Source organism: Microbispora sp. H10670 (genome assembly GCF_014161385.1).
Classification (GTDB): domain Bacteria; phylum Actinomycetota; class Actinomycetes; order Streptosporangiales; family Streptosporangiaceae; genus Microbispora; species Microbispora triticiradicis.
Genome location: NZ_JABBWW010000001.1, coordinates 1 through 57,671 on the forward strand (window position 1 = coordinate 1; position 57,671 = coordinate 57,671).

Consider the following 57,671-nt stretch of genomic DNA (forward strand, 5'->3'; position numbering starts at 1 on the left):
TCCCTGGAGAAGGACATCCGGGACTGGATCGCCCAGTGGAACGACAACCCCCGGCCGTTCGTATGGAAGAAGACCGCAGAGGAGATCCTCGAATCCCTCGCACGATATTGCCGACGAATTTCAGGCGCAGGACACTAGTAACCGCATCCTTAAAGCCGCCTACCTCCTACCCGCGGATAAACGTCACGCCCTCACACAGATCCACGGGTAGGACAGCACAGTCATATGTCACCCGCTTGCAGATAGGCAAGCCCCGACGGGCCCTGCTGGCTGCCACTGTGGGGTAGGAAGTTGCCCAAAATCTTGATAGATCGCTTTTGATCAGGCCAGGGCGAGTGAAATAAGGCCACCGATGTTTTTCAGGTCCTGGCGGCCCGCCAAGTGACCGATCCCCCGGTGAACGTGGATGGTGAGGGTATGTGAGATGTTCTCCTCGGTAGGTTCTTGGCCGTCGTCAAGGCAACGCTGCTTCAGGAGGGCGAGGTAGATATCGCCGTAAGTACCGGCGAAGGTTCTCCAGGTCATCTCGACATTGGAGTCGGTGGCGACATCGCGAACAAGCGGCGGCGCCGGATCCTGGAGAGAAAGCGCCAGCGCCCAACGGCACAAGGTGTTCCAGTTCTTGATGCCGGTGATGCGCTTCAATTTGATCAGTTGATCTTTCGCCGGCTGTGAGAGCCGAACATTGTCAAGCGACATGTCCTGTGCCTCCCGTCCACCAGTAGCCCGGCTCGACTGAAGTAGTGAACGTGTTGTCGTCGTGCACGAGCATGTAGGTATGCGCGATCGAGGGCTTGAGCTTGCTGAACAGGTACGCGTCGATCTCTTCGTCCGTCGACAGCAGAAGCACCTGATGACTGGCGTGGGGGAAGTAGCGATCAACCAGGTGTTCGCGATGCCGACTGTCCAGGCGACCGAGTGGGGTGTCAATCACGCTGGGCAGACGGTTCCCGGCCACCTTCGCGAGGCCCCATAGGAGTGAGACCGCCAGCAGTTGGCGCTCCCCCGCACTGAGCCGAGACGGATCCAACTCATCGTCGTCTGGACCCACCAAGGTGAGAGTGAACTTCTCAGTGTCGATTCGTAGGTCGCGAACGAGGGCGGACTTTCGCATGAGGTGCTGAAAGCTCTGCAGGACCGCCACCTCAAGCTTATTGATGTGCCGTTGCAGCAGCGCGGAACCATACTTCTCCATGGTCGCCCTGACCCTGTCGGAGTAAGTAACGATGCGCTCTGCATCCTCTGCTCGGGCGAGTTTCGCCGCCCGCCCCTTGTAGGCACGCTCACGATCGAGCTTGAGCTGTTCGCGACGGCGGCGAGCGGCTTCCAGGTCCTCTTTGAGCTTGCTGAGGCCGAACCTGAGCCTGGCCAACTCCTCTCGTTGTGCATCACGCTCCTCGAGAAGTGCGGCGATCACATCATGTTCGGGGACCCCGGCAAGCTGGCGTTCGAGAGCGCTGAGACGCTCTCGATGGAGTTGGGCTTGCTCAACGAGCTCCTGGGCTCGTGCTGCTTCCTGCCGCAAGATCTCATCCAGAGACGTGAGCTGTGGCAGGGACTCTGCCGGGAACTTGAGAATCTGGCGGATCTCATTGGCGACTGACGCGCGCCGTTCGCGGTCAGCGTTGAGGTGGCCCTCGGCAACCGCGAAGCTGTCCGCAGGGACAATTTTTTTTAACAGTTCCAGCAGCTCGCGATCCCGCTCGCTCAGTACGGAAACCACCTGTGCCGTCTCGCTGGCGCGTCGTTCCTTCTCAACCTGCTCGCGCACTCGGATTAGCTGTGGAGCTAGCAACAGTAGTGGAAGAGGGCCGCTGGCAAGGCTGTTGGCCAATACTTCATTCGCACTGATGAGTTGTGAAGCGACTTGGGACCGTTCCGTCTCCAGTTCCGCTCGTCGTGCGTAGAGGTGACCGCCCTCCTTAGCGAACGCACTCTCGAGTGCAGCGTAGCGTCGCTCAGCCTCTTCAAGCGCGGATCTCTCGGACGCTACCCGCTGAGTGAGCTCATCACAGAGGCCGTCTGCCTGTCTAATGGCGTCCTCGATACGATGGATCTCGTCGAGAGTCTGCTGATCCTCCTTGGAGATCTTCTGCCTGCGCTGGACCGCAAGCAGGTCGTTCCGGAGCCGTTCTACGGTGTTCAGACCGAGCAGAGATTGCACTGCGGACGCGATCACCGACGCCGCCCGGTCAGGATTTGCGAGCGACTCAATCTTCTCGCCGTCGAAGAAGAAGAGGGAGGATGCTTCAAGCGGGAGAATGTCCTCAACGTGGTCGGCCCACTGCTCACTGACGACGAAGTCTATTTCGCCGTCGATGAGAACATTGAGGAACTCGCGGACACTCTTGTCTTTGACTTCCCAAGACCGGAGAACCCTGTACCGGCGCTCTCGACCTTCAACGGTGGTGGAGAACTCAACGACCACCTTCGCCTGTTTTGGCCTGGCCTGACGATTGACGCTATCGCGGAGGTAATCATCGTAGGAACGGTTGCCACGACCGCTGGTACGAGCTCTGGGCCCATACAGCGCAAGTTGGATAGCGTCCAACAGCGTGGTTTTTCCACAACCATTGAGACCCCCGATCAGCACGATCGGACGCCCAGGACGAGTTTTCAGGTCGAGAACTTGTTTGCCCTTGTAGGCGCCAAAATTCTCGAGGGTGACATTAAGCAGGAGCATTTGTAGTTTCTTCGTCGAAGAGCGGCAGGTCAGGAGCTTGCTTTTCCCGTTGGTTCCGCAGGGCGCTCTGCTCGGCGTCTTCCTTGTTCTCGTAGTAGCCGCGGCGGATCGTCTTCTCCAGCTCCTCGAACAGACCGGCGCGACGGGTCATCGTCCGGAACTTGCGCTCCACAGCAAGCAGTTCGCGCGCTGTGGTGAAGTGCAGCTCGTCATCACCGCAGACCTCACGGAGCAGCTCCATCTCGTCGCCGGCGAGAGTGAGATGCTCGTCCAGAGGGCCACCTGGAAACTTCTCTCCGGTCTTCTCCTCGTAGATCTTCGGAAGGAGATCCTCTACCTCATGCTTCTCGAAGACCCAGATACGGCGGATCTCGTGGAGCTCACCCATACTGATCAGCTCGATCTCGCGAACACTGGCTGGGCCCTTCCGCCGGAGCAGGGTCTGCGCACCGAGAAGCTCTCGCAACCAGTTCACCCGTGATTCCTGGGTGTACGGGCCATGGACGATCTGGTCATTGAACAGCTGGATAGTGCCGTTCATCTTCCGCCAGTCTCGCAAGTGCTTGTCGTTGCGGCGTCCATCCTCGTCGCGGACGTCAAGCTTGTTACGCAGCTCCAGAAGTGGTTGCATCCACTCCTTCTCCTCGTCGTTCTGGATCATGGCAGCCATGGACTTGTCCTGGTCCACGAGTGTGCAGGTCCAGCAGCCGAACCGGCTGTCACCGCAGGAGGGAGTGGTGTTGTCCACGACTAGGGGGCACTCGCCATCGCTGGAGGCGCCCTGGTACATGGTCAGGAGATCCTTGTTGTTGTGTCCCCACGGGTTGGGGAGCTGCATAAGGAAGGTCCAGACCTCATCGTTCGTCCATGCCTCAATGGGGCTATATACGAGCGAGTTGGGCAGGTTGCCATTCGGCGAGAGCCGATCTCGCACTCGACGCTGCTCATGACGAGCCATGGTACGTGCCCGCGCCTGGCTTTCTGCCTTGCGAATGCCCAGGACAAGGATCGTCTCGCCATGCTCTCGAACGACGTTGCGGATGAATGTATTGGAAGGGCGGATCTTCAACCGTTCCGTACACCAGCGGAATTTAGGCCGCGGCGCAGGATAGCCCTTGCCGATCAGACCCACCCAGAAGGTGTCTTTGACGTCGGGGGTGAGACGGTGCGGCTTGATCGGAAGACGTTGTTCCTCCGCTGCCTTCTCCATCGTGATCAAAGACTGCGTGACCCAACTGGCGACGATCGGGTTCTCCACCAGAGTGTCGGTCGAGATCACATGAACTGGTTTGGTCCGCTTCTCCTCCGGCAGCTCCCGCAGCGCACGCCAGACCAGCTGAAGGACAGCTGTGGAGTCCTTACCACCGCTGTAGCCGATGACCCAAGGAACCTCATCAGCCTGGTAGAGCTCCTGGACCTCCTCTATGAGCTCTTTGAGGACGACGGCGAGACCCCCACTGTCTTTGAACGGGATGGCCCGCCGGGCCGGCATACCCACTGAGACGGTCATCGCTCTCCTCCCAGGTGCGTCGCTTCGATGTCGGCTTCTTCAGGACCGAGCTCCATACCCAGCTTCTGCCGCAGGTAGTTGACCGTCAGCACCACGTTGGAATGGTTCTTCACGACACGTCCACCAACGATGGCTCGGCCCTCCCAGTCCAGGTTCGATCGGGACCAGTCGATTTTGGCAAGGGGTTCCAGCCGCGGTTTCCACGAATCCGATTCTGCTGATTGCAACACCAGGGTGTTGCCGAGACGACCAAGAGCGTGCAGAGCGATCCCATGACTGTGCAGATACTGACGCCGGACGTCCGCTGCCGTCATCTTTCGTCTTCGCACAAGCCCCCACTCTGGAATCAGCGAGTCGATGGCCGTCCAGTACTGGTCCGCCAGCTCGGCCGCCTCGCTCACAGCCTTCAGCTCAATGCCACGCAGAAGTGCATCGGTCGCGTAGTAGAGAGCGCTGAGCGTGAAGAGCTTACGGGACCGGGCTGACAGTGTGCTGCTCTCCATCTCCACGAAGTTGCGGAAGATAGGCGACTTGAGCGCCAGCAGTCTCGCAAGATTCGCGCGCTCATCCCGATGATCGTAAAGGACTCCGATGGACCGGGCAGGTCGCACCGCGTGCCGGTTGAGGTCAGCGAACATCTGCTGGCTGCGGGCGAGCCCTGCATCGTGGAAGAACACGACCGCGATGGTCTCGTCACCCAACTCGGGGTTCTCGGAGAGCGCTGCTTCGATCGCGGCTCGCCTGTGCTGACCATCGTTGATGAGGAAGCGGGCAGCCATCGGGATGTGGAGCTGACCGATCCGCATGCCGGGACCTTCGTCGGCGATCCCTGCGAAGCGCATCTCGCCGTCGACAGACGCCGTCAGCGCGGAGAACACGTAGTCGGTCGGGTTGTCGATGATGTACGAGGCGAGTGCGGGGATACGCCCCTTGTTGAGCACCCGCTGAGCCCGCACCTCGGGCGCCAGCTCCTCCTCATCGAAGAGGAAGATCTTGGGGATGAGCCGTAGCGGACACATCGAGACGTAGAACTCGCGCTGTGCCTGGACGCCCCGGATCGCCGGGAAGACGTACTCGAACCCCGCTGTTGTTCCACTCGCCGACGGCGATGACAAGAGTTACCCCGTTGATTGACGGTACCGTAGTTACGTCAAGTTTTTAACGTACTTACGGGTCAGTCCACAAGCCAAGGGACGCAGCGAGCATGACCGCCTACTTGGACTCAGCGGCGACCACGCGGGTCGACCCCCGTGTCGCCGATGTCGTCCTTCACTGGATGACCACAGACTTCGGCAACGCGGGTAGCCGCACCCATGACTGGGGAGCCAGGGCCAAGCGAGCTGTTCAGCAAGCACGGGAACAGCTCGCCGCGCAGCTGGCCGCCAGTCCGTCTGAGTTGATCTTTACATCGGGCGCGACGGAGAGCAACAACATCGCGCTGCTGGGTCTAGCGCCGTACGGCGAAGGCGAAGGCCGCCGCCACATCATCAGCTCCGCGATCGAGCACAAGGCCGTTCTCGAGCCCTTGGAGCACCTTGCGTCCCGCGGCTTTGAAATTGATCTCATCTCGCCGGGGCCAACCGGACGAGTCAGTGTCGAAGCCGTACGCGAGCGTCTGCGCGACGACACCCTGCTGGTCTCGCTCATGCACGTCAACAACGAGACCGGAGTGATCCAGCCGGTCGCGGAGCTGGCCGACCATCTGCGCAGTACGCGTACTTACCTCCACGTGGATGGCGCTCAGGGGTTCGGCAAGCTCACGGAAGAGCTGAGAGCGCCGATCGACATGATCAGCATCAGTGGCCACAAGATCGGCGCGCCGAAGGGCATCGGCGCGCTACTCATCCGGAGATGTGGCCACGACACCGTTCCGCTGACGCCCCTCATGTACGGCGGCGGCCAGGAGCGCAAGCTTCGGCCGGGAACACTGCCGGTTCCGCTCATAGCGGGACTCGCGAAGGCAGCCGAGATCTTCGAAAAGGAGCACACGCAGTGGTGGAGTCAGGCTGCGGCGTTCCGCGCACGCCTGGTTGACGCCCTCGGCCAGACCAAGGTTCGTTTCAACGGCGACCAGGAACACGTCATCCCGCACATCCTCAACCTCTCGTTCGAGGGTGTAGATGCCGAGGCATTGATCGTCCAGCTCAAGGAGATCGCTGCTGTAGCAACAGGGTCAGCCTGTACGAGCGCCTCCTACACCCCTAGCCATGTCCTGCGCGGGATGGGGCTGCCGGACGACGTCGCCGGCAACGGCCTACGACTGTCCTGGTTTCCTGACCAGGTGCAGGACTTGGATGTCCGCGAGCTGGTTAGCGAGATCTCGGAGTTTCAGGCGGGAGTGTCCTACTTCGCTTGAATGGGCTCCTTCCGGCGCACCAGGCGGTGCCCACGAAGTTCCTTCCCACAGCGAACGAGTTCGGCCTCCCAGCCGTCTTCCGTTCCAATGAGGTGCGGATTCTCGTAGAGCCCGGCCCGCACCTCAGACTGCGTCAGCCGTCGGCACTTCAGTGCATCCGGGTCGTCAGCGGCCAGAAACTCGTGTTTGCGGTGCAGCAACGGCCGGTTCGCAGCTTCCTCATACGACTTGAAGGTGGTCTTCAGGGTGGTGAGATCTACCATGTAGGACGAGCGCAGCTTGGGATGCGGATCTGTGTCGAACTCGGGATAGACCAACCAGCTCACCGCACGGCCCTGGTGGCGAAGCTTGGCGACTGACCATGATGGCGGCCGCCCAGCCGCGATCGAAGCACAGTGTTCGTAGAGCCGTAGCACAGTCGGCATCTGATCGATCGCGCGCCTGTGCACGTAGAGCGCTGTCGGTGTGAGCTTTCCGACGTTCGACGCCTGCATGGCCCCCCTGACATACGCGTCGTCGCGTAGCTTCAGCAGCAGTCGATCAGCCCGCATGCAGGCTTCCTTGTAAGAGGAGAAGAAGGCCCTGACATCCAGCTGCAGGGAGATAGGCAGGCTGCTGTAGGGACCACGGCCGTTGAACAGCTCGACGGCAAGAAACAGCAGCGTGGAGAGGGTTGACGCCTTGACGCCGGCATCGACCTTCTCAGGATCCGCCGCCTTCCGCACGATACGCTGGAGTTCCTTTGGCTGTAGGTGAGCGAGGAGCTTCACCATCTCCGCCGGCATCTCTTCCAACTGTGGCAAGCGACCGCGTCGCTGTGTGTAGTCCACCACGGAGGCGATCGCCGAACCAGTGTCCCCGGAGGCCAGCCAGGCGACATGGGGCACAATCCTCCGGGCCAGGTAAGTAAGTCGCGCATCGTCGCTCTTGAAGGCGTAGACGATGCCGGGTGCCGCGGAGACACAGCGAACACCACATGTCTCCTCAACATAGGCGCGAAGCTCTCCGGGACTGAACAGGTGTTGGAATGTTCGCCTACTTGTCAGGACTCCGTCCTCGTACTGCCGGCCTCGGACCTTCGATCGGTCCCATGTGAGCCGGGTGGTGACCACAAGCAGGCGTTCCGCGAGTCCCCACGCAGCTTGAAGCGCCTCACGCCGCTCCTTGGTGTCCTCGATGATGTTGAGCACATAGGTCAGCAGCACGACGTCCGCCGGTTGAGGCACTGTTTCGGATGCGTAGTAGGGGTCCCACCCTTCGGCCTGGAAGTGCATCTCACGCAGCCCGCGAACATCACCCCCTCGCCCGCTCCCGTAATCCAGCACGCTGGTAGACGAGTTCACCTCACCATCGACAACGGCTTGCCGAGCCGCTATCGACAGAGTGCTACGGCCGATCGCAGTGAGACGACGATCGCTCTCCCAGTGCAAGCCGGGCATCTGAGCTCCTGTCGGTTCCATCGGCGACACCTACACTCATACCGCGATATTTATGGCCACGCTCACCAATTATCGAGCGCGGCCTTCCACAGCCGTCATGTTCCAAAGTCTGGCGACGTGAAACCGACGAGCCGCGAACCGAGGATATCCTCTACCATGCTTCCACTGCGTGGCTTCCCCTGTTCCCGGCAAAGATTTAATATGACGTCCAACGGCCGGACATAAGCGCCGCGGTTAAGTTCACCCTGAATGATAGAGAGCCCGCCGTTGGCATACTCCTCAAATACCTTGATGCGTTCCGGGAGACGGTCGTCGGCCATGATTCCCGCGTCATTCGGATACGCCAGTACGCCCATGGAGTCGATAGTGGCCGAAACGGTTGCAGAGCTATTGAACAACCCATAACGTATCGGCTCGCCCGCCTTCTCGAAAGGCTCCCGCCGGCCTTGTGACCAGCCGAGAGCCGCCGCGAAGACGAGAACCTGCCAGTAGTTCGGGAATGGCCCACCTTCCCTTGTGGTCAGCCGGCCGATGAGGTCGTCGTGCTCTTGGGGGCGCCTGACGCGAACATCGGCGTTGAGAATCATCGGTTGTCAACCTCCGTGATCTCAGCGCCGGTTCGGTCGGAGCCGATCACCTGGTACGGGTAGGTGTTACCGTCCAACGTCAGCGTCTCAGTCGCATTGCTGACATCAGTCTTAGTGGTATGTGCAGTGATGACGTATTGCTTGCCGAGTCGGGGACGCAACACCTGTTCGACGATGTCCCCTGCTTGGCCCTTGCTTGTCATGATCACTACCTGAGAGGCAAGTTTAGGCAGGAAGTCAGCAATAGCCTCACGGTAGTCCTCGTCCAGGTTGCCAAATACAGCGTCCATCACCACCGGGAAATCGCCACCGATCCCCTGAAAGACAGTGCGATCACTCTTCTGAGCCTGCCTCGCCTCGCCGATCAGCGATCCAACGAAGGTGAGAGCCAACAACATGTTCTCCCCAGTGGATTTGGGTGCCGGGACTCGCTCGCTGCCGCTCGAGTCCCACAACTCCAACTCGAAGTTGGGTGTGAGCTCGGGCTCATAGCTCTTGAACGACACCGATCGGGAGATATCTTGAATTCGATTATCGAGCCGACGCCGAACTCCCTGAGATAGGATCTCCAGAATCCGAGCTAGCGCAGTGGCCGCCTCTTCGACTGCCATGATTCGGTTTTTGATCCTGCGGCTACGGGCGTCTTTCACCCCGAGCTTGTCTATCTGGGTCTTCAGGTCCTCTCGCTCGATCCCCAGTCTTTGGCGCTCGGCGTCGGCCGCTCCAATGATAGCCAGCTTCTCGTCGCGGGCGAGCTTGGCCGCTTCCAACTTCTCCTCGGTCGCAACAACCTCTTCCGATGGGAGGCGCTTAAGCTTGATGCCTATCTCGTCGATTTCGTGCTCAAGCCGACGCTCTTCCCCTTGTGCCGCAGCGATTCGCTCGTCGAAACCCCGCAACGCCTCATGCAGCTGCGTCCTTTGATCGTCGATGCTTCCCACGAGACCCCTGAGCTGGTTCCACGCCGCCTCGACTTCAGCAAGCCCGGCACGAGCTCGCCAATGTTCCAAAGCGGCGCGGTGCGAACTCCCCTCTACCAGCAAAGTTCCGCAGATGCATCTGCCTTCCTCCAGCAGGTCATCGATGAAAGCCCGCTTGAGTGGAGCAGGCAGCTCACCTCGTTCCCGAAGTTGCTCGCAGGCGGACAACACCTCTCCTGGCAAAGTGGATAGAAAGGCGAGAAATCCATTGGATCCCACCAGCTTGGCACGCTCCTCCTCCTGCCCCTGCCTGCTCGCCACGGTTCGCTTCAGCTGATCTTCTAGGCGATATCGATTCTGCTGAAGCTCTTTCGCCTCGCTCAGCTGGGTCATCTTGAGGTTGAGAGCTCCAATCTCCGACTCGAAGTGCTTACGTTCCCTCTCTGCCTCATTGCGACGCCTCTGCTGTTCCTGGATCATCCGATCGGCGTCTTCCACCCGCCTGAGGAGCTCGTCCAACTTTCCCTGGGATGCATCATCGGCCTTCATGCTCCGACGTAACTTCTGCGCGACCTTGGGTAGATGCATGACCGCGCGCTCCATGGCCTCCAACCCGAGAAGCGTCTTTACGGCCTCCCTTACATCGTCACCGCCCTCGTACTTCACCAAAGCTTCGATGCGCTCACCATTGACAAAGAAGAACCGACTCAGGCGCTCAGGAAGAATCTGATTGAGGCGCCCGCTAGGGTTCAGTACCGGTTCCAGATTGCCGTTTCTCTCCCGTCGCCACAACTGCAATTCAGGCTTCGGGCGAGGCTGTAAGGTGCCGTGCTTGGATGCGTAGACGGACCGCTTGACGATGTAGGCGTGTCTGCCGTGCTCGAACTCGATAGTCACAGACGCGGACAAGGGAGTCCCCTCCGCCGCTGCGTTCCAGACCGTGGTATTGATCAGCTGGTCTTTGTTCTCAAGGTCATCGCTGAGCGTGCCATAGAGAGCCCACGTGAAGGCATTCAGGAGTGTGGTCTTGCCGCCGCCATTAGTGCCCCATAAGACAGTTACGTTCGCCTCCGCATCTTGCGCGAAGACGATTTTTTGGACCCCTTGATAAGGACGGAAATTCTCCAATTCTACCGAAATAAATTTCATTATGCGATACCCTCAACCTTCGTCGCCATTTCATCCCGGACCGTATTCCAGGCCAAAGCCTCGGACTTATGCAAATTCTCCTGCTCTAAAGCGAGAACCATCTTGATGACTTCGTATGCGTTTGGCGTTATCCCTCTGAGAATCTGCTCAATCTGCTCAATTTCCCGCTGATCGTCCCTTTTTTCGTTCATCCGATTACTCCCTAGACATCCATTAACTCGTAATACTCTCGTAGGTCGCGCAGTTCACTCAGAGCTGCTCCATAGTTATTCGAATATCTCGCAAACTCGACGAAACGATGCATCTCTCGCCTGAACAGTTTTCTTTCCGTCTCGAATAGCTCCTGATCCTGTGGAGGAACTGCTATGAAATCGATGACCTCGGCCTCCGCCTTCCCTGGAGCTCGACGCAGAATTCGCCCACGACGCTGGATGAACTGCCGAGGGTTACTGCTACTGGCGAGCATGTAAGCGATGCGGGCATCCGGAAGGTCGACGCCCTCATCCAGACACCGCATGGAAATCAATGCCTCCAAGTCCCCGCGTCCGAATGCTTCAAGGATTTCGCGCCGCTGCTGCCTAGGCTCCTGGGAGGTGTAGGTGTGCACGCGCATGCCAAGTCGGTTTCCCAGTAGATCAACCACCTGGTCTATCTGACGCTCCCCACCTACCGGGTCGCCCTCCTGCGGCCGCCCGCCTTCGGCGCAATAGACCAGCTGGGCCGGCAACTGACGCCGCTTACTGAGCTCCTTCTCCAGGGCGGCAACCTTCCCTCCAGCGTGACCAAGCACCTTAGCTCGCTTATTGAGTAGTTGACCAAGTCGCGCCTCCGCGTCCTCACGGGACCTCCCCTTGCCCCCCTTGATCTGGCCGTAAAGAGCACCGATGTCGCCAGTAAGAACGGTGTAGTAGGCGGCCTCTTCGTCGGTGAGTGGTACCAAGACAGGACAATACCTGTACGGGGTGAGTGCGCCCATCTCAATCGCGCCCCTGAGCCCGAGGCTGATCAGAGTCTCTCCGAAGTAATCCCGCAACGCATCGGTGCCCTTGTCGTCAAACCAGCGTTCCGGAGTCGCCGAGAGGGCCAAGCGCCAGGGCGCGTGACTTGGAAGTTTGAAGCGGTGGTGCTCAGCCCCTAGATGGTGCACCTCATCGGCGATGATCAGGAGCTCCCCACCGGCCGACGACAGAAGATTCTGAAACGCAGGCGATCCGTAGGTCTTGTTGGTGACGATCAAAGTGACCGCCCGTCCTGGTCGCAATCCCGCGATCGCGTTGTTCGCCTGAACCTGCCAGGTCTCCACCGAGTCCCGGCACTTGACGGGAACAATTCCGAATCGATTGAGCTCCCCCGACCACTGCTCCACCAGGTCGAGCAGTGGAACTACGATTACAGTGACAAGAGAGCTACTTCGCGTTCGTAGCTGCCGCCCAATCTGGTCCAGCGCTGCCAACGCGGTTATGGTCTTACCCGTGCCAGTCGCCATCTCGAAGATTCCGCGCGCCCCTGCTCGAAGCCACCGTATGATGGCCTCTTTCTGATAGTCGCGCAGCTCCACGTCTTCCGGTGTAGTGGCCCAACCCTGATTACTAAGCTGCTCACTCGGAAGCGGAAATGTTTTACGTGCAGAGGTGCTCGAATTGGACTTGGATATCTGTGCGGCCAGATCACGCAGGCGCTCCTCCGCCTCCTCTGGAAACTCCAGCACCTCCAGGCGCTCGGTCTTACCCTCCCAAAGAGCGGTGAAGTTCTCCCTGATCCTACGCACCCGACGTGCGTCCCCCGGCACCCACGAGAGGAACACTTCGATGGACTCGAAGTTGTTCTCCATCGCGGCGCGCGTCTCATTGAGAGAGCCAGTGAAGGCGACCGAGTTACCCTGAGGGTCTGTGACAATACCGATCTTCTCGTGGTAGATGCCGAGTCCATCCGTCCCGGCGACGACCGCGATCTTGATCTCAAGCACGCCTTCGGCGACCAATTTCCCCAGCGTGCCCAGTCTTTCGGCCGCTCGCGTGGTGAGCGTTTTCGGATCGATCTCTCGTGCGACTGCCCTCGCGACGACCGCACGGTACTCGTAGCCTCGACGAATATCCTCAATGTCGTCGGGCGAAAGTAGCGGGCTAGCGATCACGCGAATCCTCCCGTCGCGCGCACGCAACTTGTCGATGCCTTGCGCCACGAGTTCCAGCGATGCGCTGGTGAAGTAGCCGACAGCTCGGTCGTACTGCACAGCTTCTGCGAGCACCGGCACGTAGAAATCTCGGGCGAGGTCACCGGTGTCACTTCGGTAAGCATCGTTGATCGAGACGCGGGGCAAGCTCATCCGCTGCCTCCATCGTCGGATTCAGCCGACTCCGTTACTTGCGGCATGGACGTCGCCTCCTCCGCTGAACTTGCAGCCGGCTCTGGCTCGAACATGAGGTCACCGCTGCGCCCGCCGCCAACGGCAGCTATCCCTGGCGCGAGGTCACCCGCGTTGCCGAGCGCGCCGGCGGTTCCTGGTCCGCTGCAAAAAGCTGGAGCGTGAGACCGGACACGACGGGCGCCTGCCCTACAGAAGTGATCGCTGGTGGACGATGGTAACAAGCGGACGCCGCCACGCCACGCAGTCCGCTCGACTATGCCCGATCCGTGACGTTTGCTAGTCATAGCGGCGCCGAGGTCTTTGAGCCCGGTCTCCGAGCCTGCGATACAGCGAGGCGGCGGCTCCTCACCAAAAGCAGGTCAGTCCCTGCTCGACTCCCCACGTAAGAGCTGAAGAAAATCCTGAACAGCATCGACAGTGTCGGGACCAGAAGAATCACCTCGGCTTGGGATACTCTTTTGGGAATGCTCGCCACGCGCAATGTCCTCGACTGAGTCATCACCTTCACGAGTCTCCGCCTCTACCCAACGGAAGATCGCCGACGAGCGGCCATCGTCGCCGCTCATGGAGATCTGGACGTTCGGTAAAGAGCTGATCGCCTCCAGAAGCTGCCAGGATGGATAGCTTCTTCCAAGGACTCCTTCCAGCTGTGCCTTGGTCAGCTCTCCGTACTTCTCCAGCGCTTCGTGAATCTTCCGAGGAGAGGGCTCTGCAGCGCCCCGGCCTGAATGCTCCACCTGATAGCGATTGATCACCCACATTGGGATCCGCCCCCGATCACCCAGAGGGATCCCTTGCTGCTGCGCCCAGGCACGAACGACGGGTGCCGAGACGTCCGCAAGCTGGGAGGCGAAGGTCGGGATCTCCACTACTGACTCTTCCACCTTGTTCGGTTGGTTAGCTCCCCTCGCCTCAGTGTCGGCGGTCCCTTCGGCGCGGTCACCACCCAGCAGCGAGAGGAGCACCGCTACGATCATGTCCCGATTGGCGACTCGCAAGTAGTGAGGTGCGTTCCCCATTCCCCACCGGTCGATAAGCTCGTCAGCCAATTGGTCGATTTGACCGTTTTGTTCGAATATGGGCATTTCGGAAATTCGCTGCAGGCGCTTCCATGGTGGAGTCTCCGCTCCGTCGGCCATATGCGCCCTCCTGTTCAACGTGCTTGTCGACTATATGTGCCTGAGATGGACCCCCACCCCGGAGCGAATATGACATGAAGCTCTGGATCCGAGCTGGGTCCTATTCTGCGGTGTAGCGCGTGGGTTCGACAGAGCCGATTGTTCGTGCACCCTGTCACGGGGAAACCCACGCGCCTAGCGACGAGGCCCGTACCCCTCTTGAGTGATCAGCGCCGCGGGCTTCCCGAACGGCGCCGTTTCGCATCCGCCGGTCGTGGCCTTGTCTGCTCAAGGAGCAGCTCGTCCATGACACACACCGAGCTCGCCTGCTGCGCGATGATGCAACGGCGAGGTGCGAGCAGCGGCTCACCCTTCCTCGGAGGCGCGAGGGTTGCGGCGAGGGCGAACATGGCCAGGAGTAGTGCCGCCTGGAGCGTCACCGGCACCCCGGTGGGGAGTGGAATATGGAACCGAATCTGTCCCGCGAGCATGCCGCGAGCAGGAGCGGATTCGTCGGCTGGCGAGTCGTGACCTACTATAGGGTAGGTCGGCGAGTTGGTGATCAGTTTGCAGTCACACGTCGACACGGGAGCGGCGCCTTCTAGGTCGGCAACTTGGCGGGCGCCGCTCTTTCTGTCGGGACGGCGTCTTCGTTGCGGGGGCACGAATTTCCTTTCTGCGGACAATCGGGCAAATCCTGACATGGCTCTCGCCTGGGCACGCATACACCTATCCCACAAGTTCGGCTGAGCCGGAGCGAGAGTAAGTGCCACGATACATCCCGCAACCACCACACGCCTTGAAATCGTGACATTGGTGGAATGCGACACAAAAGCTCGTCTTAACCGACTCTAGCCGGTCACCGGAGCTTCAGACCACGGCACTAGGGGAACGCTACTCTCCGTGATCTTGCTTGAAGTCAGTGCCGATAACAGGAATCAGGGCGTCGTGGAGCTAGCCCTCGCTTGCCCTGCACCCCGACACTAGATCCGAACGCGGTTGGAACCGATTCCTCGTACACTTTCAAACAGCAAGAGCGGGCACCCACCACACTTAAGGATACAATTAACCTTACCCTAGGTGATCATCGCCCTCAGAAGTTGTTACGATGAGTAATATAAAGGCGAGCAGTAATACCCGATAGAGAACTTTGGTGCTGTCACCCCGGGCGCCCAACGGACGAAACGGAGAATGCTCCGCATGGGCATACCGCCCCAAGCGGGGGATTACCACATATTCGATGGAATGTCAAGTGCTATTAGAATTAGAGATCATCCCAAACCGCTTGCCTGTGAGTCATATCACACTCCTAGAGCAATTCGATCACCGTGAGTAACGGCGAAGGGCCAGCTGTCCAGTCGAGTTCCGGCGTTCCCTCTAGCCTGGTGATCCGGGCTACCAGGCTCTGGCGCTGTTGCTCGCCGGTAGCGCGATCAGTGCGGCATACGCCTGGCTGACCACGATTGATCCGGCAAGTCCTCCTGCCCCGAGCGACCGTCATGGCACGTGGATTCAGATTCTTTGGCGACCGTCGCCGGGGACCCTCAATGGTCGGTCATTCTTCGGGCTGCCCGATGAGCTCGTCCTTCCTCAGCGTCACCCTGGCGCAGAGCAGGGCGACGAGATGCGGCGAGTTGACCGGCCTCCAGCGCTCTTACGTCAGCTCGGTCAGCTTGATAGCCCTTACCCCCAGGCTGGCCGCCGATGCCGACCCCTTGGTGACCGTGGTGGTGTTTTTTATGACGCTGGTGTCGGGCGACATGGTGACCGTGGTGTGATGCCGACGGGAGCGAAGGTCGACCCAAGCAAAGTTAGTCGGCACAGAGACACCCATCAGTCCGTCGGGTATACGGCGCTGTGTGTAGCCTAATTGCGCGGTCCCTTGCCCCCCGTCCGGCAGCACAGGAATAGCGGACGGACTACTCAGGTGGCGCGCGGCCCAGCCTGCCGACACTGCTGACGGCCGACACCGACCCCCAGGCCGCACACGCCCGTCGGCCACCAAGTGGGCGAAGGGTCGCCAGGCGGCTTAAGACGAGGTCGGCACAGACAGAGTCCCGGAAGCCAGCCGGGACCCTTCGCCGTTTCGTAGGCTCGTCTCGTCGCCTCATGAGGCCGAAAAGCGCGGCGCGACCTGCGGGAACGCGTCCAAGATCATTGCACGCATATTGGTGGACCGGCGACAGACGGGGGCTCGCAGTGGCCTACGGCTGCATAGGCCGGAAAAACAGAAGAGGCCCCGGAGGGCCTCTGAGCTGCTGCTTTGCTGGTGGCAGGTGCAAGGTTCGAACTTGCGTAGGCTGAGCCGACGGTTTTACAGACCGCTCCCTTTGGCCACTCGGGCAACCTGCCGTGTCTTCCGCTCGCCGCGGCGACAGGTAGAAGAATAGCGGACTTCCCGGGTGCACGTGACATGGGTTCCGTCCGGGTCGCTCCTGGACAGCGGCGGGTCCGGAAACCCAGGAGCGGGCGCGGCAGGCCGACGGTCATAGTGGGACGGTGATCAGACAGGCCGAGCCGGCGGACCTCGCGGCCCTTCCCGAGATCGAGCGAGCCGCGGACGGGATGTTCGCGCCGCTCGGCATCGTCTTCCCTCCCGGCACCACGGTTGTCGAGGAGTGCGACGATCCCGCGCGTGTCATCGTGGCCGGTCGGCCGCCGGTGGGGTTCGCCCTGCTCGGGGTGGTCGACGGCCTGACTCACCTCGAGCAGATCGCCGTGCATCCCGGTCACGCCAACCAGGGGATCGGGACCCGGCTTCTGAAGGCTGTCTCCGCGACTGCCGCCGCCCCGCAAACAAGAAACAGAGCGGTGACGCTGACGACGTTCCGGGACGTGCCGTGGAACGCGCCCTGGTACGCGCGACGCGGCTTCCGCGTCATCCAGCCCTCTGAGTGGGGGCCGGAACTCAGCGCGCTGGTCGAGCACGAACGGGCGCTCGGCATAGAGGTGGCGCCCCGCGTCGTGATGAGGAAAGACCTCTGATCCCGGCGGGGCCCACTAATCTCGAAGGGCAACGGAGAGAGGACACGGACACCGATGGCCGACAGCAGTTTCGACGTGGTGAGCAAGATCGACCGGCAGGAGGTCGACAACGCCCTGAACCAGACGGTCAAGGAGGTCGGGCACCGCTTCGACTTCAAGGGCACGGGCGCGAGCATCTCCTGGTCGGGGCAGAAGGACATCGAGATCAAGGCGAACAGCGAGGAGCGGGCCAACGCGGTCCTCGACGTCTTCAAGGAGAAGATCGTCAAGCGCAACCTGTCCCTCAAGATCCTGGACGCGGGTGAGCCGAAGCCGTCCGGCCGGGAGTACCGCCTGGTGGTGGCCCTCAAGGAGGGCATCGACCAGGAGAACGCCAAGAAGATCTCCAAGCTGATCCGGGACGAGGGCCCGAAGGGCGTGAAGGCGCAGATCCAGGGCGAGGAGCTCCGGGTCAGCTCCAAGAAGAAGGACGAGCTCCAGGAGGTGATCTCCCTGCTCAAGGGCAAGGACCTCGACATCGCCCTCCAGTTCGTCAACTACCGGTGATACCGGTCACAGCCGAAAACCAGCGCTAAGGCCCTGACCTGCGGGTTCAGGGCCTTTGTCGTGTCTGGACATCCCACCACCATGACCACTTGGTTGCCCCAAGCAACGATCATCGTATGATTGCTTAGGGAAACTAAGTTCAAGCGCAGAGGGGCTTTGATGGCGAACGCGATGACCAGGGAGACGCCGCCGGGCGCGGCGGCCCCCGCGATGACGCACCGGGAGATCCTGGAGGCGCTCTCGGGTCTGATGCTGGGGATGTTCGTCGCGATTCTGTCGTCCACCGTCGTGGCGAACGCGCTCCCGACGATCACGGCGGAGCTGCACGCGGACGAGACGACGTACACGTGGGTGATCACCGCGACACTGCTCGCGACCACGGTCTCGACGCCGATCTGGGGCAAGCTCGCCGACCTGTTCAGCAAGAAGTTGCTGATCCAGCTCGGGCTGACCGTGTACGTGATCGGCTCGGCGATCGCCGGCCTTTCGCAGAACCCCTCGATGCTGATCGCGGCGCGGGTGGTGCAGGGCCTCGGCGTCGGCGGCCTGACCGCCCTCGCCCAGGTCATCATGGCGGCGATGATTCCGCCGCGGGAGCGGGGCCGCTACTCGGGTTACCTCGGCGCGGTGTTCGCCGTCGGCACGATCGGCGGCCCGCTCATCGGCGGCCTGATCGTCGACACCTCGTGGCTCGGCTGGCGCTGGTGCTTCTACGTCGGCGTGCCGTTCGCGATCATCTCGCTGATCGTGCTGCAGAAGACCCTGCACCTGCCGGTGGTCAAGCGTGACGTGCGCATCGACTGGGGCGGCTCGGTCCTGATCGCGGCCTCGGTCTCGCTGCTGCTGGTCTGGGTCTCCTTCGCGGGCACCAAGTACGACTGGCTGTCGTGGCAGACCGGCGCGATGGTCGGCGGGGCCCTCGTGCTCGCCGCGCTGTTCCTGCTGGTGGAGACGAAGGCCAGGGAGCCGATCGTCCCGCTGCACCTGTTCCGGGTCCGTACGATCAGCCTCGCCGTGGTCGCCAGCGTCCTGGTCGGCGTGGGCATGTTCGGCGGCACGACCTTCCTCAGCCAGTACTTCCAGCTCGCCCGCGGCGAGACCCCCACCGTGGCGGGCCTGATGACGCTGCCGATGATCCTGGGCCTCGCGCTCTCCTCCACCGTCTCCGGGCAGATCATCACCCGCACCGGACGCTGGAAGGTCTTCCTCGTCTCCGGCACGTTCTTCCTCACCGCCGGCTTCGCGCTCATGGGCACGCTGCGGTACGACACCGACTACTGGCTCGTCGCCGTCTTCATGTTCCTCGTCGGCGTGGGCGTCGGCATGAGCCAGCAGAACCTCGTGCTCGCCGTGCAGAACCAGGTGCGCGCCGAGGAACTGGGCGCGGGCAGCGCGGTCGTCGCGTTCTTCCGCTCCCTCGGCGGCGCGATCGGCGTCTCCGCGCTCGGCGCCGTGATGGTCAACCGCGTCCGGACCTACCTGCAGGAGAACCTCTCCGCGATCGGCGTCGACGGCACCGGCGGCGAGAGCGGCACGATTCCGAAGCTCTCCGCGCTCCCCGCGCCGATCCGGACCGCCATGGAGGGCGCGTACGGCCACGGGATCGGCGACCTGTTCCTCTACGCCGCGCCGGTCGCCTTCCTCGCACTGATCGCCGTGCTGTTCATCAAGGAGGTCCCGCTGCGGACCAGCGCACACACCGTCCAGGCCGAGGCTCCGGCGGAGCCCGAGCCCGCCCTCACGGAACCTGCCCGCGGGAGGAACGGCTCCTCGCCCGGCCGCCACGCGCAGCGCGACCGGCAGACGCCCGTCACAGTCGGCGTAGAAACAACCGGGACCGAGACGACCTCGCCCAACGGCTTCGGCGCCGTCCCCCACCACCTTGAGACCCAGCCCTTCGCCCCCGAGCCGGCCGTCCTCACCGCCACGCGCGAGCGTCCGTACGCGAGCCTCGCGACCGAGGCGTACGGCCTCGGCGGCCGGAGCGGTCAGGACGGTCAGGGCGGTCAGGGCGGTGTGGAGATCCGCGGGCTCGTCACCGGCCAGGACGGCGTGCCCGTGGGCCGCGCCGTGCTCACGCTGATCGACGTGCGCGGCCACCAGCTCGGCCGTACGGTCACCCGGGACGACGGCGGCTACGCGCTCGCGGCTCCGGGCGGCGGGACGTACGTGCTGATCGCGTCGGCCGGCGACCGGGACCCGCAGGTCGCCACGCTGGTCGTCGGCGAGCAGCCGGTGGACTTCGACATGGTGCTCGCGGCCTCCGGACGGCTCGTCGGCACCGTACGCGGCACCGACGGCGGGCCGGTCGCCGAGGCGATGGTCGTGGTGACGGACGTGCGCGGCGAGGTCGTCGCGACCGGCGCGACCGACGCCGAGGGCGGCTTCTCCTTCTCCGGCGTGGTGGCCGGAACCTACACGCTCACGGTCAGCGGCGCGGCGTACCGCCCGGCGGCGGTCCCGATCGAGGTGCTCGGCACCGGGCAGACCCGGCAGGACGTCGTGCTGCTGCCCGGCGCGCGGGTGCGCGGCACGGTCCGTGTCCGGGACGGCGTGCCGCTGGCGGACGCCAGGGTCACGCTGCTCGACGCCGCGGGCAACGTGGTGAGCGTGGTGACCACCGGCGAGGACGGCGAGTACGCCTTCACCGACCTCACCGGCGGCCGCTACACCGTCGTCGCGACCGGTTACCCGCCCGTCGCGAACTCCCTGAACCTCGACGGGCAGGGCGACGAACCGTACGACGTGTGGCTGGGGCACCCGGAATGAGCATGTCCACGACGGTCCCCCGGGGACTGCACGCGTCGGTCCGGACCCCGGACGGCTGGGCCGTCCAGCACGCGATCGTCACCGTGACCGACACGGCCGGGCGCCAGGTCGCGCGGGCGGAGGCGGACGCCGACGGGCAGGTCGCCACCGCCCCGCTGGCCCCGGGCGTCTACACGGTGGTCGCGACCGCGATCGGGTACGCGCCGGCCGCGTCCACCGCGATCGCGACCGCCTCGGGGGCGGCGGAGGCCGGCACGCTCGTGCTCGCCCGCCAGGGCGGCACCGAGCTTCCGCCGCCCGGGGTGTGGACGATCGACCCGGCGCACTCCAAGGTGTCGGCCACGGCCCGGCACCTCGGCCTGAGCAGCGTGCAGGGGCGGTTCACCGAGTTCTCCGGCCGGATCGACATGGGCGCGACGCCGGAGGAGTCGTCGGTCGTCGCCGAGATCGTGGCGGCGTCCATCGACACCGGCAACGAGATGCGCGATGATCACCTGCGGTCGGCGGACTTCCTCGACGTCCCGGAGCATCCGGTCATCACGTACCGGAGCACCGGGCTGTCGCCGGCGGGCCCGGACCGGTGGACGGTGCACGGCGTGCTGACGCTGAGCGGCGTGAGCCGCCCGGTCGATCTCGACCTCGCGTACCTCGGCACCGGCCCGGATCTGTGGGGCGGGCTGCGGGCGGCCTTCCGCGCGGTCACCGAGCTGCGCCGGGAGGACTTCGCGATGACGTACAACCAGATCGTCCAGGCCGGCATCTCACTGATCGGGGCGACGCTGAAAGTGGAGCTGGACATCCAGGCGGTGCGCGGGTAGACCCTGCCACAGGCAGTCAGGAGGAGGCAGGCCATGACGGAGACGGGGACCTCTCTCCGGCCGCCCGCGGCCGAGACCCAGGAGGGACAGGAGACGGTGCAGGAGGCGCACGAGGCGTACTGCGCGGTCGAGCGGCAGCTCGCCATCCTGCTCCGGCGCTCCCAGGCGTTCTCCGCCGGGATGGGACGCAAGGTGCATCCCGAGCTGGACCCCGGCGCGTACGGCCTGCTCGTGCGGATCGACCAGAGCTCGCCCATGCGCTCCAGCGATCTGGCCGCCTATCTGCGGGTGGGCCGGGCGACGATCAGCCGCCAGCTCAAGGTGCTGGAGGAGCTCGGGCTGATCGTCCGCAGCCCCGACCCCGAGGACGGCCGCGCCCACCTGCTGGCCCTCACCGAGGAGGGGCACAGACGGCTCCACGACGCGCGGGCGGCGCGCCAGGGACAGCTGCGCACGCTGCTCGCCGCCTGGCCGGAGGAGGACGTGCGGCTGCTCGCCGGGATGCTGGAGAGGTTCAACACACTGACCGAGGGCATGCACCCCTGACTCCGGAGTCCCAGCTGTTACCAGGAGACCTCACCCTGTGACAAAAGCGTCATAACGTGCCCCTAAACTGCGCCTCTGTACAGTTCACGTACTAGAGCGAGGAGGCCGCGTGGCTCCCTGGTCCACTTATCGGCAAGCGGCGGGCATCGGCGCGGCGGCGCTGGCGACGGTCCTCCTGGTGACCGCCTGCGGGGGCGAGTCGGGCGGCTCGGACTCGGCCGCGACGGCCCCCGCCGGCCCGAACACCGTCGCCCTCATCAACGGCGGCAAGATCACGACCTGTACGAACATCCCGTACGAGCCGTTCCAGTTCAACCAGGGCGACAAGGTCGTCGGGTTCGACGTGGACATCGTCGACCTGGTCGCCAAGAAGCTGGGCGTGACGCAGGACATCGTCGACATCGACTTCGCGGCGATCAAGAGCGGCGCCGCGCTCAACTCCCGCAAGTGCGACGTGGCCGCCGCCGGCATGACGATCACCGACGAGCGCAAGCAGAACCTGCTGTTCTCTGAGCCGTACTTCGACGCCACCCAGGCGCTGATGGCCAAGAAGGGCAGCGGGGTCACCTCGCTCGACGACGTCAAGGCCAAGAACCTCAAGCTCGGCGCGCAGGCGTCGACCACCGGTCTCGACTACGTCAAGGGCAAGGGCTTCGAGCCGATCGAGTTCGCCGACTCTCCCAAGGAGCTGCTCGGCCTGCAGACCGGCCAGGCGGACGTCATCGTGCAGGACCTCCCGGTCGTGCTGACGTGGCTGAAGAAGCCCGAGGTCGGCGCCAAGTTCGAGCAGGTCGCCAGCCTCGACACCGGTGAGCAGTACGGCATCGGGATGAAGAAGGACAACACGGCGCTCAAGAAGGTCATCGACGAGGTCCTCGCCGCCGCGAAGTCGGACGGCACCTACAACGCGATCTACAAGAAGTGGTTCGGGACCGAGCCGGGCGCCGCGACCGGCGGCGCCTCGGACGGCGCCACGACCGGTGAGAGCCCGGCCACGACCGGAACCGAGTCGCCCGCCGCAGGATCATGAGTGCTGTGAGCGAACAGGAGGCGCCCTCCCCGGCTGAGCCCCGCAAGGGGCTCAGCCCGCGCCGGAAACAGCGCATCAGCCGGGGCGTCCAGTACGCCCTGCTGGTGGTCCTCGTGGTCGTCCTGGCCGCCCTGGCCGACTGGGGCGCGATCCGCGAGTCGTTCCTCAACCTCGACGTGGCCGGCAAGGGCCTCCCCCAGCTGTTCACGGTCGCCCTGCGGAACACGGTCATCTACACCGTCACCGGGTACGCCTTCGGCTTCGTGGTCGGCCTGCTGCTGGCGCTGATGCGGCAGTCGTCGGTGGCGCCGTACCGCTGGGTCGCGGCCGGATACGTCGAGATCTTCCGGGGGCTGCCCGCGCTCGTCATCTTCCTGATGATCGGCAGCCTGCCGCTCGCGTTCCCCGGCTTCCACGTGCCCGGCGAGGTGTACGGCCAGGCGGCCCTGGGCCTCGGCCTCGTGTCGGCGGCGTACATGGCCGAGACGTTCCGCGCCGGCCTGCAGGCGGTGCCCAGGGGACAGATGGAGGCGGCGCGCTCGCTCGGCATGCCGTACATGCGGGCGATGGTCTCCATCGTGATCCCGCAGGCCATCAGGATCGTGATCCCGCCGCTGACCAACGAGCTGGTCCTGCTGTTCAAGGACTCCTCGCTGGTGCTGTTCCTCGGGGTCACGGCCGCGCAGGTGGAGCTGGCCAAGTTCGGCAACGACCAGTCGTCCACGTTCGCCAACCCCACGCCGATCCTCATGTCCGGCCTCACGTACCTGTTGATCACGATCCCCCTCGGGTACGTCGCCAGGCGGCTGGAGTCTCGTCAGGGAGCGAGCCGATGAGCACCGTCGAGATCAAGGACCTGCACAAGTCGTTCGGCAGCCTGGAGGTCCTGCGCGGCATCGACTTCACGGTCGAGAGCGGCCAGGTGGTCTGCGTGATCGGGCCGTCCGGCTCCGGGAAGTCGACGCTGCTGCGCTGCGTCAACCTGCTGGAGCAGCCGACCTCCGGCAGGGTGATCGTCGACGGCGTCGACCTGACCGACCCGGACGTGGACATCGACGCCGCCCGGCGGCGGATCGGCATGGTGTTCCAGCAGTTCAACCTGTTCCCGCACCTGACCGTGCGGCGGAACGTCACGATCGCCCAGGAGCGGGTGCTCAAGCGGCGCCGGGACGAGTGCGACAGCGTCGCCAGGGAGAACCTGGAGAAGGTCGGCCTGCTCGAGAAGCTCGACGCCTATCCGCCCCAGTTGTCCGGTGGTCAGCAGCAACGCGTGGCCATCGCCCGCGCGCTCGCCATGAACCCCTCGCTGATGCTGTTCGACGAGCCGACCTCGGCGCTCGACCCCGAGTTGGTCGGCGACGTGCTGTCGGTCATGCGGCAGCTCGCCGAGGACGGCATGACCATGCTGGTCGTCACCCACGAGATGGGCTTCGCCCGCGAGGTCGCCGACCGGGTGGTGTTCATGGACGGCGGCGTGATCGTCGAGGACGGGCCGCCCGAGCAGGTCATCGCCGACCCGCAGCACGAGCGGACCCGCGAGTTCCTGCGCCGGGTGCTGCACCCCGGCACCTGACCCCGGCACCTGAGATCTCGCTCTCCCGGCAGTCCACCCTGTGGACGGGGTGGCTGCCGGGCGAGTGGCCCGGGTTATCGTCGCAGTATGGGCAAGGTCTACGAAAAGCTCACCGACCGGCTGCGTGAGTTCGTCTCCGCACAACCCGTCTTCTTCGTGGCGACGGCCCCCGAGCAGGGTGGCCACGTCAACGTGTCGCCCAAGGGCTACGCGGACACCTTCGCGGTCATCGACGACACGACGGTCGCGTACCTCGATCTCGACGGCAGCGGCGTCGAGACCATCGCCCACATCCGCGACAACGGGCGCGTCACGCTGATGTTCTGCGCCTTCGCCGGGCCGCCGAAGATCGTGCGGCTCTTCGGCACCGGCCGTGTGGTGACTCCCGGGGACGCCGACTTCTCCGGGCTGCTCACGCTCTTCGGGCCGCACCCGGGGGTGCGCTCGGTCATCGTGGTGTCCTGCGACCGCATCGCCGACTCCTGCGGCTACTCGGTGCCCTTCATGGCGTACGAGCAGGACCGGGCGCTGCTCGACGACTGGGCCGGGCGCAAGGACGTCCAGCAGCGGCGGGACTACCGCGCCAAGAACAACCGGGAGAGCATCGACGGCCTGCCCGCGCTCGGCCCCGAGGAGACCGACCCGGTCCGGCAGCACTCCTGAACGCCGCCGGCGCCGGGCCGCGCTCTCGGCGCCGCGTCAACGCCGGTAGCCGGCCATCCGCTCCAGCCGGGCGATCCGCGCGGCGACCGGCGGATGGGTCGCGAACAGCCGGCCGAGCCCGGCGCAGCGGAACGGGTTCACGATCATCATGTGGCCGGCGGAGGCGAGCCTGCCGTTCTCCGGGAGGGGAAGCCGGCGCGCCTCCATCTCGATCTTGCGGAGTGCCGAGGCGAGAGCCAGCGGGTCACCGGTCATCCGTACGCCCGCGTCGTCGGCGGCGAACTCCCGGGACCGCGAGATCGCCATCTGGATCATGGTCGCCGCGACCGGGCCGAGGATCATCACCAGGACGGCGCCGAGGAACCCCGGCCCGTCGTCCTTGTCCCCGGAGCCGGAGCCGAAGCCGGAGAACAGGCCGACGTACCCGAAATAGGTGATCATCGTGGCCAGCGCGCCCGCGACGGACGAGATCAGCGTGTCCCGGTTGTTGATGTGCGACAGCTCGTGGCCGAGCACCCCCTTGAGCTCGCGCTCGTCCAGCAGCCCGAGAAGGCCGTGCGTGACGCACACGGCGGCGTCACGCGGGTTGCGGCCGGTCGCGAACGCGTTGGGCTGCATGGTCGGCGACACGTACAGGCGGGGCATCGGCCTGCGGGTCTCCGTGCACAGCTCGCGGACGACCCGGTAGAGCTGCGGCTGCTCGACCTCGGCCACGGGCCGGGCCCGCAGGGCCGACAGCGCGATCCTGTCGGCCGTGAAGTAGGCGACGCCGCAGGTCGCGAGTGCGACCACGACGGCGATCCGAGCACCGGCGCCGCCCCCCAGCCAGACCCCGGCCGCCAGGAGGAACGCGGACAGCGCCCCCAGCAGGACCGCGGTGCGCAGGCGGTTGTGGTGCACGCCTCCTCCTCACGGTTGGGTGCGTCCAGCCCTACCAACGCGCAGGTCCTGGGCGAACGTTCCCTGTGAGGTGCTCCGGCGTGCGAGAGGTCAGCTCTCCCTCTCGGGACCGCCCTTCTCACCGGGTTGCCGAGACTTCTTCGGCAGGGAGCCGGGCGGCCGGATGGAGCGGACGTCGCGCATGGCGCGCGGCGGCTCGCGCCGGGGGCGGTTCCCGGGGCCGCCCGCGGCGCCGTTCCCGGAGCCCTGCGGCGCGCCGTTTTCGGGACCGCCCGCGGTGCCGTTCCGGGGACCGTTCGCGGGTTCGGTCCCGCGCGCGGGTTCCTGCCCAAGAGCGCCGGGGCGCTCCGCCGCGCCGCCCTCCGGCGCCCGGCCCGCCTGCGGACCCGTGGGCTGCGTGGTCCCCTGTCCCGTGGGCCGCCCCGCGGCCTCCTCCGCGACGGACGCGCCCTCCTCGGGCCCCTTCGCCGGCCCCGTGACCGGCGGCCGGGCCGCCTGCCCGCGCGCGCCCGCCGTCGGCCCCTTGAGCGGTCCCTTCGGCGGCTCGGCGCCGACCTCGTGCCCGGGCGGCGGGGGCACGGTCGCGACCCACTCGCCAAGCCTGTCCTTCTCGTGCAGGAGGTCGCGGACGTCGTACTCGGCGTACTCGAACTCCGGCGACCAGAACAGCGCGTCGAACGGGCACACCTCGACGCAGATGCCGCAGTACATGCACAGCGAGAAGTCGATCGCGAAGCGGTCGAGCACGTTGTGGGCGCGCGGGCGCCCGCCCCCCGGCGCCGGGACCGTCTCCTTGTGCGAGTCGATGTAGATGCACCAGTCAGGGCACTCGCGCGCGCAGAGCATGCAGACGGTGCAGTTCTCCTCCACCAGAGCGATCACGCCCCGGCTGCGCGCGGGCAGGTCGGGGCGGACCTCCGGGTACTGCCCCGGCTCCGGCCCGTACGGCGCCTGCCGCGCGATCGCGGCCGGATCCCCGCCCGGTCCTTCTCCTGGTACGCACGCCATACCTCATTTTCGCGCACCGTATCGCGCACTGTGGACGGCGGCCGGGCGCACGGCTCCGTCCCCGGTGGTTTTCCACATCGTCCACAGCACCGTCCCCAGGGTTGTCCACAGGACGGGTGGAAGAAGGGCACGCACAAACGGCGACGAATCCGTATCGTCTGGACCATGAACGGCTATGGGGGACCGGGAGGCTACCCTCCCGCACCACAGGGACCACCGAATCCCTACTACGGGGGCTATCCGCCGCCGCCACCGCAACCGCCGTCCGGCGCCGCCAGCGTGTTCTGGGCGCTCGTCCCGCTCTTCACCTGCGGAGCGGGCACGCCCTTCACGATGCTGTACGCCGCCGTCCGGCGGCGCAGCGCCGCGCTCGGCCTGTCCGCCGCCGGATACGCCGCGCTGACGGCGGCGTGGCTCTACAACAGCGTGGTCTACGACGACGTCCCCACGCCGTGGCCGGCGACCGCCGCCATCGTGATCGGCGCTCTCGGTCCCTGGCTCGGCGGGACCCTGCACTCCTTCCTGATCAGGAAGCGGGTGTTCGGCCTCGCCTCGCAGCCCTCCACGCTCAACGAGCACGCGCTGGCGGTCGCGCAGCACCGGCGCACGCTGCGGCAGCAGGCGAGGGAACTGGCCGAGCGGGATCCCGCGATGGCGCGCGAACTGCGGATCGGACGGCCCGACCTGCCCCGGCAGTACGACGACGGCGGCCTGGTCGACCTCAACCGCGCTCCCGCTCCGATCATCGCGAGCCTGCCGGGGATGACCCTCGCCCTCGCCGACCAGGTCGTACGGGTCCGGGAGCAGGTGGGCGGTTTCGTCTCGGCCGAGGACGTCTCCGCCGCCGCGTCACTGCCTCCCCACCTCACCGCCGATCTCGCCGAATACGGCATCTTTCTCTCATAAACGCCCCGATTCCGGCCGCAGTCACATATCACTGGTTATTCGAGATGCGTTTCTCTAGGCTGCGAAGTGCTCCTTGCGCGTTTCGTCAGCCGCGACAGCCGGAGGGCACCAGTGACGGCACCGGAAATCGCCGAGTGCAGAGCGGACATGGCCGCGGCCGGCGCCGCCGCGCGGGACATTCTCGATGCGCTCGGCGCCGTGCCCCCGATGTTCGGCGACCACACCTGGCAGGGCCCGGCGGCCGATCAGTGGGCCGCCGGCTGGCAGGCGCGAAAGGTCCAGCTCACCAAGCTGCTCGACGCCGTTCTCACCGAGCAGCCGCATCTCGTCGCCCGTGTCGAGGAGGCGGAACGCCGGAGGGCCGCCTCATAAGCCGTCGTCACGGAGTTCGCCGGGGAGAGGGGACGCAATGGGGGAATTCGTCGGGGTCGATCCCGAGAATCTGAAGGAGCTGACCAAACGGCTGGAACATCTCCACGACCTGCTCGCCCGGCAGGGCCCCGCGATTCACCAGAAGATGCAGAAATGGGGCAGTGAACTCAGCTTCGCCTCGCTCTCCCGCCTGATCGCCGCCGCGCTCGACGACGTCCGCGACATGGACGCCCGTACGACCAGGGCGTACGAACTGGCCAGGGAACAGGGGTGGAGCGTCATGACCCGGGCCCCGGGCGTGCTCGGGCCGGTCTTCACCCGCCCCCCGGTCGTACGGCTGGACTGGGAGGCGACCGGGCGGAGCGGCGACCAGGGCAGGCGCGACGCCGAGACGCTGACCGCCGCCCTCGCGGCCAAGGACCCCGAGGCGGCCCGCGCCGCCCTGTCGACGTTGCCCGAGCACCTGGAACGTCACCTCGCCGACAAGGACTACCAGGCGGCCTTCTGGGCGGGCGCCGGGCCGCTCGCCGTACAGGCCGCCCGCACGCTGTACAACCGCACCGGGCCCGCCCTGTTCAGCGCGGAGAGCGTGGGCATCCTGCGGGCGCTCGGCGCCTCGCTGGCCGCCGCGAGCCGGATGCGCGTGGGCACCGGCAAGGAGAGCCGTCCCCTCCTCTCCACCGCGGCCCGCGACGCCATGACCCGCGGTTCCGACCCCTGGTCGGCCGGCATGCTGGCCAAGTACGGCCCGGACGGCCGGTCGTGGGACCCGCGCCTGCTCGCCGACCTGACCCGGGCCATGCTCGACGCCCGCGCCGCCGGCAAGACGATCTGGCCGCCCGCCCGCGGCGAGGCGGAGACCGACACCGGCGCCACCCGTCACCAGCGCCTCATGGCGGAGTTCGACGCCGTCGGGGCCGTCCTGCAACGGGCCGCCGAGAACGGCGTCGCGGCCCGCCACGTGCTCGGCGACCCCGCCACCGGCCTCAGGTACGCCCGCATGCTGGTCAGCGACTCCTGGCACACCCCCGGCTACGATCCCGGCCGGTTCCTCAGCTCGTACGTGCATCCGGGAGGCGCGCTTCCCCCCACCGGCCGGGTGGACCTTTCAACTCCTGTGGGGGCCTTCCTCAAGGCCGCCGTCTCCGCCGAGCGCGGCACCTCCGCCGACGCCGAGGAGTCCGCCTGGTCCGTCGTCCACATCGTCCAAGCCACCGCCGACTTCGCCAGGCTCCACCCTCAGACGGTGCTTCCCAACCAGGTCCGCCAGGCGTTGATCTACGTTGCGGGGCGGCACCTTCCCGACTTCGCGCAGTCGGTGAATCACGACTTCGCCTCAGGCGCTCTGCAGCAAGGGAACAAACCGTCCAATCCTTGGGTGGCCATCAACAAACTCGATGAGCTGGAGGGCTTTTTCATGCAGGCCCTGCAGAAACCCGAGGAGTTCGGCGTGTTCAAGGGCTTGATGGCCTCTCGCGTGAGTACGGCAGTCGCGGCCACCATCCAGGACCCTTCCGACCGGAACTACCTGAGAGAGATGGGCGGTCTCTTCGGTTTGATCCAACGGGTGGAGAACACCCACCACTTCGAGAAGGAGCTACGCGCCGACGAGGAGGCCGCCAGAGACCAGGTGCTGCTCGCAACGGCAAGCGGCGGGTTCGGCGCCCTCAGCTTCTCCAATCCCTTCGGGCCGGGAACGATGGCACAGATCATGACCGCCCTGGCCACACCTGCACTGAACGACACCTTGGACACAGGGCACGCTCTGAAGGCTCTCAAGGCCGACATGGATGCCTCCAGGCGGCAGGTCTTCCAGGTGGAGGTTCCTGTGGTCCAGGGGCTCTTGGACGCGGGAGCGGTGCATCCGCCACCGGACGAGCCTTGGGTGAGAGGTGGGCGTGTGATTCCCGATGCCGCTCTGGTCGACTGGATCAGTCTGCACGCCGACACGCGATATGCGGGAAAGACACTCACGGACTGGATCACGGAAGCGCAGACCGCCATGAGGATGCAGCAGTGACGACGACAAGACTTGCAGTGCTCGCGATGTGCGCCCTTGCCCTGCTGTCCGCGTGCACTGAAAGAAGGCCGCCTCCTCCGGTGAACGACGAGGTGAAGAAACGCGATGCCGCGCTCGTGGCGGTGGTGCAGTGCCTCGTCGACCACGACAGGATCCCGGCCGCGCATCTCGAGCACCAGCCATGGTTGAAGGGCGAGAAGGTACAACCCAGTGCGGAACTCGTGACATGGCGCAGCGATCACGAGGAGACGGTTTACGAGGGGAGGACGCTGCAGGCGTGGGAGGACGAGGCGACGGCGGCGTGGCCGGGGTGGAGGTGCCCGTTCTGATGCCGCACCGCCGTCGCAGGTGCGGCAGTAGCACGGTGCGGCAGGAGCGCGGCGCGGGAGTAGCTCGGCGTCGAGCGCGCCGGCTGCGGGAGTCCCCTCAGGAGGACCCCCAGCCGGGCGGGACGCCCGGGGGGAGCGTCCTGCGGCGGCTCGGGGAGCCCTGGCCGGACTCCCCCGGTTCCTTGGCCCCCGGCCATGCCTTGGCGACCCGGGCGGCCAGCACGAAGTCCTTGCGCAGCGGGTGGCCCTCGAAGCCGTCCGGCAGCAACAGCGGGCGCAGGTCCGGGTGGCCGTCGAACACCACGCCGAACATCTCGTACGTCTCGCGCTCGTGCCAGTTCGCACCCCGGAAGACGCCCGTCGCGGTCGGCAGGCGGGGGTCGGCGCGTGGCACCCGGGTGCGTACGAGCAGGTGGACGAACGCGACGGGGTCGAACACGTGGGCCACGACGGAGAACTCCTCCGGCGGCTCGTCCACGGCGGTCAGCCAGTCGAAGAAGGCGAACCCGGCCGAGCGCGCGGCCGTCAGCGCGTCGATCCATTCGCCGGGCTCCACGTCGAGCACGGCCTGGCCGAAGGAGTCGCCGACGCGGGAGCCGTACGGCTCCGGCAGGACGCTCATGAGTCCGCGCCTGGGAGGGAGGGGTTCGCGGCCGTCTCGCTCGCGATCTTCTCCTGCAGCTTCGTGATCCCGTGCAGCAGGGCCTCGGGACGCGGCGGGCAGCCCGGGACGTACACGTCCACCGGGATGATCTGGTCGACGCCCTTGGTCACGCAGTAGGAGTCCCAGTACGGCCCGCCCGAGTTGGAGCAGGCGCCGAACGAGATGACGTACTTGGGGTCGGGCATCTGCTCGTACAGCCGCCGCACGGCCGGGGCCATCTTGTCGGTGACCGTGCCCGACACGACCAGCAGGTCGGCGCGGCGCGGGCCGTCCGCGAACGGGCTGACCCCGTGGCGGATGAAGTCGTGCCTGCTCATGGAGGTGGCGACGAACTCGATCGCGCAGCACGCCAGGCCGAAGTTGAACACCCACAGGGAGTAACGGCGGCCCCAGTTCAGCACGAACCGCATCGGCTCGGGCAGCGGCCGCGCCATCGGGCCCACCGTCGGCATCGGAAGATCGTTCACGGGCATGTGCTCACCGCCATACCCCCATTGTCCTCCGCCGGAGGGACCGGTCACGTCCGGCCCGGGAACAGCCCATGACCACGGCGGATGAGCCGGAATGCCCACCCTCACCGCCTACCGGGTACCCCTGAATATCGGGGGGCACGATCTCAAGGGCTGAACGCTGACGGTCTCAGCCCGATCCCCCGCATATAGTTGAGGATCGTGACCCGACCCATGCTCGTCGCCCGCTTGCACGTGGACCTGTGCCGGCTCGCCTCGGGCCTGTGTCGCCCGGACGGTTCATGAGGCTGACGGTGCGCCACCCCGGCGGCCGGAGCGACCAGTGGAAACACCCCGCAGATGGCGGGCCGGCAAGTCCCGGTAGACAGCACGTCAAGTGCGCACTACGGAGAAACCAGCCTGACCCCGATGGATCTAGCATGGACATGACATCGTGCCACAAGCAGACAGGCCTGGGCGCGTCAAGGAGGACTGAGGAGCTGTGACCAAGCAGGTTCAGCAGCTCGACCGCGTGATCATCCGGTTCGCGGGTGACTCCGGCGACGGAATGCAGCTCACCGGTGACCGGTTCACGGCGGAGACGGCCCAGTTCGGCAACGACCTGTCGACGCTTCCCAACTTCCCGGCGGAGATTCGTGCGCCCGCCGGCACCCTGCCCGGGGTGTCGAGCTTCCAGCTGCACTTCGCCGACCACGACATCCTGACCCCCGGCGACGCGCCCAACGTGCTCGTCGCGATGAACCCCGCCGCGCTGAAGGCGAACATCGGCGACCTGCCACGCGGCGCCGACATCATCGCCAACACCGACGAGTTCACCAAGCGCAACCTGCAGAAGGTGGGCTACCCGGGCAACCCGCTCGAAGACGACTCGCTGAAGGAGTGGCGGCTCCACGCGGTGCCGCTCACCTCGCTGACCGTACGGGCGCTCGACGGCTTCGACATCTCGAAGAAGGACGCCGAGCGGGCCAAGAACATGTTCGCGCTCGGCCTGCTGTCGTGGATGTACAACCGGCCGACCGAGGGCACGGTCAAGTTCCTGGAGTCCAAGTTCGCGCGGAAGCCCGAGATCGCCAAGGCGAACATCGCGGCCTTCCAGGCGGGCTGGAACTACGGCGAGACGACGGAGTCGTTCTCGGTCTCCTACGAGATCAAGCCGGCCACCCTCACGCCGGGCGTCTACCGGAACATCTCCGGCAACCAGGCCCTGGCGTACGGGCTGATCGCGGGGGCGGTGCAGGCGAAGCTGCCGCTGTTCCTGGGCTCCTACCCGATCACCCCGGCCTCCGACATCCTGCACGAGCTGTCCAAGCACAAGCGGTTCGGCATCCGCACCTTCCAGGCCGAGGACGAGATCGCCGGGGTGGCCGCCGCGCTGGGCGCCTCCTTCGGCGGGTCACTCGGCGTGACCACCACCTCGGGCCCCGGCGTCGCGCTGAAGGCCGAGACCGTGGGCCTCGCGGTGACCACCGAGCTGCCGCTGATCGTCGTGGACGTGCAGCGGGCCGGCCCCTCGACCGGCATGCCGACCAAGACCGAGCAGACCGACCTGCTGATGGCCATGTACGGCCGCAACGGCGAGTCCCCGGTCCCGGTCCTGGCCCCGGCCACGCCGTCGGACTGCTTCACGATGGCGGTGGAGGCGGCGCGCATCGCGGTGAAGTACCGCACGCCCGTGATGCTGCTGTCGGACGGTTACCTGGCCAACGGCTCGGAGCCCTGGCGCATCCCGGAGGTGTCGGAGCTTCCCGACATCTCCGCGCCTTTCACCACCGAGGCCAACGGCGAGGACGGCACGTACCTGCCGTTCAAGCGTGACCCGGAGACGCTGGCCCGCCCGTGGGCGGTGCCGGGCACGGCGGGCCTGGAGCACCGGATCGGCGGCATCGAGAAGGCCGACGGCACCGGCAACATCTCCTACGACCCCGACAACCACGACAGGATGGTCCGGCTGCGCCAGGCCAAGATCGACGGCATCGACGTGCCCGATCTGACGGTCGACGACCCCAGTGGCGACGCCCGCGTGCTGGTGCTCGGGTGGGGCTCGACGTACGGGCCGATCGCGGCGGCGGCCCGGCGGGTGCGCGCGGCCGGGCACAAGGTGGCCCAGGCGCACTTGCGTCACCTGAACCCGCTGCCCGCCAACACCGGCGAGGTGCTGCGCTCCTACGACAAGGTGCTGCTGCCGGAGATCAACCTCGGGCAGCTCGCCATGCTGCTGCGAGCCCGCTTCCTGGTCGACGTGATCAGCTACAACCGCGTGCGGGGGCTCCCCTTCAAGGCCGAGGAGCTCGCCGCCGTCATCGGGGAAGTGATCGAGAGTGTCTGACAGCTTCAACGGGGGCCTCAACGGCAAGGGCCTGGCCCTGATCCCGCGCACGGATTCCAAGCAGACCCTGAAGGACTTCAAGTCCGACCAGGAGGTGCGCTGGTGCCCGGGCTGCGGCGACTACGCGATCCTCGCCGCGGTGCAGAGCTTCCTGCCCGAGCTGGGGCTGCGCCGGGAGAACATCGTGTTCGTCTCCGGCATCGGCTGCTCCTCCCGCTTCCCGTACTACCTGAACACCTACGGTTTCCACTCGATCCACGGGCGGGCACCGGCGATCGCGACCGGCCTGGCCGCCTCCCGGCCCGACCTGTCGGTGTGGGTCATCACCGGTGACGGCGACGCGCTGTCGATCGGCGGCAACCACCTCATCCACGCGCTGCGCCGCAACGTCAACCTGAACATCCTGCTGTTCAACAACAGGATCTACGGCCTGACCAAGGGGCAGTACTCCCCCACCTCCGAGATCGGCAAGATCACCAAGTCGACCCCCATGGGCTCGCTGGACAAGCCGTTCAACCCGATCTCGCTGGCGCTCGGGGCCGAGGCCGGGTTCGTCGCCCGGACCATGGACAGCGACCGCAAGCACCTGCAGGGCGTGCTGCGCCAGGCCGCCGAGCACCGCGGGGCCTCGCTGGTGGAGATCTACCAGAACTGCAACATCTTCAACGACGGGGCCTTCGACACGCTGAAGGACCCGGGCACCCGGGACGAGATCACCGTACGGCTTGAGCACGGTCAGCCGATCGTGTTCGGCACCGGCGAGAACGAGCGGGCCGTACGGCTGTCGCCCACGGGCGGCGTCGAGGTCGTGCGCCGCGCCGAGGTGGCCGAAGGGGAGATCCTGGTGCACGACGCCCACAACCCCGACCCGTCGCTCGCGTTCGCGCTGTCGCGGCTGGACGAGCCGGCGTTCGAGCACGTGCCGATGGGCGTCTTCCGCTCGATCGACCGGCCCTCCTACGACCACCTGCTGAACGAGCAACTCGCCACGGCCACGGCCGACAAGGGCGAGGGGAGCCTGGCCGACCTGCTCCACGGCGGGGACACCTGGACCATCGGCTGACGCGACCGACAAACCTCACGGCCCCGGTTCTTCAGGACCGGGGCCGGGGCTTTTTCTGAAGGCGAAGGCATCACCACAAGTCCCCATTTTCCGGGGGCCGTGAATGGCATACTCGAACCGCGCCGCGGGGCGGTGCCCGAGTGGGATCAGTGTGCCGACGCTACGGAGGGGCTCTGTTGATGGACCTGTACCGCCGGGCGCCCGGGACAGGGCTGCGCTATCTGGGCCATGCCGGGTTCGTCGCCGAGCACCAGGGCGTCCGGCTGCTCATGGATCCCTGGTTCTACCCCGCGTTCCTGCACTCGTGGTTTCCGTACCCCGACAACCGGCACCTTCTGGACGTGGTGACCAGTGGTCGTTTCGACTACCTCTACGTCTCCCACGCCCACGAGGACCATTACGACGAGCGCCTGTTACGCATGCTGGACAGGTCGATAACCGTGATCGTCCCCCGGTACCGTTCGAGAATCATGGTGAAGCGGTTCGCCGCGCTGGGCTTCGACGACGTCGTGGCGCTGGGCCACAAGGAGTCCCACGAGCTCGCACCCGGCTTCACCGTGACGATGTACCTCGACACCAGTCACAAGGAGGACAGCGGGCTCCTGCTCGACCTGGACGGCTACCGCTTCCTCGACCTCAACGACTGCAACACCCCGATGTCGGAGCTGCCCGGCGACGTCGACCTGCTCGCCGCGCAGTACTCGGGCGCGATGTGGTACCCGAACTGCTACGACTATCCGCCCGAGGTGATGCGGAAGAAGGTCGAGGCCGTCCGGGGGGACCTGCTGGACACGCTCTACCGCAAGGTACGGATCACCGGGGCCGCCGCCTACCTGCCGTCGGCGGGCCCGGCCTGCTTCCTCGATCCGGTCCTGGAGGCGTACAACGACAGGGAGGCGACGATCTTCCCGCAGTGGGAGGACGTGGCGGACCGGTTCGCCGAAGCGTGCCCCGGCGTCGAGGTGCTGCGGCTCTTCCCGGGCGACGTGCTACGGCTGGACGGCCAGCCCGGCGGCACACTGGTGGAACGTGACAGCGACGCGCCGCCCGCCGAGGACCTCGCCGCCTATCGGGAGCGGCGCCGCGACGAGTGGGGCGCGTTCTACGACGAGCCGGCGGAGCCGGTGACCACCGAGGAGATCGAGGCGTACTTCGCCAAGCTGCAGAGCTGGAACAAGCGCTTCCTGGGCGACTTCGCCAAGGCCGTCCGCCTGGTGGCGGACGGCCGCATGTGGGACGTGCGCCTGGGCCACCTGGCCGAGCACTTCGTGATCGAGGGCGAGGAGCCGTACGACCCGGAGTACACGCTCCTGCTGTGCCCCAGGACGATGCGGGCGGTGATCGAGGAGCGGACCGGCTGGGAGGAGGCCCTGCTGTCCATGCGGGTGGGCCTGCACCGCGAGCCCGACGTCTTCGACCTGACCTTCATGAGCCTGCTGCGATACGGCAACCAGCCCGTGCAGACGATGCAGATGCTGCGGGAGCGGCAGAACACCGAGACCATCGAGCGTGACGGCCTGCGCATGCAGCGGTTCTGCCCGCACGCGGGCGAGGACCTCACCCATGCCGTCATCTGCGACGGCGTCGTCGAGTGCCCCCGTCACCACTGGAAGTGGGACGCGGCCACGGGAGAGTGCGTCGACGGCGGCACGCTGCCCCTGCGGGTGGAACCGCTGACCTGACGGCTCGCCGGAGCGCCGGGAGCCGCGACTACGTGGCGCGGAGCTTGTCGTAGTACGCCAGGCATTCGTCGTAGGCGGGCAGCAGGCCGGCGGCCATGGCCTCCGACAGCGTGGGGGCGGTGGCGTCCTTCGGCGACAGGATCGGCTCCAGGCCGGCCGGCCAGGCGATGCCGAGCTCGGGGTCGAGCGGATGCACCCCGTGCTCGCGCCCGGGCGCGTAGGGCTCCGAGCACAGGTAGACGACCGTGGCCCGCTCACTGGTCGCCATGAAGGCGTGCCCGAGACCCTCGGCGAGGTAGACGCCCCTCCTCGTGACGTCGTCCAGTTCGACGGCCTCCCAGCGGCCGAAGGTGGGCGACCCGGTTCTGAGGTCCACGACCACGTCGACGACGGACCCGGCCACGCAGGTGACGTACTTCGCCTGGCCGACCGGCACCTCGGCGAAGTGGACGCCTCTCAGCACCCCCCGGCGGGAGACCGAGCAGTTGGCCTGGGCGAGGCGCATGGAGTGCCCCACGGCCTCCGCCAGCCCGTCCGCCTTGAACCACTCGAGGAAGTCGCCCCGGTCGTCGGCGTGGATCGCCGGGGTGAAGGTGTACGCCCCGGCGATCGGCAGTTGTCTCATGTCAGAGTTCGACCGTGGTCCGGGTGCCCTGCCACACGTTGTTCTGCCACACGTTGCCGGGCGCCGATCTGTCGAAGTGCGCCACCGGGCCGTACGCGCCGCAGTTGGAGAAGAGCGAGCGGCTGAACACGTTGTCGCGGACCACGACGTTCCTGCTCGACCCGGCCTTGTCACCGCCGCCGTAGAAGCAGTAGCCTCCGCCGCCGATCAGGTTGCCCTGGATGAGGACGTTGGTGACGGGACCGAGGCTGGTGGCCAGCATGATCGCGCTCGTCTGTCCGACGGGGTTGAGGATGGTGTTGTTCTTGATCACCAGCGGTGCGCTTCCCGACGAGCCCTCGGTCTGGATGCCGTCGACGTGGTCCCCGGTGAACGCGCGCAGGTCGTGGATGTAGTTGCCCTCGATGGTCCCGCGCCCGGTGTTGATCGCGTCCGTCGCGTCGTGGATGTCGTTGCCGCGGATCGTGATGTCGCCGTCCCCGATGTTCTTGACGGCCACGGCCAGCTGGCGCCTGCCGTCCCCGGCGATCTCACAGTGGTCGACGACGAGATTGCCGTGGCCGTTCCTGAGCTGGACGCCCCACTCTCCGGTGGTGATGATCCTGCAGTTGCGCAGGGTCACGTTGTCGGCGTAGACGTCGATCGCGTCGGTGAACTCCACGCCGTCGTAGACGGCGCCGTTCTGCCGGAGTTCGCCGCCCTTCATCCGGGTGAACACCGTGCCCTTCGCGGGGCCCGTGGTGGAGGCGTCGGGGAATCCGTTCGCCGGCGGCGGAGCCTGGGTGGGCTTCGAGCTCGGCTCGGACGTCGCCGTGGGAGTGGCGGAGCGGCCGGGCCCCGTGGTCGGGCTGACGCGCGGGCTGACGCGCGGCGTCACGGGCGGCGTGACGGGCACCGTCACCGTCGGTGTCGCCGCAGGCGTGGTCGTCGCCGTGTCGTCCGGGTACGCCGGCGTCACCGGCGCCCCCGGCGTCTCCGCGGGCTTCTGGGGGGGCTCCGTCGGGTCCGAAGCCGGCGGCTCGCCCTCCTCGCCCGTCGGATCCGGGACCACCGTGGTGTAACGGAAGACGACATCGACGAAGTAGTTGTAGCCGGCGGGGTTGGAACGCCGGGGGAAGGACGGCCGGCCGTAGGAGAAGACGCCGTTGCGCTCCGCCGGCGCGACCAGGGGGCCCACCTCCAGCGGCCCCTGCGTGAACACCCCGCGCTGCGCCACGTACCTGCCGGCGCCGCTGTTGTAGGAGACCGTGTAGGTGCGTCCGGCCTCCAGCGTCACCGGCGCCGACAGACGGGCCTCCTGCCAGCCTCGGCTGGTCTCGGAGCGGAAGGTGACGCGTGCCAGCAGCGCCCCGCGGTCGCTCCACAGGCTCCCGATGTGCCGGCCGGAGTCACCCCGCGCCTTGAGGAAGCGCAGCGCGACGACCTGACCCTCGACCTGGGGGACGAACCGCATGCCGACCTCGACCGGCATCGGATCGCGCCGGGTCCTGGCCGACTGCGACTCCGGCGCGAAGCTGGCCTGCAGGACCCGCTCCTGGGCGACGGGAACCGTCGGGCCGAGCGACGTCTCGGGCGAACGGCTGGTGAGGGCCACGGTGACCGCGACTCCGCCGACGGCGCAGGCGGCGAGCAGCGACACCAGGCCGGGCAGCCGGCTCCGCCGGCCGCTCGCGCGCCTCGAGCTACGTACCATCGCTCTGCCTCCGACCTACGCGCCCGGTCGAGCGCCTCGTTTCCGCCGACTCAGCGATATACCCAAGCGGTCATTGTTGCGGCTGCGACACGGCGAGACAACAAGAATGGCAGAGTTCGTCTATTTTTCAGTTAAACAAACCGAGTGTCGGAATTATCCGTCCTCACGGCTCCACCGGACGGCCCGTGTCGAGCCAGACGTTGTCCCGCCACTCGTTACCGCGCCCGGCGGACTCCCAAGCGTTGACCGGTCCCCATCGGCCGCCCTTGGGGAAGATCTGCCGGGTCCAGACGTTTTTGATGACCTTGATGTTGCTGGTGGCGTGTTTGTCGTCGGCCCCCCGCCCCGCGTAGAGGCTGTAGCCGCCGCCCCCCAGCAGGTTGCCCTCGATCAGGACGTCGTGCGGGGCGCCGAAGTCCTGGAACAGGCCCACGGCCGAGGTCTGCTCCTGCTGGTTGAACAGGGTGTTGTTCCTGATGATCAGCTTCAGGCCGGCCGCGGGACCGCTCCCCGCCTGGATCAGGTCGACGTGGTCGTCCTTGCCCGGCGACGGGTCGTGAATGTAGTTGCCCTCGATGAGGCCGTGCGAGGTGACCACGCCGTCGGCGGTTCCGGAGATGTTCGTACGGCGGACGGTCAGCATGCCGCCGAAGTTGAGCACCGCCTGGTCGATCTTGTGCCCCGGCGTGCTGACGATCTCGCTGTCCTCTATCACCAGGCCGCCGACGCCCTGCCGCTGGATGATCCCCCAGCCCTGGTGGGAGTCGCTGACGACCCGGGTGCGGCGGATGACGACGTCGTCGGCCTCGACGCTGATGTCTCCGTGGACCTCGTAGCCGTCGATCACCTCACCCGGGGTGGTCACCCGGAGGACCGGGTTGGGGATCAGCTGGATGTCGCCGACCCCCGTCGTCTTCGCGTTCGGCCACCGGGACGCGTCGATGGCGCCGGAGGCGCCGGAGGCGCGGGAGGACGGCGTGGCCGTCGCGCGCACGTGCAGGCTCTCCCGCTCCTCGCCGGGACGCGGCACGGCCACCAGCCACACGACCGCTCCGCCGACGACGGCGCCCGCGAGAAGGGCCGCGACCAGCCTCCCCCACCCTGCCGGTGCCATACGTTGTCCCTTCATCGCGACGGTACGGGAGCCCGCGGCGGCGGTGCCGCCGCCGGCGCCGGCGCTCTGCGCAACCGGAGCCAGCTTCGCCGGGAGGCGAGCACCCGGTCCGCTACCACTGCGCTCTTCACCACGACCATGACTACCAGCAGAGCGAGGACGGCGGCGGCCTGTTTGGTGTGCCTGGGCACCTCGACGGCCTTCCGGGTGCTCGCCACGTTCTTCAATCGGAGAAGGTAGTAGTCGTCGTCGGCGCCCGCGGACATCTGCCAGGACGCCAGCCTGACCCGCATCGCCCGGACCAGCACGGTCATCGCCTTCTCCGCCTCGGCGGCCGCGGGGGCGAAGGTGTCGAGCACGATGTACGGCTGGTCGTGGGTCGGCACCTCCTCGCTGCCCTGGTTGTCCATCACGACCCGGTAGTCCGCGCGCCCGCCCGCCCTGGCCACCTCGTCCCGGGACCTGTCGTCGTCGAAGGACGCCGCCAGCAGTTCGGCCGTGCCGATCGTGCTGGAGGTGAACTTGGTCTCCTCGCCCTGCCGCACCACGGAAACCACGCTGTGCGCCTGGTAGGAAGCGGGGGCCAGCTCCGTGACATAGAATCCGGGGCCGCCGATCGCGACGATGACGAACAGCACCACCAGCGGATGCCGGAAAATCGCCCTGAATATGTGGCGAATAGTCACGGAACGCTCCAAGCGGGGTGCAAGGGACCGTCTGAACGTGCCATTGTTGCACCACGCGACTCGGGGCGCATCGCGAATCAGGGCGCGCGCTTCCCCGGCCCGGCTGGCGGAACCTCCTGTCGTAGGGGACACTTTGTGGGTCCGTTTACCTGGGAACGGTCCGGCGGTCCAGGGACGGCCCGTCCGGTACCGCCCGCATGAGCACACCGGCGTCACGACTATTCACGCGGGGTGGAAGTTGATGGAGGTCCGGTGGACCTGATGGAGGCCGTGTTCGTCCTCGCGCGCCGATGGACGATCACGATTCCCCTGCTGGTGCTCACGATCGCGGCCGTGACGGCGGGATACCTTCTGCTGCCCTGGACCTACGAGTCCTCGGGGACCGTCGTGTTCCTCACGTCGAGGCAGATCGCCGAGAAGAACACCGGTGGCAACCCGTACCTGGCCTTCGACGGGTCCCTGTCGATCACCGCGGAACTGGTCGGCCGCGCGGTCGACGACGAGCTCACCGCGCAGGACCTCGCGCAGCACGGTCTCACCGGTACGTACGAGACGCAGATCCCGCCCGACAGCCGCGCCCCCCTGCTCAAGGTGACCGTCACCCACAGCGACCCCGCCATGGCGCAGGCGACCATGGAGGCGATCCTCAAGAGGATCCCCGCCGCGCTCGACGACCTCCAGAAGACCAACAGCTCCATATCCCAGGTCCGGCTCTCGGTGCTCACCAAGAGCAAGAAGCCGGAGCGGGTGGTGACGTCGAAGATCCGGTCGCTGGTGGGAGTACTCGCGGTCGGTCTCATGCTGACGGTCGGCGCGCCGTTGATCATCGAGTCGATCAAGAACCCGCGCCGGCCGATCCAGCCCAAGCGCGTCCCGGACCCGAACGGCGGGCTCGCGCCGAAACGGCTCCGGCTGGACGACGACGCGCCCACGGCCGTCCACGTCTGGCCACCCGCGGCGGCCGCCCCCGCCCGCCCGCCGGCGAGCGGGAATCCGCCGGAGCCGGCTCGCCCGAGGAGGGACGGGCAGGGTTCGAGCCGGAGCAGGACCCGGGGCACGCGCAGAACCCCCCGCGCGAATCCCGACGGGAACCCGAACGCGGCCGGCGACCGGAACGACACGGCCTGGCCGAGGGAGACCGACGATGGCCGGAACACGAGAAGATACCCCTAGGGCGCGGCGGAAGGCATGGTCAACGGTGCGGTCGACGGCGTGAGCGACCTTTCCGAGCCGGTTCTCGACGACGAGGCGCCGCGTCGGCGGCTGCCCTTCTCCGTGGACGCCGTGACCGTGCTCAGCCTGCTGGTCGTGGCGCTCGTGCTGATCCCGTCGCGATACGTGGTGGGCCCGCTCGGCTCCGCAGGCACCCCCGCGATCCTCATCGCCGCGGTGGCGTTCGGCTGGTACTGCGCGTCGATCTTCACGGAGCGCTCCACGCCGCTGCGGGGGCGGCAGCCGGTCAGGACCTCGATCTTCGTCTATGTTTGCGCCATCCTGGCCAGCTTCGTGGCGGCCACGACCCGGCCGATCTCCCCGGAGGAGCTGCAGGCGGCCAACACGTCGCTGCTGCCCGTGATCGGCTGGTGTGGCATCGCCCTGCTGGCCGCCGACGGAATCCCGAACCGCGAGCGCCTCGACGTGCTGCTGCGCAGGTTCGTCATGGGGGCGACGTTCGTGGCCATCGTGGGGATCGTCCAGTTCGCCACGGCGTTCGACCTGTCGCAGTATCTGGCGTTTCCCGGGCTCAAGGTGAACGGGACGTTCATCTCGCTGTACAACCGCGACGGCTTCAACCGGCCGACCTCGACCACGATCCACCCGATCGAGTTCTCCGCGACCCTCGCGATGGCACTGCCGCTCGCCCTCCACACCATGCTGTACGGCCCGGCCGCGAAGCGCTGGTCCAACCGTTTCTGTGTGGCGGCGCTCGCGGTGGCCATCCCGCTGACCGTGTCCCGGACCGCGGTGCTCGGCATGGCCGTCACGTTCGCCGTCCTCATGCCCACCTGGCCGAGAGCGTGGCGGCACGCCGCCTACGTCGCCCTGCTGATGTTCACGGGCGTCATGGGCGTGGCGGTGCCCGGTCTGCTCGGGACGTTCAAGCGGATGTTCCTCGGGATGAACGAGGACTCCAGCGCCACCGCGCGCACCGACGACTACGCGGCGGTGGCCGAGTACTTCTCCCAGCACCCCTTGTTCGGCCGTGGTGTCGGCACCTTCCTGCCGCACGTCTACCGGATCCTGGACAACCAGTACCTCGCGACGCTGGTGGAGACGGGCGCGTTCGGGCTGTCGGCCGTGCTGCTCATCTTCGTGTGCGGGTGGACCGTCGCACGCCGCTCGCGGCGCAAGTCCGCGGACGCGCCGACCCGTCACCTCGGCCAGGCCCTCGCGGCGGGCATCGCGGTGTTCGCGGTGACGTGCGGCACGTTCGACGCCTTCTCCTTCCCCGTCGCCGTCAGCTCCGCCTTCCTGCTGATCGGCTGCGCGGGCGCGCTGTGGCGCATCACCGACCCGTATGGAGGCGCGTATGTCGCCGTATCCCCGCGTTGGCTTCGCCTGCTTGTGGGACGAGGATCCCCGCAGGACCTGGTCGTACACTCCTTGGAACCTGCGCGCGGCAATGCGCGAACGGACCGACCTGGTTGATCTCGGTGTGGAGATCCCGAAGACGGTCCGCACCGCCCTGCGCGCCGCCCACGTACGGCCCCGCCACGGCCGGCTGGCCACGACGTGGAAGTACTCGAGGATCACCGACGAGTACTGCCGCAGGGCGCTGCTGCGCTCGCTGCGGGGCTCGGACTGCGAGGCGGTCCTGCAGATCCAGGACATCGCGCCGCTGCCGGCGCCTTTCTTCCTCTACCAGGACCTGAGCTACGACGCGCTGCTCAGCGTGCACGACCCGGACAACCGGCACGCCGTGCTGCCCAACATCTCGCCCGGCATGATGCGCCGCAGGCGCGAGCGCCAGCTCGACATCTACGCGCGCGCGACGGGGGTGCTGGCGATGAGCTCCTGGTTCGCCCGGACGCTCGTGGATGTGACCGGGCTGCCCGCCGGGAAGGTGCACGTCGTGCATCCGGGCATCACGTCCGTGGGCGACCCCTCCCGTCCCCTGCCCGAACGGGACCGGCCCCGGCGGCGGCTGCTGTTCGTGGGCGGGGACTTCCGGCGCAAGGCGGGAGCGCTGGTGGTCGCGGCCACCCGGCTGCTGCGCCGCGACTTCGACCCGTCCCTCACCCTCACCGTGGCTGGACCCCCCGCCTGGCCGTTGCCCGGCGAGCCGCCGGAGGGCGTCCGGTTCCTCGGGCAGCTGCCCCCCGCCGAGGTCGCCGCGCTGTGGGACGAGCACGACCTGTTCGTCATGCCGTCACATCTGGAGGCCTTCGGGATCGTCTTCGCCGAGGCCCTCGCCCGGGGCGTCCCGTGCGTGGGCCGCGACGCCTTCGCCATGCCGGAGATCATCCGCCCGGGTGAGAACGGCGGCCTGGTCCGCGGCGACGACCCGGCCGAGCTGGCGGAGACGATCGCCGGGATCCTGGACGACGACGGGCTCTACGCCCGGTGCCGGAAGGACGCCGCCGCGACCGTCGAATGGTTCAGCTGGGACCGGGCCGCCCGGCAGGCGCTCGAAGTCGTCACCGCCGCCTGAGCGGCCGATGCCGCCGGGTGCCGGGCTGGAGGTCACAGCGCCTTGCGGAGCGCTCCGGTCACCTCCTCCTGCTGCTCCGGAGTGATGTGCGGGAAGATCGGCAGGGAGAGGATCTCTCCGGCCGCGCGCTCGGCCACCGGGAAGTCGCCCGCGCGATACCCGAGGTCCGCGAACGCCGGCTGGAGGTGCACCGGCACCGGGTAGTGGATCTGGGCCTGCACCCCCTGCTCGTGCAGACCGGCGAGCACGCGGTCGCGGTCGGGCACCCGGATCACGTAGAGGTGCCAGACATGGTCGGTGCCCAGCGCCTCCTCAGGAGAGGCCGGAAGGGTCACGCCCGCGTCCACCAGGTCGGCCAGCAACTCGCCGTAACGGGCCGCCGCCCTCCGCCGCCGGTCGTTCCACTCGGCGAGCCGCCGCAGCTTCGCACGCAGCACCACGGCCTGGAGAGTGTCGAGGCGTGAGTTGAAGCCGAGCGTCTCGTGCCGGTATTTCACGACGCTGCCGTGGTTGCCCAGCAGGCGCACCCTTCTGGCCAGCTCGGCCGAGCCGGTGGTGACCGCGCCCGCGTCGCCGTACGCGCCGAGGTTCTTGCCGGGGTAGAAGCTGGTGGCGGCGATGGCTCCGAATCCGCCGGAGCCGACTCCGTCGCGGGTCGCGCCCTGGGACTGGGCGGCGTCCTCCAGGACCGGAACGTCCCCGGCGACCTCGGCGATCCGATCCATCCGGGCCAGCCGGCCGTACAGGTGGACGGGGACGATCGCCGCGGTGCTCGGGGTGATCGCGGCGGCGAGCCGGTCCGGGTCGATCAGCAGGCGGGCCGGCTCGGCGTCGACGAGGACCGGCCGTGCCCCCGCCCTGAGCACCGCCTCGGCGGTGGCCACGAACGTGTTGGCGGGCAGGACCACCTCCGATCCGGGTCCCGCCCCCAGCGCTCGCAGCGCGAGTTCGATCGCGTCGGTGCCGTTCGCGACGCCGACGCAGTGCGCGACGCCGCTGAAGGCGGCGTACTCCTCCTCGAACGCGGCCACGTCCGGCCCCTGCATGAAGGCGGTGGAGCCGAGCACGCGGGCGAAGCCGGCGTCGATCTCCTCCGCCACCTCCTCGTGAGCGGCCCGCAGGTCGACGAACGGGATCACAGAAGCTCCTTCTGCCATGTGGCTGTCACGTTGGATTCACGGGCGCCGGGCGGAGGTACCGGGCGGGGTTGCCCGCCCACACCTCGCCCTCGGGCACGTCCCTGGTCACGACCGATCCCATGCCGACGAGCGACCAGGCCCCGACGGTACGGCTCTCCCGGACGAGCGCCCCGGCGCCCAGGTAGGCGCCGCGGCGGATCCGCACCCCGCCCGCCAGCCGTACGCCGGAGGCGATGGTGGCGAAGTCCTCCACCACGTCGTCATGGGTGAGGGTGACGTGGGGCATCACCGCGACGTGGGCGCCCACCTCGACCGAGGCGGTCAGCACGCACTGTGCCTGCACCACCGATCCGGGACCCACCCGGGAGGTGGCGGACACCACGGCGGTGGGGTGGACGAGGGTGGCGTACCGTTCGGCGGGCAGGCCGAGCCGTGCCACGATCCGGAGGCGGCTGGCGTAGTCGTCCGGCCTGCCGGTGCAGACGACGAGCCGGGCGTGGTCCGGCAGCGCGGCGACGCCGCCGAGGACGGGCAGGCCGTCCACGAGGGTCCCGTGGCGGGCCGGGTCGTCGTCCAGGAAGCCGAGCAGCCGCCATCGGCCGGCGGACGCCAGCGCCAGCTGGGCGGTCTCCCTGGCGAAGCCCCCCGCCCCGACGAGCACCAGATCCTCGGGGATCACGTCGCGGCCTCCGCCGCCACCGCGCCGGCGCCCCGCAGGCCGCGCAGCGCCCCCCTCTTCAGGTAGACGAGCGCGCCGACCACCGCCAGCGTGACGGACCCCGCCAGGAGCAGGGCCACCACGTCGATCCTGATCAGCCAGGCGATCAGCGCGGCGGCCAGCCCGGCGAGCAGGCCGCCGGCGACGCCGGGCGCGACGCTCGCCGCCAGGCCCAGCGCGCCGACCCCGACCCGCCTCAGCTCGCGCAGGTAGATGGGCAGCACGACGAGCACCGCGACGGCGACGTGCGCGACGCCCGCCCCGGCGAAGCCGTACGCGCGCACCGCGACCACGAGCGCCGGGGCGAGCAGGACCAGCCAGATCACCTGCACGGTGAACACCACCCGTGAGCAGGCCAGCACCACGAAGTAGTCGTAGACGAGCTCGTAGGCGATCCGCAGCGCGCCGAAGACGGCCAGCCACACCAGGGCGGAGGCGGCCGGCTCCCACACCGGGCCGTAGACGAACCGGACGAGCGGCCCGGCGGCCCCGGCCAGCAGCAGGCACACGGGCACCGTCACCGCGACGAGAAGCCCGGCCGTGGAGGTGAACGCCCCGCGCAGGGCCGGCGGGTCGTGCTGCAACCGGGCGAAGGCGGCGGGGGCCACGCTGCGCACCGGCTGGGAGAACACGCTCACCGGCCAGTTGGACAGGTTGAAGGCCAGCACGTAGAAGCCGAGGGCGGTGGCCCCCAGCAGATGCCCCACGACGAACTGGTCGAGGTTGGCGACGAGGAAGACGACGATGCTCGACCCCGCGAGCGGCAGGCCGAACCGCAGCAGCCTGCGGGCCACCGAGCGATCGAACCCGAGCCGGAGCCCGCCGGGCGCGAACCCGATGTACAGGAGGGCCGACCCGGCGGCCCCGGCCAGGCGCCCGACCGCGAGGCTCATCGCGCCCCATCCGGCCAGGGCGAGGGCGATCGACACCAGCGCGCCCAGCCAGTTGTTCACCTGGTCGGCGACGGCCTTCCTGTCCTGCCTGAAGTATCTCTGGAGCATGGCGGCGGGGGCGGCCACCGCCCCGCTCACCAGCACGTTGAGGGCGAGCAGCCGCACGACGGGTGCGGCCTGCGGATTGCCCATGGCCGCGGCGAACGCCGGCGCGCCGGCGAAGCAGGCGAGGTAGATCAGGCCGCTGGAGACGAGGGAGATGGTCGCGACCGTGGGAGCGATCTCCTTCGGGTCCCCCGGCCAGCGGACGATGGCCAGGCTCACCCCCAGCTCGTTGAAGCTCAGCACGGCCAGCAGGGCCACCATGGCGACGGCGAACGTGCCGAACTCGGCCGGCCCGAGCAGCCGGGCGAGCACGATGCCGATGGCGAGCGTGCTGAGCCTTCCCACGACGGTGTTGACGAGGCTCCAGCCGAGGGCCCGGGACGCCTGCCCGAACAGAGAGTCGCCGTCCCGCACCCGGATGCTCCGTAACCGGCTCACCGCTTGTCCGCCAGCGGCTCCCGGGGGGTGGCACGGGCCGCGGCCACGGCGTTGAAGTCGTCGGCGGGCGCCCGGCCCCGCGCCCGCGCGTACTTGCGGCGCACCTTGTAGCCGACCACGGCGGCCGACGAGCCGAGCGCCGAGCGCAGCGAGCCGCGCGGGCCCGCCCCGGTCAGCGCGTCCCGGTAGACGCCCTCCTGCACGCGGGCCGCGCTCTGGAGGCTGAAACGCTCCACGACGAGCGAGCGGCCGAAGGCGCCGAGCTCGGTCCGCAGCCCGGCGTCCGTCAGCAGCGGACGAAGCGCCTCCTCCAGCCTGCGAGGGCCGTCGGCGGCGCCGTTCCCGAGGCCGTACCAGCCGCCGGTGAGGAAGCGGTCGACGGTCCGCGGGGTGAGCGTCTCGAAGAACCCCGCCTCGCCCTGCACGACGAGCGGGCAGCCGAAGGCGAGGGCGCGCAGCGCCGACCCGCCCATGCCGATCGCGACCGCGCCGCACGCGTACGCCGGTCGGGGGTCGAACAGCTCGCCGGTCAGCACGACGACCCGCTCACCCGCCCTGGCGTTGGCCTCGGCGGCCCGCCGCTCCACCTGGTCGCGGGCCGCGCCGTCGCCGACGACGACCAGCCGGACCGGCAGTTCGGCGGCCAGGCGGCCCACGACGTCGACGGCCGTCAGCAGGCCCTCCAGCTTGAGCTCCGGCACGAGGCGGCACACCACGACGACGTTGAGCCGGTCGTCCCCCAGCCCGAAGCGGGTGGTGAACTCCCCCGAGGGGACGCCGGGCGCGTTGGCGACGACGTCCACCGGCGGCTCGATGAGACGCACGTACCGGCGGCGCCCGGCCTCCAGCTCCCGCAGTTCCTCCGTACCCACGACGAGCGGCAGCTCGGGGGGCAGGAACGGCGCGACGCCGGCGGACATCACCGTGCACACGGCCGCGGCTGGCGACCTGCCGAACGTGGCGAAGTACGCCTCCAGCCCCGGCGGCCACTCGTATCCGTGCACGACGTCGACGCCCCGCTCGGCGACCAGCCTTCTGATCATCCGGATGGTGGGCGGATCGGGGCGCCGCCTCGCCGGGTCCAGCTCGACGTGTTCCAGCCCCGCCGCCCTGACCCGCTCGACGAGCGGCCCGGGATCGCTCACCAGCATGACCTCGTGTCCGAGGTCGCGTACGGCCGCCGCGAGCTCGATGGCGTTGAGCTGGCTGCCCCCGACCTCCATGGTGTGGGGGTAGACGAGGATCCTCATGCCCGGCTCGCCGCCCTGATGACTCCCACCACGACCTCCTGGTCCCGCTCGGTCAGGTCGTGGTGGAGCGGCAGGATCAGCGAGTCGCGGGTGAGCCGCTCGGTGACCGGCAGGTCGGCCTTCGCGTCGGAGGCGTACGCGGGCTCCAGGTGAGCCGCCATGATGCCGCGCCGGGCCGACACGCCCGCCTCGCCGAGGAGCCGCAGCAGTTCGTCGCGGCCGACCGGGAAGTCCTCGGGCGGCAGGACCCAGAAGCCCTGGTAGTTGGTCTCGCCGTGCCGCGGGTCGCGGATCGCGTACAGGCCCGGGATGTCGCTCAGCAGGTCGTGGTAGCGGGCGGCCAGCGACCTGCGGCGGGCGACCATCGCGTCGAGCTTGGCCAGCTGGACCAGGCCCAGCGCGGCCTGCATGTCGGTCATGCGGTAGTTGAAGCCGGTCTCCAGGTACTGCTCCAGGATGGGGGTGGCGCCGGCGGCGTGCCTGTCGGCCGCGCTGACGCTCATGCCGTGCTCGCGCAACCGCCTGGCGCGGGCCGCCCACTCCCCGTTCTCCGTGGTGATCATCCCGCCCTCGCCGGTGGTGAGGAGCTTGCGCGGGTGGAACGACCACGCGGCCACCAGCGCGTCCGCGCCGACCGGACGGCCCTTGTAGACCGAGCCCGCGGCGCACGCGGCGTCCTCGACGACGGCGATCCCCCGCGGCTCGCAGACCGCGCGCACCGCGTCGGCGTCCGCCGGAGTGCCCGCCTGGTGCACCAGGATCACCGCGCGGGTACGGCCGGTCAGGGCCGCCTCCACGGTCTCCGGGGTGAGGTTGGCGGTGGTCGGCTCGACGTCCGCGAAGACGGGAACCGCGCGGAGGTAGCGGACGGCGTTGGCCGTCGCGATGAAGGAGAGCGAGGGCACGACGACCTCGTCGCCCTCCTCCACCCCGGCGAGCAGCAGTGCGAGGTGGAGCGCGGTCGTGCAGGAGGACAGGGCGACGCCGTGGGCGGCGCTCATCCTCGCCGCGAACGCCGCCTCGAACTCCGCGACCCTCGGCCCCTGTGCCACCCAGCCGGACTCCACCGCCGCGGCGACCGCGGCCGCCTCCTCCGGCCCGAACCACGGCTTCATCACGGGTATCACGCCCGTGACACCTCCCTCGTCTCGTTGTCGAGCAGCCCGGCCAGCGCCAGGGCGCGTTGCGACCAGTCGTGCCGCGCGGCGAAGGCCCTGCGGCGCCCGGCCAGGCCGGGGGTGCGCGGCTCCCGCGCCGCCTCCGCGACGGCCCGGGCGAACTCCTCCGGCGAGCGGGCCGTCCTGATCAGCTCGCGGCCGTCCGGCTCGCTCCGCAGCAGCGCGGTGGCCGGCAGTTCGGAGGAGACGACCGCGCGGCCCGCCGCCAGGTACTCCAGCGTCTTCAGCGGAAAGCTGGCCTGGTTGAACGGGGTGTCGGCGTACGGCGTCAGCCCCACGTCGATCATCCGCAGATAGGACGGAAGCTCCCCGAAGGGCTTGTGCCCCACCCATCGGACGGTGGGCCGCCGGATCAGCTCGTCGAACCGGCCGGGGGCGAAGCCCGGCTTCCGGGGGCCGACGAGGAGCAGCGGTCCGGCGGCGGCCACCGCCTCCAGGAACGCGATGTCGGTCCGCTCGTTGATGTTGCCCACGAACCCCGCGACCGGGCCGTCCGCCGGAGTGAAGGGCACGTCCGGGGGAGGCGGCGCGTCGTCCACATCCGCGTAGGCGGCCACGTCGCAGCCGTTCGGGACCAGCTCGGCGGCCCGCCCGAGCGCGGCGAACCGGTCGCGCAGCGCCGGGCTGACCACCGCGACCGCGTCCGCCTTGCGCAGTTGCCGCGCCTCGGCTTTGATCATGGTCCGCACCGGCAGTCCCATCATCGGGGCGCCGGCCACCAGGTCGTCGGTGGCGTAGAACAGGGTGCGAGCGCCCTCGGCCGTGCCGAGGACGTCGTCGTAGTTCGCGGCGATCACCGCGTCGGCCCGCCGTCCCAGGCCGCGCAGCGCCCGCCGTACCGCACGGCGGGTCAGCGCGACGCCGAGCGGGTAGACGCCCGGCCGGGTGCGCGCGGGCGGCACCCGGACGGTGAGCAGGGTCAGGCCGGGACCCGCCGCGTCCAGCGGCGGGCGTGCCAGCGTGCCCGCCAGCTCCGGCCTCCGCCTGCGGGCCGCGACCGCGACGGGCGGGTTGACGTAGAGCACGTCGCGTCCGGTGGCCAGGCGGTCGGCGATGTGGCGGTCCGTCCCCGCCACGGAGCCGTCGTAGTGGCTTCCCGCGAAGTAGACGAGGAGCCCTTCGCTCACCGCGCCCGGCCACCCGCCGCCGCGGCCGTCGCCTCCCGCCACCAGGCGACGAGGCGGGAGAGCCCTTCCTCCAGGCCGATCTCCGGCTTCCAGCCCAGGAGCTCCACCGCGCGGGAGATGTCGGCGAGCCGCCGCGTGACGTTGTTCACCTGGCGCGGCGGCCCGTACTCCGGCCGCAGGTCGCTGCCCATCACGCGGAGCAGGGCCTCGGCGAGGCCGGTCAGGCTGATCTCGGTGCCGCCGGCGATGTTGAAGACCTCGCCGCTCACGTCGGCCGCCGCCGCGGCCAGATTGGCTCTCGCGATGTCCTCGGTGTAGACGAAGTCCATCGTCTGCTTGCCGTCGCCGAGGATCAGCGGCGGCTGCCCTCCGGCGATCCGCTCCATCCACCGGATGAGCACTTCCGTGTAGAGCCCGTGGACGTCCATGCGGGGGCCGTAGACGTTGAAGTACCGCAGCGCCACGTAGTCGAGGCCGCGCGTGGCCCGGAAGCTGCGCAGCATGCCCTCGTTGTACAGCTTCGCCGCGCCGTAGAGCGTGTCGTTGTCGTACGGGTGGTGGTTCTCCGAGGTGGGGAAGGCCTCGGCCAGGCCGTAGACGGAGGCGGAGGAGGAGGCCACGACCTTGCGCACGCCCGCGTCCACCGCCGCCTCGACCACGTTGAGCGTGCCGTTGACCAGGACGTCGTTGGCCAGGCGGGGCTCCTCCACGCACTGGGTGATGCGGATGGCCGCCAGGTGGAAGACGTAGTCCACGCCCTCGGTGAGGCTCCTGACCAGGTCCCGGTCCAGGATGTCGCCTTCGACCAGGCGCACCGCCCCGTCCGCCTGCGCCAGGTTCTCCCTGCGGCCGCGGACGAGGTTGTCCAGGACGACGATCTCGCCGGCTCCGGCCCGCGCGAGCTGGTCGGCGACGGCCGATCCGATCGTTCCCGCACCTCCGGTGACGAGGCATCGGCTGCCGGTCAGTGCCGGGTACGCGTGTGTCATTGACTCCTCATTCGATTGGTCGGATCACCGAGTGGGGACGGGGGATGATCACAGTTCGACCCGTACGCCACCATTGTTGAGGCTGCGGGACGCCGCTTCCAGCAAACGCAGGATCCGCAGCCCGGAACGTCCGTCGGTCAGCGGCGCCCGGCCCTCGGCGATGGCGCTCGCGAACTCGCTCATCACCCCGCGCAGGGCCTCGCCTTCGGGCAGGGCCGGCACATGGATGTCACCCAGCCGGTAGGAGATGAGGGCACGGTGGCGCTCGTCGGGGCCGAGCTCGCCGGGCCGCCGGTCCACGCCCCGGTCGTAGACGCCGACCCGCTGGGAGGGGTTCAGGTCGTCCCAGACGACCGTGCGGCGCGAACCGCCGAGCACCATCGTCCGGATCTTCGTGGGACTCAGCCAGTTGACGTGGATGTGGGCGATGCTCCCGGTGGACAGCCAGAGGGTCAGGTAGGCCACGCAGGTGCGGCCCGCTCCGATCGGATCCGCGCCGTGCGTCGCCACCGCGATCGGCCGCACGTCGTCGGGGAGGACGAAGTCGAGGATGGACAGGTCGTGGGGCGCGAGATCCCACAGGACGTCCACGTCGGGCTGGACCAGCCCGAGGTTGATGCGGACCGAGTCGATGAACTGGACGTCGCCCACGCCGCCGCCGCGGACCAGCTCACGGATGTGCCGGACGGCGGGGGTGTAGCAGTAGGTGTGGTCGAGCATGAGTGCCAGGCCCGATTCCTCGGCCAGCTCGACCAGTTTGCCCGCCTCCTCCGCGTCCGGTGTGAGGGGCTTCTCCACCAGCACGTGCTTGCCGGCTTCGAGCGCGGCACGAACGAGTTCGAAGTGGGTGGCCGCCGGGGTCGCGATGGCGACGGCGGCCACGGACGGGTCCGCGAGCACCTGCTCGACGGACGCGGTGGCCCGCACCGTGGAGTAGGACCCGAGCACCGACCGGGCTCGGCCGAGGTCCAGGTCGCAGAGCCACTCCAGCCGCAGTGCGGGCGTCGCCTGCGCGTTGCGGACCAGGTTCGGCCCCCAGTACCCGGCGCCGATGACGGCCAGCCCGATCGGTGAAGACACTGTTGTCCCTTCTGTCGAGACACAGGGCGGCGGGCCGCGCCGCTTCCCGGCACGGCCCGCCGCCTCTGCCTAGGGGTGGAAGACGACGTCGACCCAGTAGTTGGCGCCGTTGTAGGTGTTCTGCGGGAACTGGGACGCGCCGCCGTAGGCGTACACGCCGTTTCCGGCCGATCCGCCGCCGTTGGCGAGCGCGGTCAGGTGGCCGTTGACGGCGGGACCGGAGTTGAAGTAACCCCCGTCTCCCGAGTAGTGGCCGTTCGGCGCGTAGTAGGACGCGACGTACGTCGTGCCGGCGGCGATCGGCACCGGGGTGGTGAACACCAGCGTCTGCCAGCCGCCGGACGTCTCGGTGGAGAAGGTGCCGGTGGCGAGGAGCGTGCCGTCGGCCGCCCACAGGCTGCCGATGTGCGTTCCAGTGTTGCCCGGGCCCTTGTAGAAGCGGATCCCGGTGATCTCTCCGGCCACGTCGGACCGGAACTTGACGCCCACCTCGATCCCCGAGGCGTCGTTCTCGGCCACGTTGCCGGGAACGGCGTCACTCTCCCAGATGGAGCACGGGCAGGTGCCGGTCGTCGTGAACGACCACTGGGTCTGCACCATGGTGTTGCCCGCGTCGTCCTTGGCTCCGCTCACCCGCACCGTGTACTGCTTGCCGTCGCCGAGGGCGGCGGCCGGTGTGAAGGTGAGCACCTTCCTGGTCGGGTCGAGCGAGGCGCCGCCGCTGACCAGCACGCCGCCCGGCCCCTCCACCGTGATCACCGGGGTGCCGGTCTGCACGGCCTCGCTGAAGGTCGCCTTGATGGCGGTGGAGGCCGGGACGCCGGTGGCGGCGTCGGACGGCGCCTTGCGCGAGACGGTCGGCGCGGCGACGTCCGGCGGCACCGAGAACACCACGTCGACCCAGTAGTTCGAGGCCCCCCACGACCCGGTGGGGAACCGCCGGGAGCCGTAGGCGTACACGCCGTTGCCCCCGTCCTGGCCGTTGCCCAGCGCCGTGAGCGGCCCCCGGGTGACGGCCGAGGACAGCCCGGAACTCGTCACCGCGTAGTTGCCGGCCATGGTGTGGTACGACGCGACGTAGGTGGTGCCCTCGGTGACCGGCACCGGCGAGGAGAAGGTCACCTCCTGCCAGCCGAGGGTCGACTCGTTGTTGAAGGTGGCCGAGGCGAGGGCGGTGCCCGCGGCCGACCACAGAGTCCCGATGTGGGTGCCGGTGTTCGCCACGCCCTTGTAGAAGCGGATGCCGGTGACAAGGCCGTCGACGGAGGCCCGGAACTTCACGCCGAGCTCCACCTCGCTGGGGTCGTTCGTGCTCGCCGTCGCGGGAAGGGCGAGGTCGTCCCAGATGGAGCAGGGGCACTGCCCGGGGGGCAGCGTCGCCTTCGCCGTGACGAAGGTGAAGCTGTAGGTCCCCTGCATGGTGTTGCCCGCCGTGTCCTTGGTCCCGCTGACGGCCACGGTGTAGCCGGTGTTCGCGGCGAGCGCCCCCGACGGGGTGAAGGTCAGCTTTGCGGCCGAGCCGTCGAGTGCCGCCGTGCCGGGGATCGTGACACCGCCCGGGCCCTTGACCGTGAGCGTCCCGAAGCCGCTCTGGATCGGCTCGTTGAACGTGATCGTCGGGGTCGCGTTCGTCGGCACGCTGGAGGAGCCGGCGTACGGCGTCGCGTTGACGACGCTCGGCGGGAACGTGTCCTGGGTGGCGAACACGACGTCCACGCCGTAGTCACCGCCCCGGTAGGAGCTGTTGGGGAATCCGGCGCCCACCCGGTAGACGCCGTTGCCGTCGGCCTCCGCGGTGCTGGGCGCGGTCAGCGGCGCCCGGGAGTACGACTGGCCCCAGAAGGCTCCGGGGGTCGAGGAGTAACGCCCCACCGGCGCGTAGTAGGAGGCGACGTAGGTGGTGCCCGCGGTCACGGTGACGGCGCCGGGGAAGACCAGCGTCTGCCATCCGGTCGCGGTCTCGTTGACGAACGTGCCGGTGGCGAGGAGCGTTCCGTCGGTCTTCCACAGGGAGCCCGTGTGGGTCCCGCTGTTGCCCGTGCCCTTGTAGAACCTGACGCCGGTGACCCAGCCGTTGACCGACGGGCGGAACTTCACGCCGAGCTCCAGGGCCGAGGTGTCGGTGCCCGTCGGAACCGACGGGACGTAGGAGGGCGGGTAGAGGCTGCACGGGCACTTGACGGTCACGTTGCGCCCGGCGCCGGGCGTCTCCAGGTTGGCGCTGTCGTCGACCGCCCGGCTCTTGATGTTCACCGTGCCGGACCCGGTGGCCGTCCAGGTGTAGGACCAGCTCTCACGGCCGTTCGCGGGATGCCACGTGGCGCCGCCGTCGGTGGAGACCTCCACGCCGCCGACCCTGCCGCCGCCCGAGTCGGACGCGGTCCCGGTGACGGTCACCGTGGCGCCGCTGTTCAGCGACGCGTTGAGCAGCGGACTGGTGATCGTCGACGTCGGGGCGGTGTGGTCGGACGACGCGGCGGCCGCGTCGAGGTCCGGCATCAGCGAGGCGGGCTGCACGCCCATGTCGGCCAGGACGTTGACCGTGGCCTGCTGCATGTTCGGGTCGGCGGCCGGGGTGTCGCCGTCGTGCTCGGCGTCGAGGCCCCACGCCCACTGGACGGTGCCCGCGCCGAACACGAGGGCTCCGCTCGCCGCGCGGTACATCGTCAGACTGTGGGTGGCGGTGCCGGCCGCCACGTTCGTGCCCCAGTCCTGGATCTTCGCCGGGACGTCCACCGTCGTGCTCGACATGCGGAACAGACCGGCGGGGCGCGACCCGTTGTCCACGTCCTCGTCCCACTCGTATCCGAGCGTGCCGTCGGGCAGCGTCGTGGGCTGACCGAGCAGGGCGCGAGTGGCCAGGTTCGTGTTGCGCCAGAGCCGCAGCCTGCCGTCGGCGGCGGGGACGGTCATGGCGTAGGTGCAGCAGTTGACCGTCCACAACGTGCCGGTGAGGCTGTTCTCCGGCTTGCCGCCGTCGGCCGGCGGGCTGAAGCGCGGATCGCGCCAGGTGCCCGTCCAGGTCCCGGACTGGTCGGTCTTCGCGTTGTCGTGGGTTTCCTTGTAGCTGACCAGCGTCCGGTACGGGGCGTCGCCGGCGCCGTTCTCCCACCGGGTCTTCCAGAAGACCTCGTTGCCACTGAAGAACGCGAGGTTGACCCCGGCGTCCCTGGCCGCGGTGAAGGCGTCGCGCTCGGCCCCCGACCAGTACTCGTCGTGGCCGACCGACAGCAGGGTCTTGTGGTGCAGCAGCGCGCCGGGGTTACGGGCCACGTCCATGCTGCCGACGTAACTGATGTCGTACCCGTTGCGCTCCAGGAAGCGGACCATCGGGTACTCGGCGTTGAACAGGTAGTCCCGGGCGGTCGTGCCGACACGGTTGTGGAACGGGCGGTTGTAGCTCACCTTGACGGCGCGGCCCGTGGCCGTGTTGGCACTGCCGCCGTACAGGCTGTTGCCGCCCCAGTCGTTGTACGCCTGCCAGGTGGTGTCGGAGGTCTTGAAGAGCAGGGCGCTGGTGCTGGCGTCGTCACGCACCACGAACACGATCTTGTTGCCGTCGGTCGTGCCGTCCGTACGCACGAGATGGGCGAAGTAGATGCCCGAGATCTGGCCGGACGGGACCACCCAGCTCGCCGCGGTGTTCCAGGAGCACTCGGTGAGACCGGTGGTGTCGTTGGTGGGGCAGGTGGCCGGGTTGGCCCGGGCGACGGCGACGTTCGGCGTCAGCTCCGTGACGAACCGCGCGCCGTTGCCCTGGTAGTAGCCGAGCCGGTAAATCTTCACCGTGAACGCCGTGGCGCTCGTACGGATCTTGAAGTTGACCGTGGCGCCGGAGGCGACGCTGAATTGGTCGGAATATCCCTCAATAGTGGATCCGTCGGATGTATCGCGCTCTGAATCCCATTCGTCCGGAGATGTCCCCGAAATCTCATTTTCGCAGGTAATCGCGTTTCCACCTGGGCCGCAGGCCCCCGCGGCCTGCGCCGGAACGGGAATCGCGAACACGGCGAACAGCGCGCCGAGGATGGCGACTCGAAGTCTCATTGACGTTCCTTACAAAGTAGGTGCCGCAGGCGCATCGGACGCCGGACGTACACCAGAGAAAACCCACATAATCGACGTCACCTGAACCACATTGGTTTACCGGCTTGAGAGACCAGATGGATCGATCCATCGCTCAC

Annotated in this window: 50 protein-coding genes and 1 tRNA gene (1 of these 51 running past the window's edge); 22 read left to right on the forward strand and 29 right to left on the reverse strand. The window is 67.8% G+C overall.

From position 1 onward, the window contains the following. Positions 1 to 321: 321 nt before the first annotated feature. From dndE to dndB, 4 genes are read right to left on the reverse strand one after another with little or no spacing between them, the layout of a single operon-like run. Positions 322 to 699 carry a DNA sulfur modification protein DndE gene (gene dndE / locus HHX33_RS00005; RefSeq protein WP_182872761.1) on the reverse strand — a complete coding sequence of 126 codons (378 nt, stop codon included), beginning with the start codon at positions 697 to 699 and terminating at the stop codon, positions 322 to 324. After that, a complete protein-coding gene (dndD, locus tag HHX33_RS00010; RefSeq protein ID WP_182872762.1) occupies positions 689 to 2,683 on the reverse strand; it encodes a DNA sulfur modification protein DndD in 1,995 nt (664 codons plus the stop codon). Before dndD ends, dndE begins: the two co-directional genes overlap by 11 nt. Continuing rightward, positions 2,670 to 4,193: a DNA phosphorothioation system sulfurtransferase DndC gene (gene dndC / locus HHX33_RS00015; protein ID WP_182872763.1), complete on the reverse strand. Its 1,524-nt coding sequence runs from the start codon at positions 4,191 to 4,193 to the stop codon at positions 2,670 to 2,672. The genes dndD and dndC overlap by 14 nt, the downstream gene beginning before the upstream one ends. After that, positions 4,190 to 5,308: a DNA sulfur modification protein DndB gene (gene dndB, locus HHX33_RS00020; protein ID WP_182872764.1), complete on the reverse strand. Its 1,119-nt coding sequence runs from the start codon at positions 5,306 to 5,308 to the stop codon at positions 4,190 to 4,192. Before dndB ends, dndC begins: the two co-directional genes overlap by 4 nt. 89 nt (positions 5,309 to 5,397) lie before the next feature. Between dndB and dndA the strand changes: the two genes are divergently transcribed. After that, a complete protein-coding gene (gene dndA, locus HHX33_RS00025) occupies positions 5,398 to 6,549 on the forward strand; it encodes a cysteine desulfurase DndA (protein ID WP_182872765.1) in 1,152 nt (383 codons plus the stop codon). Here dndA and HHX33_RS00030 read toward each other — a convergent pair. From HHX33_RS00030 to HHX33_RS00055, 6 genes are all read right to left on the reverse strand, one after another. Continuing rightward, on the reverse strand, positions 6,537 to 7,988 hold the full coding sequence (locus HHX33_RS00030; protein ID WP_182872766.1) for a DNA phosphorothioation-associated putative methyltransferase: 1,452 nt from the start codon (positions 7,986 to 7,988) through the stop codon (positions 6,537 to 6,539). The two genes, dndA and HHX33_RS00030, sit on opposite strands and share 13 nt — an antisense overlap. A gap of 95 nt (positions 7,989 to 8,083) precedes the next feature. Next, complete coding sequence (locus tag HHX33_RS00035; protein ID WP_182872767.1) at positions 8,084 to 8,575, reverse strand: DNA phosphorothioation-associated protein 4; 492 nt, start codon at positions 8,573 to 8,575, stop codon at positions 8,084 to 8,086. Further along, positions 8,572 to 10,644: an AAA family ATPase gene (locus tag HHX33_RS00040; RefSeq protein WP_182872768.1), complete on the reverse strand. Its 2,073-nt coding sequence runs from the start codon at positions 10,642 to 10,644 to the stop codon at positions 8,572 to 8,574. The genes HHX33_RS00035 and HHX33_RS00040 overlap by 4 nt, the downstream gene beginning before the upstream one ends. After that, positions 10,644 to 10,835, reverse strand: a complete 192-nt coding sequence (locus HHX33_RS00045) for a hypothetical protein (RefSeq protein WP_182872769.1) — start codon at positions 10,833 to 10,835, stop codon at positions 10,644 to 10,646. Before HHX33_RS00045 ends, HHX33_RS00040 begins: the two co-directional genes overlap by 1 nt. Before the next feature lie 11 nt (positions 10,836 to 10,846). Continuing rightward, entirely contained in the window at positions 10,847 to 12,970 is a 2,124-nt protein-coding gene (locus HHX33_RS00050; RefSeq protein ID WP_182872770.1) for a DEAD/DEAH box helicase family protein, read from the reverse strand. A gap of 401 nt (positions 12,971 to 13,371) precedes the next feature. Further along, positions 13,372 to 14,151 carry an Lsr2 family protein gene (locus HHX33_RS00055; protein ID WP_182872771.1) on the reverse strand — a complete coding sequence of 260 codons (780 nt, stop codon included), beginning with the start codon at positions 14,149 to 14,151 and terminating at the stop codon, positions 13,372 to 13,374. A 1,553-nt stretch (positions 14,152 to 15,704) separates the two neighbouring features. On the opposite strand from HHX33_RS00055, the gene HHX33_RS00060 reads away from it, so the two are divergent. Then, entirely contained in the window at positions 15,705 to 15,908 is a 204-nt protein-coding gene (locus tag HHX33_RS00060) for a hypothetical protein (protein ID WP_182872772.1), read from the forward strand. Between the two features lie 489 nt (positions 15,909 to 16,397). On the opposite strand, the gene HHX33_RS00065 is transcribed toward HHX33_RS00060, so the two are convergent. After that, positions 16,398 to 16,482: transfer RNA gene (locus HHX33_RS00065), tRNA-Tyr, on the reverse strand. Positions 16,483 to 16,629: 147 nt separating this feature from the next. Here HHX33_RS00065 and HHX33_RS00070 point away from each other — a divergent pair. The 9 genes from HHX33_RS00070 (at position 16,630) to HHX33_RS00110 (ending at position 25,060) form a co-directional block, all read left to right on the forward strand. Continuing rightward, entirely contained in the window at positions 16,630 to 17,115 is a 486-nt protein-coding gene (locus HHX33_RS00070) for a GNAT family N-acetyltransferase (RefSeq protein WP_310741152.1), read from the forward strand. Between the two features lie 54 nt (positions 17,116 to 17,169). Beyond that, positions 17,170 to 17,661, forward strand: a complete 492-nt coding sequence (locus HHX33_RS00075; protein WP_111697993.1) for a YajQ family cyclic di-GMP-binding protein — start codon at positions 17,170 to 17,172, stop codon at positions 17,659 to 17,661. Positions 17,662 to 17,820: 159 nt separating this feature from the next. Continuing rightward, entirely contained in the window at positions 17,821 to 20,430 is a 2,610-nt protein-coding gene (locus tag HHX33_RS00080) for an MFS transporter (protein ID WP_220501350.1), read from the forward strand. A 2-nt stretch (positions 20,431 to 20,432) separates the two neighbouring features. Continuing rightward, positions 20,433 to 21,248: a YceI family protein gene (locus tag HHX33_RS00085; RefSeq protein ID WP_182872773.1), complete on the forward strand. Its 816-nt coding sequence runs from the start codon at positions 20,433 to 20,435 to the stop codon at positions 21,246 to 21,248. Between the two features lie 33 nt (positions 21,249 to 21,281). Beyond that, the gene (locus HHX33_RS00090; protein WP_111697995.1) at positions 21,282 to 21,794 is read left to right on the forward strand and encodes a MarR family winged helix-turn-helix transcriptional regulator; all 513 of its coding nucleotides are present in this window, start codon (positions 21,282 to 21,284) and stop codon (positions 21,792 to 21,794) included. A gap of 109 nt (positions 21,795 to 21,903) precedes the next feature. Then, the gene (locus tag HHX33_RS00095) at positions 21,904 to 22,824 is read left to right on the forward strand and encodes an ABC transporter substrate-binding protein (protein ID WP_182872774.1); all 921 of its coding nucleotides are present in this window, start codon (positions 21,904 to 21,906) and stop codon (positions 22,822 to 22,824) included. Next, on the forward strand, positions 22,821 to 23,660 hold the full coding sequence (locus HHX33_RS00100; RefSeq protein ID WP_182872775.1) for an amino acid ABC transporter permease: 840 nt from the start codon (positions 22,821 to 22,823) through the stop codon (positions 23,658 to 23,660). Before HHX33_RS00095 ends, HHX33_RS00100 begins: the two co-directional genes overlap by 4 nt. Beyond that, a complete protein-coding gene (locus HHX33_RS00105) occupies positions 23,657 to 24,397 on the forward strand; it encodes an amino acid ABC transporter ATP-binding protein (protein ID WP_182872776.1) in 741 nt (246 codons plus the stop codon). Before HHX33_RS00100 ends, HHX33_RS00105 begins: the two co-directional genes overlap by 4 nt. Before the next feature lie 87 nt (positions 24,398 to 24,484). Beyond that, on the forward strand, positions 24,485 to 25,060 hold the full coding sequence (locus HHX33_RS00110; protein WP_182872777.1) for a pyridoxamine 5'-phosphate oxidase family protein: 576 nt from the start codon (positions 24,485 to 24,487) through the stop codon (positions 25,058 to 25,060). A 36-nt stretch (positions 25,061 to 25,096) separates the two neighbouring features. On the opposite strand, the gene HHX33_RS00115 is transcribed toward HHX33_RS00110, so the two are convergent. Next, positions 25,097 to 25,960: a M48 family metalloprotease gene (locus HHX33_RS00115; protein ID WP_182872778.1), complete on the reverse strand. Its 864-nt coding sequence runs from the start codon at positions 25,958 to 25,960 to the stop codon at positions 25,097 to 25,099. Positions 25,961 to 26,050: 90 nt separating this feature from the next. Further along, positions 26,051 to 26,968 (reverse strand): 4Fe-4S binding protein, encoded by a 918-nt coding sequence (locus tag HHX33_RS35395; RefSeq protein WP_259402007.1) that lies wholly within the window; start codon positions 26,966 to 26,968, stop codon positions 26,051 to 26,053. Between the two features lie 165 nt (positions 26,969 to 27,133). On the opposite strand from HHX33_RS35395, the gene HHX33_RS34800 reads away from it, so the two are divergent. From HHX33_RS34800 to HHX33_RS00140, 4 genes are all read left to right on the forward strand, one after another. After that, positions 27,134 to 27,874 carry a ComEA family DNA-binding protein gene (locus HHX33_RS34800; RefSeq protein WP_220499695.1) on the forward strand — a complete coding sequence of 247 codons (741 nt, stop codon included), beginning with the start codon at positions 27,134 to 27,136 and terminating at the stop codon, positions 27,872 to 27,874. A gap of 111 nt (positions 27,875 to 27,985) precedes the next feature. Beyond that, a complete protein-coding gene (locus HHX33_RS00130) occupies positions 27,986 to 28,246 on the forward strand; it encodes a hypothetical protein (RefSeq protein ID WP_133305991.1) in 261 nt (86 codons plus the stop codon). A gap of 37 nt (positions 28,247 to 28,283) precedes the next feature. Continuing rightward, positions 28,284 to 30,266 (forward strand): hypothetical protein, encoded by a 1,983-nt coding sequence (locus tag HHX33_RS00135; RefSeq protein ID WP_182872779.1) that lies wholly within the window; start codon positions 28,284 to 28,286, stop codon positions 30,264 to 30,266. Next, complete coding sequence (locus tag HHX33_RS00140; RefSeq protein WP_182872780.1) at positions 30,263 to 30,595, forward strand: hypothetical protein; 333 nt, start codon at positions 30,263 to 30,265, stop codon at positions 30,593 to 30,595. The genes HHX33_RS00135 and HHX33_RS00140 overlap by 4 nt, the downstream gene beginning before the upstream one ends. A gap of 97 nt (positions 30,596 to 30,692) precedes the next feature. Here HHX33_RS00140 and HHX33_RS00145 read toward each other — a convergent pair whose 3' ends face one another. Together HHX33_RS00145 and HHX33_RS00150 are read right to left on the reverse strand one after the other, a co-directional pair. Then, a complete protein-coding gene (locus HHX33_RS00145) occupies positions 30,693 to 31,217 on the reverse strand; it encodes an NADH-quinone oxidoreductase subunit C (protein WP_182872781.1) in 525 nt (174 codons plus the stop codon). After that, a complete protein-coding gene (locus tag HHX33_RS00150; protein WP_220501398.1) occupies positions 31,214 to 31,711 on the reverse strand; it encodes an NADH-quinone oxidoreductase subunit B in 498 nt (165 codons plus the stop codon). The genes HHX33_RS00145 and HHX33_RS00150 overlap by 4 nt, the downstream gene beginning before the upstream one ends. A gap of 219 nt (positions 31,712 to 31,930) precedes the next feature. Here HHX33_RS00150 and HHX33_RS37600 point away from each other — a divergent pair, with 219 nt between their 5' ends. From HHX33_RS37600 to HHX33_RS00165, 4 genes are all read left to right on the forward strand, one after another. Further along, positions 31,931 to 32,014 carry a putative leader peptide gene (locus tag HHX33_RS37600; protein ID WP_368856965.1) on the forward strand — a complete coding sequence of 28 codons (84 nt, stop codon included), beginning with the start codon at positions 31,931 to 31,933 and terminating at the stop codon, positions 32,012 to 32,014. Positions 32,015 to 32,210: 196 nt separating this feature from the next. After that, positions 32,211 to 34,055 carry a 2-oxoacid:acceptor oxidoreductase subunit alpha gene (locus HHX33_RS00155; protein ID WP_138459418.1) on the forward strand — a complete coding sequence of 615 codons (1,845 nt, stop codon included), beginning with the start codon at positions 32,211 to 32,213 and terminating at the stop codon, positions 34,053 to 34,055. After that, on the forward strand, positions 34,048 to 35,118 hold the full coding sequence (locus HHX33_RS00160) for a 2-oxoacid:ferredoxin oxidoreductase subunit beta (protein WP_182872783.1): 1,071 nt from the start codon (positions 34,048 to 34,050) through the stop codon (positions 35,116 to 35,118). Before HHX33_RS00155 ends, HHX33_RS00160 begins: the two co-directional genes overlap by 8 nt. A gap of 179 nt (positions 35,119 to 35,297) precedes the next feature. Next, positions 35,298 to 36,800: an MBL fold metallo-hydrolase gene (locus HHX33_RS00165; RefSeq protein ID WP_182872784.1), complete on the forward strand. Its 1,503-nt coding sequence runs from the start codon at positions 35,298 to 35,300 to the stop codon at positions 36,798 to 36,800. Positions 36,801 to 36,828: 28 nt separating this feature from the next. On the opposite strand, the gene HHX33_RS00170 is transcribed toward HHX33_RS00165, so the two are convergent. The 4 genes from HHX33_RS00170 to HHX33_RS00185 form a co-directional block, all read right to left on the reverse strand. Continuing rightward, positions 36,829 to 37,425: a dTDP-4-dehydrorhamnose 3,5-epimerase family protein gene (locus tag HHX33_RS00170; protein ID WP_182872785.1), complete on the reverse strand. Its 597-nt coding sequence runs from the start codon at positions 37,423 to 37,425 to the stop codon at positions 36,829 to 36,831. Between the two features lies 1 nt (position 37,426). Further along, positions 37,427 to 39,118, reverse strand: a complete 1,692-nt coding sequence (locus HHX33_RS00175; protein ID WP_182872786.1) for a DUF4082 domain-containing protein — start codon at positions 39,116 to 39,118, stop codon at positions 37,427 to 37,429. 163 nt (positions 39,119 to 39,281) lie between these two features. Then, positions 39,282 to 40,232, reverse strand: a complete 951-nt coding sequence (locus HHX33_RS00180) for a hypothetical protein (RefSeq protein ID WP_182872787.1) — start codon at positions 40,230 to 40,232, stop codon at positions 39,282 to 39,284. Between the two features lie 11 nt (positions 40,233 to 40,243). Further along, positions 40,244 to 40,918: a hypothetical protein gene (locus tag HHX33_RS00185; RefSeq protein ID WP_133305989.1), complete on the reverse strand. Its 675-nt coding sequence runs from the start codon at positions 40,916 to 40,918 to the stop codon at positions 40,244 to 40,246. Between the two features lie 252 nt (positions 40,919 to 41,170). On the opposite strand from HHX33_RS00185, the gene HHX33_RS00190 reads away from it, so the two are divergent. Genes HHX33_RS00190 through HHX33_RS00200 form a run of 3 tightly spaced genes read left to right on the forward strand, consistent with a single transcriptional unit; the run spans position 41,171 to position 44,570 of the window. Further along, positions 41,171 to 42,091 (forward strand): hypothetical protein, encoded by a 921-nt coding sequence (locus HHX33_RS00190; RefSeq protein WP_182872788.1) that lies wholly within the window; start codon positions 41,171 to 41,173, stop codon positions 42,089 to 42,091. Between the two features lie 39 nt (positions 42,092 to 42,130). Beyond that, on the forward strand, positions 42,131 to 43,567 hold the full coding sequence (locus HHX33_RS36965) for an O-antigen ligase family protein (protein WP_182872789.1): 1,437 nt from the start codon (positions 42,131 to 42,133) through the stop codon (positions 43,565 to 43,567). Next, complete coding sequence (locus tag HHX33_RS00200; protein WP_182872790.1) at positions 43,542 to 44,570, forward strand: glycosyltransferase family 4 protein; 1,029 nt, start codon at positions 43,542 to 43,544, stop codon at positions 44,568 to 44,570. The genes HHX33_RS36965 and HHX33_RS00200 overlap by 26 nt, the downstream gene beginning before the upstream one ends. A gap of 32 nt (positions 44,571 to 44,602) precedes the next feature. Here HHX33_RS00200 and HHX33_RS00205 read toward each other — a convergent pair whose 3' ends face one another. From HHX33_RS00205 to HHX33_RS00250, 10 genes are all read right to left on the reverse strand, one after another. Further along, positions 44,603 to 45,709, reverse strand: a complete 1,107-nt coding sequence (locus HHX33_RS00205; RefSeq protein WP_220501351.1) for a DegT/DnrJ/EryC1/StrS family aminotransferase — start codon at positions 45,707 to 45,709, stop codon at positions 44,603 to 44,605. Between the two features lie 25 nt (positions 45,710 to 45,734). Then, positions 45,735 to 46,388 (reverse strand): acetyltransferase, encoded by a 654-nt coding sequence (locus HHX33_RS00210; protein WP_220501352.1) that lies wholly within the window; start codon positions 46,386 to 46,388, stop codon positions 45,735 to 45,737. Continuing rightward, positions 46,385 to 47,863: an oligosaccharide flippase family protein gene (locus tag HHX33_RS00215; protein WP_220501353.1), complete on the reverse strand. Its 1,479-nt coding sequence runs from the start codon at positions 47,861 to 47,863 to the stop codon at positions 46,385 to 46,387. Before HHX33_RS00215 ends, HHX33_RS00210 begins: the two co-directional genes overlap by 4 nt. Beyond that, entirely contained in the window at positions 47,860 to 49,113 is a 1,254-nt protein-coding gene (locus HHX33_RS00220) for a glycosyltransferase family 4 protein (protein WP_182872792.1), read from the reverse strand. The genes HHX33_RS00215 and HHX33_RS00220 overlap by 4 nt, the downstream gene beginning before the upstream one ends. Continuing rightward, positions 49,110 to 50,240, reverse strand: a complete 1,131-nt coding sequence (locus tag HHX33_RS00225; protein WP_220501354.1) for a DegT/DnrJ/EryC1/StrS family aminotransferase — start codon at positions 50,238 to 50,240, stop codon at positions 49,110 to 49,112. Before HHX33_RS00225 ends, HHX33_RS00220 begins: the two co-directional genes overlap by 4 nt. Further along, positions 50,237 to 51,418 (reverse strand): glycosyltransferase, encoded by a 1,182-nt coding sequence (locus tag HHX33_RS36970; protein ID WP_182872793.1) that lies wholly within the window; start codon positions 51,416 to 51,418, stop codon positions 50,237 to 50,239. The genes HHX33_RS00225 and HHX33_RS36970 overlap by 4 nt, the downstream gene beginning before the upstream one ends. Next, the gene (locus HHX33_RS00235; protein WP_182872794.1) at positions 51,415 to 52,407 is read right to left on the reverse strand and encodes an NAD-dependent epimerase/dehydratase family protein; all 993 of its coding nucleotides are present in this window, start codon (positions 52,405 to 52,407) and stop codon (positions 51,415 to 51,417) included. The genes HHX33_RS36970 and HHX33_RS00235 overlap by 4 nt, the downstream gene beginning before the upstream one ends. A gap of 48 nt (positions 52,408 to 52,455) precedes the next feature. Further along, positions 52,456 to 53,487: a Gfo/Idh/MocA family protein gene (locus tag HHX33_RS00240; RefSeq protein WP_111700626.1), complete on the reverse strand. Its 1,032-nt coding sequence runs from the start codon at positions 53,485 to 53,487 to the stop codon at positions 52,456 to 52,458. A gap of 69 nt (positions 53,488 to 53,556) precedes the next feature. Further along, positions 53,557 to 57,273 (reverse strand): DUF4082 domain-containing protein, encoded by a 3,717-nt coding sequence (locus tag HHX33_RS00245; RefSeq protein WP_182872795.1) that lies wholly within the window; start codon positions 57,271 to 57,273, stop codon positions 53,557 to 53,559. Between the two features lie 394 nt (positions 57,274 to 57,667). Further along, positions 57,668 to 57,671, reverse strand: partial view of a TolB family protein gene (locus HHX33_RS00250; protein ID WP_182872796.1) — the 3' portion only. Its footprint extends 1,010 nt past the window's final position; 4 of the gene's 1,014 nt are visible here — the last part of the coding sequence; its start codon lies beyond the right edge, outside the window; the stop codon is at positions 57,668 to 57,670.

Excerpts from the sequence above, each read along its gene's own strand:
- HHX33_RS00145 (WP_182872781.1), bottom strand. The coding sequence starts at position 31,217 with ATGAGCGTCCTGCCGGAGCCGTACGGCTCCCGCGTCGGCGACTCCTTC.
- HHX33_RS00180 (WP_182872787.1), bottom strand. The coding sequence starts at position 40,232 with ATGGCACCGGCAGGGTGGGGGAGGCTGGTCGCGGCCCTTCTCGCGGGC.
- HHX33_RS00060 (WP_182872772.1), top strand. The coding sequence starts at position 15,705 with ATGAGCTCGTCCTTCCTCAGCGTCACCCTGGCGCAGAGCAGGGCGACG.
- HHX33_RS00075 (WP_111697993.1), top strand. The coding sequence starts at position 17,170 with ATGGCCGACAGCAGTTTCGACGTGGTGAGCAAGATCGACCGGCAGGAG.
- HHX33_RS35395 (WP_259402007.1), bottom strand. The coding sequence starts at position 26,968 with ATGGCGTGCGTACCAGGAGAAGGACCGGGCGGGGATCCGGCCGCGATC.
- HHX33_RS00055 (WP_182872771.1), bottom strand. The coding sequence starts at position 14,151 with ATGGCCGACGGAGCGGAGACTCCACCATGGAAGCGCCTGCAGCGAATT.
- HHX33_RS34800 (WP_220499695.1), top strand. The coding sequence starts at position 27,134 with ATGAACGGCTATGGGGGACCGGGAGGCTACCCTCCCGCACCACAGGGA.
- dndE (WP_182872761.1), bottom strand. The coding sequence starts at position 699 with ATGTCGCTTGACAATGTTCGGCTCTCACAGCCGGCGAAAGATCAACTG.
- HHX33_RS00035 (WP_182872767.1), bottom strand. The coding sequence starts at position 8,575 with ATGATTCTCAACGCCGATGTTCGCGTCAGGCGCCCCCAAGAGCACGAC.
- dndC (WP_182872763.1), bottom strand. The coding sequence starts at position 4,193 with ATGACCGTCTCAGTGGGTATGCCGGCCCGGCGGGCCATCCCGTTCAAA.
- HHX33_RS00040 (WP_182872768.1), bottom strand. The coding sequence starts at position 10,644 with ATGAAATTTATTTCGGTAGAATTGGAGAATTTCCGTCCTTATCAAGGG.
- HHX33_RS00200 (WP_182872790.1), top strand. The coding sequence starts at position 43,542 with ATGCGCGAACGGACCGACCTGGTTGATCTCGGTGTGGAGATCCCGAAG.
- HHX33_RS00170 (WP_182872785.1), bottom strand. The coding sequence starts at position 37,425 with ATGAGACAACTGCCGATCGCCGGGGCGTACACCTTCACCCCGGCGATC.
- HHX33_RS00050 (WP_182872770.1), bottom strand. The coding sequence starts at position 12,970 with ATGAGCTTGCCCCGCGTCTCGATCAACGATGCTTACCGAAGTGACACC.
- HHX33_RS00165 (WP_182872784.1), top strand. The coding sequence starts at position 35,298 with ATGGACCTGTACCGCCGGGCGCCCGGGACAGGGCTGCGCTATCTGGGC.
- HHX33_RS00085 (WP_182872773.1), top strand. The coding sequence starts at position 20,433 with ATGTCCACGACGGTCCCCCGGGGACTGCACGCGTCGGTCCGGACCCCG.
- HHX33_RS00175 (WP_182872786.1), bottom strand. The coding sequence starts at position 39,118 with ATGGTACGTAGCTCGAGGCGCGCGAGCGGCCGGCGGAGCCGGCTGCCC.
- HHX33_RS00220 (WP_182872792.1), bottom strand. The coding sequence starts at position 49,113 with ATGAGGATCCTCGTCTACCCCCACACCATGGAGGTCGGGGGCAGCCAG.
- HHX33_RS00090 (WP_111697995.1), top strand. The coding sequence starts at position 21,282 with ATGACGGAGACGGGGACCTCTCTCCGGCCGCCCGCGGCCGAGACCCAG.
- HHX33_RS00030 (WP_182872766.1), bottom strand. The coding sequence starts at position 7,988 with ATGCCCGGCTTGCACTGGGAGAGCGATCGTCGTCTCACTGCGATCGGC.
- HHX33_RS00150 (WP_220501398.1), bottom strand. The coding sequence starts at position 31,711 with ATGCCGACGGTGGGCCCGATGGCGCGGCCGCTGCCCGAGCCGATGCGG.
- HHX33_RS00235 (WP_182872794.1), bottom strand. The coding sequence starts at position 52,407 with ATGACACACGCGTACCCGGCACTGACCGGCAGCCGATGCCTCGTCACC.
- HHX33_RS00135 (WP_182872779.1), top strand. The coding sequence starts at position 28,284 with ATGGGGGAATTCGTCGGGGTCGATCCCGAGAATCTGAAGGAGCTGACC.
- HHX33_RS00105 (WP_182872776.1), top strand. The coding sequence starts at position 23,657 with ATGAGCACCGTCGAGATCAAGGACCTGCACAAGTCGTTCGGCAGCCTG.
- HHX33_RS00045 (WP_182872769.1), bottom strand. The coding sequence starts at position 10,835 with ATGAACGAAAAAAGGGACGATCAGCGGGAAATTGAGCAGATTGAGCAG.
- dndD (WP_182872762.1), bottom strand. The coding sequence starts at position 2,683 with ATGCTCCTGCTTAATGTCACCCTCGAGAATTTTGGCGCCTACAAGGGC.
- HHX33_RS00110 (WP_182872777.1), top strand. The coding sequence starts at position 24,485 with ATGGGCAAGGTCTACGAAAAGCTCACCGACCGGCTGCGTGAGTTCGTC.
- HHX33_RS00100 (WP_182872775.1), top strand. The coding sequence starts at position 22,821 with ATGAGTGCTGTGAGCGAACAGGAGGCGCCCTCCCCGGCTGAGCCCCGC.
- dndA (WP_182872765.1), top strand. The coding sequence starts at position 5,398 with ATGACCGCCTACTTGGACTCAGCGGCGACCACGCGGGTCGACCCCCGT.
- HHX33_RS00080 (WP_220501350.1), top strand. The coding sequence starts at position 17,821 with ATGGCGAACGCGATGACCAGGGAGACGCCGCCGGGCGCGGCGGCCCCC.